The sequence below is a fragment of the Streptomyces sp. NPDC048001 genome, from assembly GCF_043203115.1.
Taxonomy (GTDB): Bacteria; Actinomycetota; Actinomycetes; order Streptomycetales; family Streptomycetaceae; genus Streptomyces; species Streptomyces sanyensis.
Genome location: NZ_JBIDBN010000015.1, coordinates 57672 through 113390, shown reverse-complemented (window position 1 = coordinate 113390; position 55719 = coordinate 57672). Strand labels below are relative to the sequence as shown.

Genomic DNA, 55719 nt, shown 5'->3' with positions numbered 1-55719 from the left:
CTTGCCGCGGTGGCTGATGGCGTTCTTCTCCTCGGGGCTCAGCTCGGCGCAGGTGCGGCTCTCGCCCTCCGGCTGGAGGACGGGGTCGTAGCCGAAGCCGTTGGTGCCGTGCGGGGAGCGGCGGAGGGTGCCGGTGAGGCGTCCCTCGGCGACGCGCTGGGTGCCGTCCGGGAGGGCGAGGGCTGCGGCGCAGGCGAAGTGGGCGCCGCGGTGGGGGGTGTCGATGTCGAGGAGCTGGGCGAGGAGCAGGTCGAGGTTGGCGCGGTCGTCGCCGTGGCGTCCGGCCCAGCGGGCGGAGAAGATGCCGGGGGCGCCGCCGAGGACGTCGACGCAGAGGCCGGAGTCGTCGGCGACCGCGGGCAGTCCGGTGGCCCGGGCGAGGGCGTGGGCCTTGAGGAGGGCGTTCTCGGCGAAGGTGACGCCGGTCTCCTTGACGTCGGGGATGTCGGGGAAGGCGTCCACGCCGACGAGGTCGTGGGTGAGGCCCGCGTCGGCGAGGATGGCCTTGAGTTCGGTGATCTTCCCGGTGTTGCGGGTGGCGAGGATCAGGCGCGTCATGCCCCCAGTATCTACGGGGTGCGGACCGTACCTACGGCGTGCAGACCTTGCCGATCTCGGTGGCGGCGTCGGTGACGGGGGTGAGGTCGGGGGTGGGGTCGCCGGCTTCGATGGAGGCGCGGACGTTGTCGACTCCGGCGGCGAGGTCGTCGACGGCCTTGCCGAGGTCGGCGTTGTCGGTGGTGTCGCCGAGGTCGGCGAGTTCGCGGTCGATCTGGTCGAGGGACTCCTTGGCCTGGGTGGGGTCGTCGGAGGCGGTGGAGACGGCTTGCTGGAGGTTGTCGACGCTGGTGGCGATGGCGTCGGCGGTGGCGACGCAGTCGAGGGCCTTGTCGATCGCGCTGCATCCGACGGCCGCGGGTATGAGCAGGGCGGCTGCGGTGATGACGGCTGCGGTGCGGCGGCGGGCGGGCATGGGTCGTCCTCCTGGTGTGCGGACGGGCGCACGGTGGTTCCGTGCGCCCGTTGGGGGTGACGCCGGCGGGGGTGCCGGCGGTTGCCCGCGGGGGGGTGGGGATGTGCGGCGCGGGTTCCCGGGGTGGGGGCGGGTCAGGTGGTGCGGGTGTCAGGTGGTGGGGGCGGTGTCGTCGAGGGCGGTGCGCTGGAGGGCGGCGAGGTCGGCGCAGCCTCCGGTGGCGAGGTCGAGGAGGGCGTTGAGTTCCTTGCGGTCGAAGGGTTCGGCCTCGGCGGTGCCCTGGACCTCGACGAAGCGTCCGTCGCCGGTGCAGACGACGTTCATGTCGGTCTCGGCGCGGACGTCCTCCTCGTAGCAGAGGTCGAGGAGGGGTGTGCCGTCGACGATGCCGACGGAGACGGCGGCGACGGTGCCGGTGAGGGGCTGCCGGCCGGTCCTGACGAGCTTCTTGCGCTGGGCCCAGGTGACGGCGTCGGCGAGGGCGACGTAGGCGCCGGTGATGGCGGCGGTGCGGGTGCCTCCGTCGGCCTGGAGGACGTCGCAGTCGAGGACGACGGTGTTCTCGCCGAGGGCCTTGTAGTCGATGACGGCGCGCAGGGACCGGCCGATGAGCCGGCTGATCTCGTGGGTGCGGCCGCCGATCCTGCCGCGGACGGATTCGCGGTCGCCGCGGGTGTTGGTGGAGCGGGGGAGCATCGAGTACTCGGCGGTGACCCAGCCTTCGCCGCTGCCCTTGCGCCAGCGGGGGACGCCTTCGGTGAAGGAGGCGGTGCAGAGGACCTTGGTGTCGCCGAAGGAGACGAGGACGGAGCCCTCGGCGTGCTTGCTCCAGCCTCGTTCGATGGTGACGGGGCGGAGTTGTTCGGGGGTGCGGCCGTCGATGCGTGACATGGGGGCGAGCCTAGCGGCAGACGGGTGAGGGGCCTGCGTCCGGTGATCGGATTCAGGCCCCTCGGGTGCGCCGGGCGCCGCTGGGGTGGGGCGTCAGTGCGCGGTGCGGTGGGTTCGGGTCACATCATGTCTTCGATGTCGGCGGCGATGGGGTCGGCGTCGGTGCCGATGACGACCTGGATGGCGGTGCCCATCTTGACGACTCCGTGCGCGCCGGCGGCCTTGAGGGCTGCTTCGTCGACCTTGGAGGGGTCTGCGACCTCGGTGCGGAGGCGGGTGATGCAGCCTTCGATCTCCTCGATGTTGTCGATCCCGCCGAGGCCGGCGACGATCTTCTCAGCCTTTGTGGCCATGTTCTCTCCCTGATGTCCTGTGCGCGGGGCGTCTGCCGACCCACCGTTGGTCGGATTTGTCACGGTAACGCACGGTTGGCCCATCTTCACGGGCGGGTGGTCGTCGTCTGCCGAAGGATGGCGACCACCGGCGTCCCGTCCGCCCCGCAGTGCGGTGCGGCCGTCCGACCGTTGGCGACTGGTCTACACCAGTCTGCAGCACCTGCCAACCAGAGTCTGCCCCGGGAGGACGCCGATGAGCGCGGAGAGCGCCGCCGCACCGCAGCACCGCTGGTGGAACGGGCTGTTCCAGGGGCTCCAGAAGGTGGGGCGGAGTCTGCAGCTGCCGGTGGCGGTGCTGCCGGCGGCGGGGCTGCTGGTGAGCCTGGGCAATCTGTTCGGCGCCTATCTGCACGGCCCGTTCTGGGACAAGACCGCGAACGTGCTGATCAAGGGCGGTACGGGGATCCTCGACGGGGCGCTGGGGCTGCCACTGCTGTTCTGCATCGGGGTGGCGATCGGGTTCGCGAGGAAGGCGGACGGCTCCACGGCGCTGGCGGCGGTGGCGGGGTTCCTCGTCTACTTCAACGTACTGAAGGCCTTCCCGATGGACGGCACGGTGACGGAGGCGGTGCCGGACGGGGTGCCGCAGAACCCCGGGGTGCTGGGCGGCATCCTGATCGGTCTGCTGACGGCGGTGATCTGGCAGCGCTACCACCGCACCAGGCTGGTGGACTGGCTGGGCTTCTTCAACGGCCGGCGGCTGGTGCCGATCATCATGGCCTTCGTCTGCTGCGTCCTGGGGGTGCTGTTCGGTCTGCTGTGGGAGCCGGTGGGTGATGCGCTGACCTCGTTCGCGAAGCAGCTGATCGACCTGGGGGCCTGGGGTGCGGCGATCTTCGGCGTGGCGAACCGCCTGCTGATCCCGATCGGCATGCACCAGTTCCTGAACACGTTCTTCTGGTTCCAGGCGGGCGAGTACACGGACGACGACGGCACGGTGGTGCAGGGCGATCTGACGCGGTTCTTCGCGGGGGACCCGGATGCGGGCCTGTTCATGTCGGGCTTCTTCCCGATCATGATGTTCGGGCTCCCGGCGGCGGCCCTGGCGATCACGCACTGTGCGCGGCCGGAGCACCGCAAGCGGGTGGCGGGGCTGATGGTGTCGGTGGCGCTGACGTCCTTCGTCACGGGGGTGACGGAGCCGATCGAGTTCTCGTTCATGTTCGCGGCGCCGCTGCTGTACGGGCTGCACGCGCTGCTGACGGGTGCGTCGATGGCGATCACCTGGGGGCTGGGGGTGCATGCGGGGTTCAGCTTCTCGGCGGGGCTGATCGACTACATCGTCAACTGGCACCTGGACACCAAACCGTGGCTGATCATCCCGATCGGGTTGTGCTTCGCGGTCGTCTACTACGTGCTGTTCCGGATTCTGATCACTGTCTTCGATATTCCGACTCCGGGGCGTGAGCCGGAGGAGCTGGAGGAGGAGATCGAGCGGGAGCAGACGAAGTAGCCCTCCCTCACCAGGCAGAACCCCGGCGGGGTGCGGCCCCCGGACCCGTGCGGGTCCGGGGGCCGCCGTGCGGGTGACCTGATTGTTATCCGGGCCGGGAAATTCGCAGGTTCCTTATCTATCGTTCACCGTGCTACAACAGGTCTACACCACTCAAAGGTGTAGACCACGCGGTCCAGACCATCGGCCGCGTTCCCCTTTTGTGAGACGCCGCCCTCCCCCGTGCTCCGTCCCGGCGACGTCTTGTTCCACTGGAGGAAGTTGATGTCCACGGCTAGCGCCGCCCCCGAGGCGGACAAGAAGAAGATGGGCGCGGGCGCGATGGCGGTCATGCAGCGCATCGGCCGCAGCCTGATGCTGCCGGTCGCCGTGCTGCCCGCCGCCGCGCTGCTGGTGCGCTTCGGTCAGCCCGACATGCTGGGCAAGGAGTCGTTCCCGGGCTTCATCACCGAGATCGCGGGCTATATGGCCGCGGGTGGCGGCGCGCTGCTGGACAACATGGCGCTGCTGTTCGCCGTGGGCATCGCGATCGGCTTCGCGAAGAAGTCCGACGGCTCCACCGCGCTCGCCGCGGTCGTCGGCTACCTGGTGTTCAAGAGCGTGCTCGGCACCTTCACCGACAGCAGCCTCCCGAAGAAGGAGGCGATCGTCGACGGCAAGATCGTCATGGTGGAGCAGGCCGTCGACGCCAAGGTGCTCGGCGGCGTGGTCATGGGCATCATCGTGGCCCTGCTGTACCAGCGCTTCTACCGCACCAAGCTGCCCGACTGGGCGGGCTTCTTCGGCGGCCGCCGCCTGGTGCCGATCCTGTCGGCCTTCGCGGGTCTGCTCACCGGCATCGTCTTCGGTCTCATCTGGCCGTGGCTCGGCGCGGGCCTGCACTGGTTCGGTGAGAGCCTGGTCGAGTCCGGCGCCGTGGGCGCGGGCATCTTCGGTGTGGCCAACCGCGCGCTGATCCCGGTCGGCATGCACCACCTGCTCAACTCCTTCCCGTGGTTCCAGGCCGGCACCTACGAGGGCAAGAGCGGCGACATCGCCCGCTTCCTGGCGGGCGACCCGTCCGCCGGGCAGTTCATGACCGGCTTCTTCCCGATCATGATGTTCGCCCTGCCGGCCGCCTGCCTGGCGATCGTGCACTGCGCCCGCCCGGAGCGCCGCAAGGTCGTCGGCGGCATGATGTTCTCCCTCGCGCTCACCTCCTTCGTCACCGGTGTGACCGAGCCGATCGAGTTCACCTTCATGTTCATCGCCCCGGTCCTGTACGCGATCCACGCGGTGCTGACCGGTGTCTCGATGGCGCTGACCTGGGCGCTCGGGATGAAGGACGGCTTCGGCTTCTCGGCCGGCGCGGTCGACTTCTTCCTGAACCTGGGGATCGCCACCAACCCGTGGGGCCTGGCCCTGGTGGGTCTGGTCTTCGCGGCGGTCTACTACGTGATCTTCCGCTTCGCGATCACCAAGTTCAACATCCCGACGCCGGGCCGCGAGTCCGACGAGGAACTCGCCGAGCTGGAGAAGGCCGAGGCCAAGTAGGCCCGCGCCGCCCCCGGCACCCGCACCCGGAGCCCCCGCCCTCGTCCTCAGGGCGGGGGCTCCGTCCGTCTCCCGGACGGGCTCCGGGCTCTTCAGGGGCGGCCGGGCGGCGGGACGGCGGCGGGCGGGTCCGCGGCGGGGACGCAGAGCACCGGCACGCTCGACAGATGGAGCAGCTTGTGGGGGGTGGAGCCGAGGAGCGCTCCGCGCATCGGGCTCTCCCCGTAGCTGCCGACGACCACGACCCGGGCCGCGTGCCGGGCGGCCGCGTCGAGCAGTGCCTGGGCCGGGTGGGCGTCGAGGATCTCGACCACGGTGCGCACGCCCGCGGCCTCGGCGGTGCTGCGCGCGTGGGCGAGGGCCTCCCGGCCCGCGGAGCGCAGGGCGTCGGAGTGGGCGCGGTACTCCTCGCCGAGCGAGCCCGGGGCTCCGGCCCCGTAGACCAGGACCAGGGGTTCGTGGAAGGCGGCGGCCGTCTGGATGGCGACGTCCAAGGCGCGCAGCGCGCCCGGGGACTCGTCGTATCCCAGCACCACGGACATCTCAGCCCTCCTCCCCGGGGCCCGGGCCCCGGTGGGCGCCGGGGACGAGCGCGGGGTCGGCCACCCCGCGCCGCTCCCGCCAGAACGGCCCCCCGGCCAGGCGCTGGGCGGCCAGCACCAGGATGCCGACGAGCACGATGAAGATCCCGATCACCAGCGGCGGTCCGAGGCCGAACCAGGAGGTGCCGCTGTAGGAGTTGGCGGGGTCGGCCATGTCCCCGACGGATTCGACCAGCAGCCAGAACAGCAGCCCCGCCCCGACGAGCGGCCCGACGCCGATCAGCAGCAGGTTGCGCAGGCTCTCGGTCAGGTGGCGGCGGTAGTAGACGGCGCAGGCGACACCGGTGAGCGCGTAGTAGAAGGCGATCAGCAGCGAGAGCGCGGTGAGCGAGTCGAAGAGGGCGTTCTCGCTGATCTGGTTGACGACCAGGTACCAGGCGATGGCGACGACGGCGACGCCCCAGGTGCTGATGTCGGGGGTGCGGAAGCGGGGGTTGATCCGCGCCAGGGGGGCGGGCAGGGCCCCGCGCCGGGCCATGGACAGCGCGGTGCGCGAGGCGGGGATGATCGTGGTCTGGGTGGAGGCGAGCGCGGAGGTGGAGACGGCGAGGAGGACGAGCCAGTCCCAGCCTCCGAGGGCCTCGGTGGCGAGCTGCGCGAAGATGAACTCCTCCTCGGCGGCGTTCTCGGCGAGGTAGGCGGGGCCGGCGTAGGCGACGACGGCGATGCCCACGGACAGGTAGGTGACGACCAGGACGACGGTGGACCAGATGCCGGCCCGTCCGGGGGCGCTGGCGCCACTGCCCTTGACCTCCTCGGTCAGGTTGACCGCCGACTCCCAGCCCCAGTACATGAACACGCCGAGCAGCAGTCCCCCGGTGAGGGCGGCGCCGCCTTCGCCGAAGGGGTTGAGCCAGGAGAAGGAGGGTTCGACGGCGTCCAGGGAGCCGGTGCCCGCGTAGACGCGGTAGAGGGCGACGCCGGCGAAGACGAGCAGGCAGGCCACCTGGGCGAGGATCAGTGCGTTCTGCACATGGGCGGAGGCCTCGGTGCCGATGACGCAGATGGCGGTCATGACGAGGATCAGCAGGACGGCGAGCGTCTGGCGGACGGCGTCGTTCTCGGCCCATCCGTCGAGGCCGACGGTCAGCAGTCCGAAGCCGACGGCGACGTCCGCGAGCGAGCCGACGACGAGGACGCCGGTCATCATGATCGCCCAGCCGCCGAACCAGCCCGCCCAGGGGCCCATGGCGCGGGTGACCCAGGAGAAGGTGGTGCCGCAGTCCTGGTCGACGCGGTCGAGGTAGTAGAACGCCGAGGCGATCAGGAGCATGGGGACGAAGGAGGCGAGGACGACGCCGGGGGCGTAGACGGCCACCAGGGCGACGATCGGCCCGATGACGGCGGCCAGCGAGTAGGCGGGCGACGTGGAGTTGATGCCGATCACGAGGGCGTCGAGGAAGCCGATCGCGTCGTGTTTCAGTTCCGCGGCGGGGGGCCCGGCGCCGCGGTCGTGCGCCGGTCGGGAGCCCGCGCTGTCGTCGGCCATGGCGCCTCACAGAAGGTGACGGGGGGCAACTCTGTGCTCACCGTAAGGCCGGGAGGCCGAGCCGGCCCGCCGGGCGTGGTCCGGCCGGGTGCCCCGCCCCGCCCGCTCCCGTCGGGGCGGGCGGGCCGCTCAGATCTCGTACACGGCTCCGGGGCGGGCGAGCTCCGCCGGGCCGTCGTACTCCTCGCGGGCGTCGGCGAGATTGCGCTCCCCGTCGGTCCACGGGGGGATGTGGGTGAGCACCAGGCGCCCGGCGCCGGCGCGCCGGGCGGAGACCCCGGCCTCGCGTCCGTTGAGGTGGAGGTCCGGGATGTCCTCCTTGCCGTCCACGAAGGAGGCCTCGCACAGGTACAGGTCACTGCCGTGGGCCAGCGCGTCGAGGGCCGTGCTGGCGCCCGTGTCGCCGGAGTAGGTCAGCGACCGGCCACCGTGCTCCAGCCGGATGGCGTAGGCCTCGACGGGGTGGGGGACCCGCTCGGTGCGGACGGCGAACGGCCCGATGCGGAAGCCGCCGGGCTCCAGCGTGCGGAAGTCGAAGACCTCGCTCATCGAGGACGGCGAGGGCGTGTCCGCGTAGGCGGTGGTCAGGCGCTGCTCGGTGCCCTCGGGGCCGTACACGGGGATGGCCGGGCAGCGGCCGCCGTCGTGGCGGTAGTAGCGGGCCACGAAGTAGCCGCACATGTCGATGCAGTGGTCGGCGTGGAGGTGGCTGAGGAAGATGGCGTCGAGGTCGTAGAGACCGCAGTGGCGCTGCAGCTCGCCGAGGGCGCCGTTGCCCATGTCGAGGAGCAGCCGGAAGCCGTCGGCCTCGACGAGGTAGCTCGAGCAGGCCGACTCCACGGACGGGAACGACCCCGAGCAACCGACGACGGTGAGCTTCATGGAGCGGGAACCTCCGTGGACGAAGGAGGGCTGGGGGGAGGTCGTGCGGTGCGTCGAGAGTAAGGCGCGAAAGGTCCGGTCGCTCCTCAGCGACGCTCTGTTGTGGGGGAACTCACCCCCGTGTTCGGCGGGTGCGCCTCGCGGCCGCCCGCAGGGGTACGGTCGTGCGCATGGACACGTCGTGGTGGCTCGCCCTGGGCGCGGTGGTGGTGCTGGCGCTGGTGGTGGCGGTCTCCGACGGGCTGGGGCGCGGTCCGCGGCCGCGTCGGCCCGAGGGCCGGCGCCGTCCGCCGGCGCGGCCGGGTGAGCGGGCCCGGCCCGGGGACCGGGCGCCGGTCGCGGGTGAGATCTGGTGGGCGCGGGTGCCCTACGAGGACGGCCCCGGGGCGAAGGACCGGCCCTGCCTGGTGCTGTCGGTGAGCGGGGGCACGGCCCGCGTCGCGAAGATCACCAGCCGGTACCGCGACGAGCGGCCGGGGGTGATCGCCCTGCCGCCGGGTTCGGTGGGCGATGTGCGGGGGCGGGCGAGCTTCCTGGAGACGGACGAGCTGCGCCGGGTGCGGCTGCGGGAGTTCCGCAGGCGGGTGGGGGCGGTGGACCCCGCGGTGTGGGACCGGGTCCGGCACCTGGCGGCCTGAGTCAGGCCGCCAGGGCGCGGGTGGCTCAGGCCCAGAGCTGGCCCTGGAGGGCCTCGACGGCCGCCTCGGTCGTCGGCGCGGTGTAGACGCCGGTGGACAGGTACTTCCATCCGCCGTCGGCGACGACGAAGACGATGTCGGCGCTCTCGCCGGCCTTGGCGGCCTTCCTTCCGACGCCGATGGCGGCGTGCAGGGCGGCACCGGTGGAGACGCCCGCGAAGATGCCCTCCTGCTGGAGCAGCTCCCGTGTGCGGGTGACGGCGTCGGCCGATCCGACGGAGAAGCGGGTGGTGAGCACGGAGGCGTCGTAGAGCTCGGGGACGAAGCCCTCGTCGAGGTTGCGCAGCCCGTAGACGAGGTCGTCGTAGCGGGGTTCGGCGGCGACGATCCTCACCTCGGGCTTGTGCTCGCGCAGGTAGCGGCCGACGCCCATGAGGGTGCCGGTGGTGCCCAGTCCGGCCACGAAGTGGGTGACGGAGGGCAGGTCGGCGAGGATCTCGGGGCCGGTGGTGGCGTAGTGGGCGCCCGCGTTGCCGGGGTTGCCGTACTGGTAGAGCATCACCCAGGAGGGGTTCTGCCCGGCGAGTTCCTTGGCGACGCGGACGGCGGTGTTGGAGCCGCCGGCGGCGGGGGACGAGATGATCTCGGCGCCCCACATCGCGAGCAGGTCGCGGCGCTCCTGCGAGGTGTTCTCCGGCATGACGCAGACGATGCGGTAGCCCTTGAGCCTGGCCGCCATGGCGAGCGAGATGCCGGTGTTGCCGCTGGTGGGTTCGAGGATGGTGCAGCCGGGGGTGAGGCGGCCGTCCTTCTCGGCCTGCTCGACCATGTGGAGCGCGGGGCGGTCCTTGATCGAGCCGGTGGGGTTGCGGTCCTCCAGTTTCGCCCAGATGCGGACGTCCTCGGAGGGCGACAGCCGCGGCAGCCGGACGAGCGGTGTGTTGCCGACCGCCGCGAGGGGGGAGTCGTACCGCATCAGCGCATTCCGCCGGCGACGGCCGGGAGGATGGTGACGCTGTCGCCGTCGGACAGCGGGGTGGCGATGCCCTCCAGGAAGCGGACGTCCTCGTCGTTGAGGTAGACGTTGACGAAGCGGCGCAGCTGGGAGCCGTTGTCCTTGTCGACGATGCGCTCCTGGATGCCCGCGTGGCGCGAGTCGAGGTCGGCGAACAGCTCGGCGAGAGTCGCTCCGCTGCCCTCGACGGCCTTGGCGCCGTCGGTGTAGCTGCGGAGGATGGTCGGGATGCGGACCTCGATGGCCATGGTGTGGGCTCCTGTAGGAAGGGTGGCGCAGGGCGCGCGGCGGGGCCCCCGCGCGAGGGGCTTTGTCTGCTGGGTGCGCTCGTACGTCAGGCGGCGCGGGCGCAGGGACCGGCGGCTGCCGGACACATCGCGCTGGCGAGGCGGCACAGGTCGACGTGCAGCCGCGCAACGAGCAGCAGGGTGCTCGGCGTCTTGTCGCTCACGTCAGGGTCAACCATGCGGTCATCGTATCGATTCCCGGTCCGGGATCCGGAGTGTGATCCCATATGGTGGACTTCCTCTGCTCACGATGCGGTCTCCGGGTGCGGGGGCGGCTCCGGGGGCCGCGGACGGGGACCGGGTCAGTAGGCGTCGACGACGCGGACGTCCTCTTCGGTGATCTCGCCGTCCACGATGCGGAAGGAGCGGAACTGGAAGGGTCCGGCGCCGTCGGTGTCGGCGGTGGAGACCAGGACGTAGTGGGCGCCGGGCTCGCCCGCGTAGGAGACGTCGGTGCGCGAGGGGTAGGCCTCGGTGGCGGTGTGGGAGTGGTAGATGACCACCGGCTCCTCGTCGTTGTCGTCCAGCTCGCGGTAGAGCTTGAGGAGGTCGCCGGAGTCGAACTCGTAGAAGGTGGGCGAGCGGGCGGCGTTCAGCATCGGGATGAAGCGCTCGGGGCGCCCGGAGCCCTCCGGGCCCGCCACGACCCCGCAGGCCTCGTCGGGGTGGTCCTCGCGGGCGTGGGCGACGATCCGGTCGTACAGGGCGCGGGTGATGGTCAGCATGGGCGACAGGATAGGCGGACGGCCGGCGGGCCCGGGACGAGGTGCCCGACGGGTGAGACGCCCGGTGGGACGGCGGGGGCGGGCCCCTTCACCGCCCCGGGGCGGACCCACCGCCGCGGGGCCCGCGGGGCCCGCGGGGCCGGGGCCGCCGGCCCGGGAGGCCGGGGGCGGCGACTCAGGGGCTCAGGGTCTCGACCAGGGTCTCCTGGAGGGCGCCGAGCCAGAGGTAGGCCATCACCATCGGCTTGCGCGGGTCCTCGTCCGGCAGGCGGTACAGCTCCTCGTTGTCGTCCTCGTCGCCGACCTCCAGCCGGGTGCCGATGGTCAGGCGGAGGTCGTTGAGCGCCCCGAGCCAGTGGCGGCAGTCCTCGGCGCGCAGCTCCAGCACCGCGCCGCCGTCCCCGGCGGGGGTGAGCGCGTCGAGGGAGCGCACCACCGCGAGGGCGTCCTCGCGCTTGCGGGTGCGCAGGTCGGCCTCGGTGAAGCGGCGGAACTCGGCGGAGCGGGCGCGCAGTTCCTCGTCGGCGCGGTCCGCGCCGGGGCCCTGGTAGGCCTCGGGGAAGAGCCGGGCCAGCGCGGGATCGGACGGGGGCTCGCTGGGCCCCTCGGCGAACAGGGCGGCCAGCGGGTCGTCGCCCTGCACCGGTTCGTCGCCGGGGCCGATGAGTTCCAGGAGCTGCACGGCGAGCGAGCGGAGGATGGAGATCTCCACCTCGTCCAGCGCCACGGCTGCGCCGCCGCCCTCCAGCGGCTCGAAGTGAGAGCTCATCAGATGCGGTCCTGGGAGAGGGTGGCCCACAACCCGTAGCCGTGCATGGCCTGCACGTCGCGCTCCATCTCCTCGCGGCTGCCGCTGGAGACGACGGCGCGCCCCTTGTGGTGGACGTCGAGCATCAGCTTGTGCGCCTTGTCCTTGGAATAGCCGAAGTACGCCTGGAACACATAGGTGACATAGCTCATCAGGTTGACGGGGTCGTTGTGCACCAGGGTCACCCAGGGCACGTCGGGCTCGGGGACGGCGGATGCCTCCTCCGCCGACTCGGTCCGCTCGATCTCCAGTGGCACGGTCACGCAACCCATGCTGCCACCTGAGCCCCCCTGCCGCACAAACGGCCTCGCGGGGGCCGGGACGGGAGGCCGGCCGGACGAGGACGGCCGCCCGCCCGCCGAGATCTCGTCAAAGTGACGAAATGGGGGTACGCTTCCTGCCATGGCCGCGCCGGACGGGGGGCGGCCCCGTACGTCCCGCCCGCCCGACGGGCGGCCCGACACGAACCACGAGGTGCACCGCTGTGGATGCTGCGGACCTTGGACTCCCGGTGGACGTCCCGTCGACCGCTCTCTTCACCGACCAGTACGAGCTGACCATGCTCCAGGCCGCACTCAGGGCCGGCACGGCCGAGCGGCGCTCCGTCTTCGAGGTCTTCACGCGGCGGCTGCCGAACGGGCGCCGCTACGGGGTGGTCGCCGGCACCGGGCGCGTCCTCGACGCCGTGGAGAACTTCCGCTTCGACCCGGCCCTGCTCGGCTTCCTGCGCGAGCGGGGGGTGGTGGACGAGGCGACGCTGCGATGGCTGGCCGAGTACCGCTTCCGCGGCGACGTGTGGGGGTACCCGGAGGGGGAGGTCTACTTCCCCGGCTCCCCGGTCATGCGGGTCGAGGGCTCGTTCGCCGAGTGCGTGCTGCTGGAGACGGTGATCCTGTCCGTCCTCAACCACGACTCCGCGATCGCGGCCGCGGCCTCCCGGATGTCGGCCGCGGCGGGCGGACGCGGGCTGATCGAGATGGGCGCCCGGCGCACCCACGAGCTGGCGGCCGTGGCGGCCGCCCGCGCGGCCTACGTCGGCGGCTTCGACTCCACCTCCGACCTGGCGGCCGGCTTCCGCTACGGCATCCCCACCGTCGGCACCAGCGCCCACGCCTTCACCCTGCTGCACGACACCGAGCGGGGGGCCTTCCGGGCGCAGGTGGACTCCCTGGGCCGGGGGACCACCCTCCTGGTGGACACCTACGACGTGGCCGAGGCGGTGCGCACGGCCGTGGACATCGCGGGGCCCGAACTCGGCGCCGTCCGGATCGACTCCGGGGACCTGCTGCTCGTCGCCCACCGGGTGCGCCGGCAGCTCGACGAGCTCGGGGCGGTGAACACCAGGATCGTCGTCACCTCCGACCTGGACGAGTACGCCATCGCCTCGCTCGCCGCCGCCCCGGTGGACGCCTACGGCGTGGGCACCCAGCTGGTCACCGGCAGCGGTCACCCCACCTGCTCGATGGTCTACAAGCTGGTCGCCCGGGCGCGCTCCACCGATCCGGGCGCGCCGCTGGAACCCGTCGCCAAGAAGTCCCGCGGGGGCAAGACCTCGATCGGCGGCCGCAAGTGGGCGGCGCGGCGGCCGGACGAGCAGGGCGTGGCCGAGGCGGAGGTGGTCGGCACCGGCGCGGTGCCGGACGGGCTGGCCGACCGGCAGCTGCTGGTGCAGCTGGTCAAGGGCGGCGAGGTGGTGGCCCGGGAGCCGCTGGACGCGGCCCGCGAGCGGCACCTCGCCGTCCGCGGCGGGCTCCCGCTGTCGGCGACCCAGCTCTCGCGCGGCGAACCGGTCCTGCCCACCGAGTACCTCTGAGCGCCGCGCTCCCGGCGGGCGGCGGCCCGGCCCCTTCCCGGGCCCCCGCCCCTCTGGCTACGCTCGGTAGTGCCGTGGGCCGACCCGACCCGTTCCCCTCCACCACCACCGAAGGACACCCGCCATGCACCGCGCGTTGATCGTCGTGGACGTCCAGAACGACTTCTGCGAGGGAGGCAGCCTCGCGGTCGCGGGCGGCGCGGACGTCGCGGCCGCGATCACCGAGCTGATCGGACACGCCCAGCCCGGCTACCGGCACGTGGTGGCCACCCGGGACCACCACGTGGACCCGGGCGCCCACTTCTCCGACCACCCCGACTACGTCGGCTCCTGGCCGCGGCACTGCGTCGCGGGCACCGAGGGGGTCGGCTTCCACCCGAACTTCGCCCCGGCCGTCGCCTCCGGCTCCATCGCCGCCGTGTTCGACAAGGGCGCCTACTCGGCGGCCTACAGCGGTTTCGAGGGGGCCGACGAGCACGGGACCTCCCTGGCCGACTGGCTGCGCGCACGGCGGGTGGCCGAGGTCGACGTCGTCGGCATCGCCACCGACCACTGCGTCCGCGCCACCGCGCTCGACGCGGCACGCGAGGGGTTCGCCACCCGGGTGCTGCTCGACCTGACGGCGGGCGTGGCCCGCGAGACCACGGACCGCGCCCTGGAGGAGCTCCGGGAGGCGGGCGTGGAGGTGAGCGGCAAGCCGGTGGTGCGCTGAGGCGCCGCGCCGGGAGGCCCCGGGGCCGCCTCGGGGGCCGTCTCGGGGCTCAGGGCCGCATCAGCGCCCGTATGGGGTGCCAGAGCTCCTGCGGGCGCTCCCGCTCGGCCCGCCACAGCAGCCCGTCCGGATGGTGCAGCACGGCGGTGATCTCGTCCGGGGTCGGGGGCTCGGCGTTCCCCCGCAGGTAGACGGCCCGCAGCCCGAGGTTGCGCAGCCGGGTCAGGGCCCGCGCCCGGTTGGCGGCGTGCACCAGGAACCTGACGTTGGTCCCGTCGCCCGCCGGGTTCGGCAGGCTGAGCGCGACGACGACGCTGCCTCCTGGCAGCTTGGCGAAACCTCCGCCGGGCATACGGAACCACTCCCCCGTGAGTTCGATGTCAATAAGGGCTCTGCCCCCGCACCTAAACACGATCGGCCGCCGCCCGCTAGAGGGCGACGGCCGATCATGGATTGACCTGCGGTTTTACCGATCAGCGACCCGAGGGGCTGATCTTGATCTTCAGCTTCTGCCCATTGCGGGACTCGCTGACGATCGCGATTCGGGTGTTGGTGTCAGTGACCTTCACACCCGCGGTCGGGTTCTCCGGGTACCAGTAGGTGCCCTTGCGGTCGTCGAAGACCGAGACACCCCGCTGGGACGGGATCCGCTGCGCCACGCCCGCCTTGTGGAGGGTGAGGCGGTCGGTCCGGTAGCGGCTGAACGTGGAGTCGAACGACTGGATCCGGTTCCGCATCAGCGTGCCGTCGGCCCACTTCATCGGGGCCGGGTGCGCGTCGATCGGCAGGACCAGGCCCTCACCGGGGTGCGCGCTGGTGTTGTTGTCGTTCTGGGAGGTGTCCCACTTCCAGATCAGCATGCCGTTCTGGTACGGGTAGTGCTCCACCCAGCCGTTCTTCGGGGCGGTGAACCCGAAGTTGTAGGGCCCGACCTCCAGGGTCCGGTCGTACGAGACGTACTGGCGGTTCTCGACGATGTAGTACTGGTCGTACTCCTGGGTGAACGACTCCCCGATGCGGGAGAAGCCGTTCGCCGTCCAGCCCGCGTCGCCGTTCTCGGCGTTGTCGCCGAAGAGCTCCTGGCCGTCCGCCGTCAGGGTGATGGCGTCGGCGGTGAAGCCCTTGCCGGCCACGCCGCCGTCGGTCTGGTAGCGGAAGCGCAGGTCGATCTTCTGGCCCGCGTAGGCGTCCAGCGGGTAGGCGAGCGCCCGGTGACCCTCGGAGGGGCCGGTCAGGGCCGGCTTGTCACCGGCGTCGCGCGGGATGGCCTGGCCGTCCGACGTACCGTCGACGGGGGTCCAGTTGGCGCCGCCGTCGGTGGAGACCTCGGTGTAGAGGTAGTCGTAGTCGGCCTCGATGTCCCACCAGCCGTCGAGCTCCAGGGAGGCGCTCGACGCGCCCGTCAGGTCGACGGAGCGGGTCAGGGTGTTCCTGAGGTCGTCGCCCATGTCGCTCCACCACTGCATGGAGCCCTCGGCGGGCTTCACGACGGTGGTGGTGACCTCGCGCTCGGGCAGCTCGACGATGACGGCCTGCGGGCGCTTGGTGTTGTACGCGGAGACGCCCAGCGTGTGGGTGGACCGCTGACCCGCCTTGGCCGTCTCGTAGTTGAGCCAGCCGAGCTGGAGCTTGTCCCAGGCGTTCATGTCGCCGGGGACGTCCCCGATGGTGTCCTTGCCGGCGCCCAGCCAGGAGCCGGAGGACATCAGGGTCCAGAAGCCGGTGGAGTTCTCGCCGCCCTGGGTGTCGTAGTGGTCCGGCAGACCGAGGTCGTGGCCGTACTCGTGGGCGAAGACGCCGAGTCCGCCGTTCTCGGGCTGCATCGTGTAGTCGCCGACCCAGATGCCGGAGTCGCCGATCTCGGTCCCGCCGGCGCGGTTGCCCGCCGGACCGGTCAGGCCCGCGTCGGTGCCGTAGGCGTACCAGCGGTGGGCCCACAGGGCGTCACCGCCCTGCGCACCGCCGCCGGCCGACTCGTCCTCGCCCGCGTGGACGATCTGGAAGTGGTCGATGTAGCCGTCCGGCTCGTTGAAGTCGCCGTCGCCGTCGAAGTCGTAGCGGTCCCACTCGTCGTAGGAGGACAGCTGCGCCTTGATCTGGGCGTCGGTGCGGCCCTGGGCCTTCTGGTCCGCGGTCCAGGCGGCCACGCCGTCGCGGACCGTGTCCCAGACGTTGGAGCAGTTGGACTGGCCGCAGTAGTTGGAGCCGTACCGCGCCTCGTTGTACTCGACCTTGACCCAGTCGGAGACCTCGCCGTCCACCGAGTAGCGCCCGGAGGACGTCCGCTCGTAGTAGGTCTTCAGCGAGTCCTTCTGGCGGCCCTTGCGGTCCTTGCCGGTGCCGAAGTACAGGTCCTGGAAGTGCTCGCGGTCGTAGTCCGCCTGCCAGGCCGTGGAGTTGTCGACCGTGCGGTCGGGCTTCGCGATCCGGTTGTGCAGCGGGCCCGGGTCGCCGCCGTACTTGACGACCGGCGGCTGGGGGCCGGAGCCGTCGGGGTCGTACATCGTGGTGTCGTCGACCTTGTCGCCGAACTCCACCAGGATGGTGAAGATCTTGTCGGTCTTCTCCCGGGCGAGCTCGACGTACTTCTTGTTGTCGAGCCGGACGACCTTGGAGCCCTTGCGGGACTGGACCGTGGCCTCTCCCGATATGACCTGCTCCAGGGCCGCCTGCCGCTGCGCCTCCTGCTTCTTGGTGAACGGCCCCTCGAGGTCGTGCTCGACATGCCCCTGATGCGGTGCCGGGTCGTGCCTCTCGATGGCCGCCGGGCCGGACGGCTTGCCGCCGTCGGCCTGGGCGAAGGTGAACGCCGAGGCCGTCGCGGTCGTCGCGGCCAGGGCCACGACCACTGCGGTCGCTCTGAACGTCCGTCGATTACTGGTCACTTGATGGTGTCCTCCCCCGCGTTCCGTCGCCGTCGCGGACCGGTTGGTGGGGTCGTCCGCGCGGGCGGTGTACGCGTCTCAAGTGACGACATTCGACCGGAGTCGGGGAAGAAAAGACAGTCCTTGACTTGAACAGGCCAACTGCACTATGCAGTAGCGCCGATCCGCTATCCGGACGATCCCCAAATCAGCCTGGACCCCGACACTTTCGGCCACACGGCCCACCGGATGAATCCGTGCGCCCCCCTGTGCACCGGCACCGTGGGTCAGGTCACGCTTACGTCGTGTTCCCTCCGGGCATCGGGAACCGTAGAGTCCTGAGCCAGTGCGACCTGGCCCGTGCCTTCCCCGCCCCTGCCCCGAGGACGGATCCCGTGATGCCGCGTCCGACTGCCGCCCAGTACGCCTCCGGTTCGGCCACCGCCGTCTCCTCGGCCGTCGCCCTGCTCCTGCTGACCGGCGCCGGGAGCGTCCTCGCCACCGCCGCGGTCGCCGCCACGGCACTCGCCCTCGGGCTCGCGGTCGCCGCGGCGCCCGCCCTGCACCGGCGCCGCGCCGCCGGGGCGCGGGCGGAGGCCCCGGCCGGGCGGACCGCACCGAGGCCCTCCGCCACCGGTCCCGCGTCCGGCCGCGTCCCCGCGCCCCGCACCGGGGCCCGGATCAGGCAGCACTCGCTACGCGGTTGACACCACCACCGTCTTGGCCGCCTTGTCGTGCAGCCCCTGCTTGTAGGGGCGGTCGGAGACCACGGTGATCAGGATGACCAGCCACCAGACGCAGTAGCAGCACACCAGCGCCGGCACCCACAGCACCACCGCCCGCAGCGCGGAGGCCCCGGTGTCCGGGGTGCGCCCGTCGTTGAGCATGGCCACCCGGAGGTTCATCAGCCGCTTGCCCACGGTGCGGCCGTCCCGCCTGATCATGAGCGTGTCGTAACCGATGTACGCGGCCAGCGAGACGAGCGTCCAGATCCACTGCCGCCCCGTGTTCACCTGGTCGGTGAACTCCTCCCCGTCGGTGGTCCACTCCCAGCCGCCGAAGAGCAGGGACAGCACCGCGAGCGGAACGGCGATGATCAGGATGTCCACCAGGCGGGCGAGGAACCGCTTGCCGAAGGGCGCGAGCGGCGGCATCCCCGCCAGCGGATCCGCCCCTCCGTACGCGCCCCCGTAGGGTCCCGCGTCGTACGGGGGCGGCTGCCCGCCGCCGTAGGGACCGCCCGGCGCGCCCGCCCCGCCGCCCGGGGTGTCGTACGGCGAGCCGCCGCCCGGCCCCGCCCCGCCACCGGAGGCCCCCGGAGGCCCGGAGGGGCCGCCGCCGGCCGGCGGGGGCTGGCCCTCGCCGCCGGAGGGGGGCGGCTCCTGGGGCCTCTTGCGGAGCGGATCCTCGTCGGGCGGCGGACCGGGGGGCGGCTGATCGTTGCTCATGGGGGCAGTGCACATCGGGGCACCCTGCCCCGCAACGCCTCACGTGCGTTCGGGGGAACACGCCGGGCGGGCCGGGTGACGGACAGTCAGCCGCTGACGAAGGTGTGCGCCGCCTTGTCGTGCCAGCACTGCCGCCAGGGCTTGTCGAACAGGCACCACAGCACGTTGAGGACCCCCAGGACCAGCAGCCCGAGCACGCTGTAGACCAGCCAGCGGCGCAGCGCTCCGCCGAAGGACGGCGGTTCGTGCGACTCGATGTCCAGGACCGTCAGCCCGCACAGCCGCTTGCCGAGGGTGCGGCCCCAGCGGGCCGTGGGCAGCGCCTCGTAGAGCACCCCCAGGACCAGCAGGGCGCCGAGGACGATGCCGAGGCAGGTGCCGGTGGTGCCGTCGAGCAGCCACACGGTGACCGTCTCGCCGGACAGGCGGGCGGCTTCGAGCTTGGCGTCGACGTGCTCCCACGCCCTCGTGCCGGCGGGCACCGCGACCGCGCCGACGAGCGCGCCGAGCAGCAGGGTGTCGACCAGCCGGGCCGCGAGCCGCCGCCCCGGCGACGCGGGGCGGGCGTTGGCCTGGGCCTGGGCGGCCCTCAGGAAGGGGTCGTCGACCGGGGGCTTGAACGGTGTGACGGGCTGCCCGCCCTCGGGGGCGGCGGACGCACCGGAACCGGCGAGCTGGTGGACCTGCTGGGCCCAGGACGCGGCACCGCCTCCCTGGCCCTCGCTCACGGGGCCGGCGGGCCGGGCCGGGGACGCGGGCTGCGCGGGAAGCGGCGAGGACGCCGGGGTGGACGGCCCGGGCCGGGCGGGGGCCGCCGCGGCGACCTGCCGCTCGGCGGGGGCCTGGGGCCACTGCGCCTGCGGGGGCGGTGCGGCGGCGGTCTGCTGCGCGGCACCGGGGCCGTCCGCCGCACCGGGCCGCGTCCGTCCGGTGACGGCGGCGGCCGGGCTCTCCGTGCGGGCCGCGGCGGGGTGTTCGGGGGCGGGGGCGCCCCCGGACCGCATGCCGGGCAGCTGCCCGCCGCTGGGGTCGGCGGCGGGCTCGGCGGGCCGGCGCGGATCGCCCGCGGCCGGGCTCCCCCACGACACCCGGTGGTCGAGGTCCCCGCCGAAACCGGCCTGGCGCGCGGTGTCCGCCTGCCAGGCGGAGGCGGGTTCGGGGCGGGCGGCCTCGGGCCCGGGGTCCTCGTCCAGGAAGACCGGGCCCGTCTCCTCGACGCGTGCCGGGGGCGGCGCGGCGGCGGTCGCGGCGGGCGGTGGCGCGGCGGCCGCCCCGGGCGGGGCGCTCAGCTCCTCCCCCTGGGCGGGAGCGGGCCGGCTCGTGCCGGGCACCCAGGCGGCACCGTTCCAGTACCGGACGTATCCGGGGATGGAGGGGTCCGGGTAGTAGCCGGGCGCGGGGCTTCCGTCACCGGTGGCCGGGGTGGGGGCGCTCATCACCGTGGTCCCGTATCTGCTCGAGGCCTCACTTCAAGGGTCCACATCTATCAGACCGTTGGGCACGCCCGGGGCCGTCCGGGGGGATGGGGCCCGATCAGGTCACCACATCGTTACGGAAAGTTACCGCGGAAACCCGCGTAAGAGCCGGGGGCCGCCGCCCTCTCGTCTCTGTGCGGGGCACCGCCGACGGCGGTGCGCGACAGGCCGCGACATGGCGAGAAGGGAACGAGGACGATGAAGGACATCGTGGTGGAACGCGAGCTGGAGCTGAACCTGGTGCTCTCCCCGGAGCGCAGCGTGCCGGTGCCGGCCCGTCTGGTGTACCGGGCCGACGACCCCTTCGCGGTGCACGTCGTCTTCCATGTCGGCTCCGACCACCCGGTGGACTGGACGTTCGCCCGGGAGCTGCTCGTGGAGGGGGTGTTCCGTCCCTGCGGCGGCGGGGACGTGCGGGTGTGGCCGACGAAGAACGAGGGGCGCAGCGTCATCCTGATGGCGCTGAGTTCACCCGAGGGGGACGCGCTGCTGGAGGCGCCGTCGGCTGCGGTGTCCGCGTGGCTGGAGCGTTCGCTGCGGGTGGTTCCCCCGGGGACGGAGGCCTCGCTGCTCGGTCTCGACGAGGAGCTGGCCGCGCTGCTGGCCCCGGCCGGGGCGGACGAGCGCCCGCGGCGGGCGGCGCCGCGGGCGGAGGAGCTGCCGGACGGTGAGGCGTGAGGGCGGCGGCCGCAGGGCCCGGGGGCGGGCGGGACGCGGCGCCGGGAGGCGGGGTGCGGGGCGGCCGGTTGCGGAGGACGGCCGCCCCGGGGCCCGGCGGGGCGGTGCCGGGCCCCGGGTGCCGGCCGGACGGGCGGCGGCTCAGAAGAGCTTGCCCGGGTTGAGGATGCCGAGCGGGTCGAAGGTCTCCCGGATGCCCCGCTGGAGCTCCAGGGCCACCGGGCCGAGCTCGGTCGCGAGCCACTCCTTCTTCAGCACCCCGACGCCGTGCTCCCCGGTGATCGTGCCGCCGAGTTCCAGGCCGAGCGCCATGATCTCGTCGAAGGAGGCCCGGGCCCGGCGGGACTCGTCGGCGTCCCGGTGGTCGAAGCAGACGACGGGGTGGGTGTTGCCGTCCCCGGCATGGGCGCACACGCCGATGGTGAGCCCGTGCCGCTCGGCGATCGCGGCCGTTCCGTCGAGCATGTCGCCGAGCCGGGAGCGGGGCACGCAGACGTCGTCGATCATGGTGGCCGGTGCGAGGGCCTCCAGGGCGGGCAGGGACATCCGGCGCGCCTGCAGCAGCAGTTCGGACTCGGCGGGCGTGTCGGCGGGCACCACCTCGGTCGCACCCGCCGCCTCGCAGAGTGCGGCGACGGCGGCGAGGTCGGCGGACGGGTCGGGGGTGTCGAAGGCGCACAGCAGCAGCGCCTGCGTGCTCTCGGGGAGTCCCATGCTGCCCAGCCGGTTGACGGCGCGGAGGGTGGTGCGGTCCATGATCTCCAGGAGGGAGGGGGTGTGCCCCTGCTCCATGACCGCGCACACCGCCGCGCAGGCGGAGGCGGCCGAGGGGAACTCGGCGGCCAGCACCAGGGGGGCGGGCGGCTTGGGCTTCAGGGCGAGGACGGCCTCGACGATGATGCCGAGGCTCCCCTCGGAGCCGACGAACAGGCGGGTGAGGTCGTAGCCGGCGACCCCCTTGGCGGTGCGGCGGCCGGTCCTCAGCAGGCGGCCGTCGGCGAGGACGACCGTCAGGCCGAGCACGTACTCGGCGGTGACGCCGTACTTCACGCAGCACAGCCCTCCCGAGGCGGTGCCGATGTTGCCTCCGATGGTGCAGGTCTCCCAACTGGAGGGGTCCGGCGGGTAGGTGAGGCCGTACTGCTGCGCCGCCCGGGAGAGGTCCGCGTTGACGACGCCCGGTTCGACGACGGCGATCCGGTCGACCGGGTCGATCTCCAGGATGCGGTTCATCGCCGTCAGGGAGAGCACGATGCAGCCGTCGCTGGCGTTGGCCGCGCCGGAGAGGCCGGTGCGGGCGCCCTGCGGCACGACGGGGACCCGCAGGGCGGTCGCGGTGCGCATGACGTGGCGGACCTGGTCCACGGTCCGTGGCAGCACCACGGCGGCCGGTGTCCCGGCCTCGCAGAAGCCCGCCATGTCCCGGTCGTAGGAGCGGGCCACGTCGGGGTCCGAGATGAGGGCCTCGTCGGGCAGGCCGCTGCGGAGGCGCTCCAGGAGTTCGTCCATGATCCCAGCCTGGCACCGGGGGCCATCGGTGTGAACCCGTCCGCGTTCGACCGGGTGGCTTCCGAGTGTGCTCGGGGCACCGGCGGGGCGCTGGCGCACAGTGAGCGCATGAAGAGCGAGACCCTCAGGAAGACCGTCGCCGGCGTACTGGGCGGGGCGGCCGCGCTCACCCTGGTGGTGCTGCTGGTCCCCGGCTGGGGGGACGGGGGCGGCGGGAGCCCGCGGGAGGCCGCCGGGCGGGCCCTGTCCGCCGCGGCGGCCGGTGCGCCGGCGGCCGCGGACGACCTGGCGGCGCTGATCGCCGAGCACGAGCGGCGGGTGCGCGAGAGCCCCGGCGACGACCGGGCGTGGGCCCGGTTGGGCGCCGCCTATGTGGAGCGCGGGGTCGGCAGCGGTGAGACGGCCCTGTTCCCGAAGGCGGAGCGGGCGCTGCGCCGTTCGCTGGCGCTGCGCGCTCCGGACCGGGGGAACACGGCGGCCCTGGTGGGCCTGGGTGCGCTCGCCAACGCGCGGAACGACTTCGGTGCGGCACGGGAGTTCGGCGAGCGGGCCCGTGCGCTGCGGCCCGGCTCGTGGGCGGTGTACCCGGTGCTGGTGGACGCCTACGGGGGCCTGGGGGATCCGGAGGCGGCGGGCCGGGCGGTGGACGCCCTGCGCGGGCTCGCCTCGGGCCCGCAGGTGGAGGGCAGGCACGCCCAGGCGTTCCGGGACCGGGGCCTGCGGGAGGACGCGGCCGTGCTGGCGCACGACGCCCGGGTGCACGCCACCACCCGGGCCGAGCGGGCGGCGGCCCGTCACCGGCAGGGTGAACTGGCCTGGGAGCACGGGGAGTACGCGGAGGCCGTCGCCCACTACGAGGCGGCGCTGGAGGCCGACCCGGGAGCCCACCGCTCGCTCGGAGGCCGGGCCCGGTCGCTGGCGGCGCTGGGCCGCACCGAGGAGGCCCGGCAGGACTACGCACGGGTGCTGGAGCGCCGGCCGCTGCCCGGGTACGCGCTGGAGTGGGGCGAGCTGGAGGAGTCCCTCGGCGAACGCGACCGGGCCCGGTCGCTGTTCGGCCGGATGCGGGAGTTGGTGGCGCGGGGCCGCCGGGACGGGGTGGACGGGGACGTGGTGCTCGCGCGCTACGAGGCCGACCACGGGGCGCCCGAGGCGGCGGTCCACCGGCTGCGGGACCAGTGGCGGCGCGGGCACCGCAGTGCGGAGGTCGCCGACGCGCTGGGCTGGGCGCTGTACCGGGCGGGCAGCCCCGAGGAGGCGGTGCCCTTCGCCTCGCGGGCGGCGGGGCAGGATGCGGGCGGGGCGCTGTTCTCGTACCACCGGGGGGTGATCGCCCTGGCACTGGGCGAGCGCGGGGAGGCCCGCCGCCATCTGGTGGAGGCGTTGCGCAGGGGCCCCGAGTTCTCCCCGCTGCGGGCGCCGAGGGCCCGGGCGGCGCTGTCGGCGGTGGCCGAGCCGGAGCCGGGCGGGCCGAAGGACCTGTACGGGGACGGGCCGGATCCGATCGACGAGCCGGAGCCCTCCGACGAGGACGGCTCCGACGAGGACGGCCGCGAGGACGGGGCCGACGAGGACGGCTCCGAGGGGGACGGCCGCGAGGACGGCTCCGGCGAGGACGGGGCCGAGGAGGACGGCCGCGAGGAAGGGGCCGACGAGGACGGCTCCGGCGAGGACGGGGCCGGGGAGCGGTAGCCGGACCCGGCCGGGCGGAGCGCGCGGTCCCGCGGACCGGTGGGGTCCGCGGGACCGCGGGAGGCGGCGGGGGGCTTCCCGGGGCCCGTCCGGCCGCGGACGACCGGTCAGAGGTTGCCGCGCTTGGCCTGCTCGCGCTCGATGGCCTCGAAGAGGGCCTTGAAGTTGCCCTTGCCGAAGCCCATGGAGCCGTGGCGCTCGATCATCTCGAAGAAGACGGTCGGGCGGTCCTGGACCGGCTTGGTGAAGATCTGCAGCAGGTAGCCGTCCTCGTCGCGGTCGACCAGGATCTTCAGCTCGCGCAGCGTCTCGACCGGCACCCGGGTCTCGCCGGCCCACTCGCCGAGGGTGTCGTAGTACGAGTCCGGGGTGTCGAGGAACTGCACGCCCGCCGCGCGCATCGAGCGGACGGTGGCGACGATGTCGTTGGTGGCGAGGGCGATGTGCTGCACACCGGCGCCGCCGTAGAACTCCAGGTACTCGTCGATCTGCGACTTCTTCTTCGCGATCGCCGGCTCGTTGATCGGGAACTTCACCTTCAGGGTGCCGTCGGCGACGACCTTGGACATGAGGGCGGAGTACTCGGTGGCGATGTCGTCACCGACGAACTCCTTCATGTTGGTGAAGCCCATGACCTTGTTGTAGAACGCCACCCACTCGTTCATCCGGCCGAGTTCGACGTTGCCCACGCAGTGGTCGATCGCCTGGAAGGTGCGCTTGGCCGGCGGCTCGACCATGGGGTCGGCGGCCACGTAGCCCGGCAGGTAGGGGCCCTGGTAGCCCTTGCGCTCGACCAGCGTGTGGCGGGTCTTGCCGTAGGTGGCGATCGCGGCGAGGACGACGACGCCGTGCTCGTCCGCGACCTCGTGCGGCTCGGTGATGCCGGTGGCGCCCTGCTCGACGGCGTAGGCGTAGGCCGCGCGGGCGTCCGGCACCTCGATCGCGAGGTCCACGACACCGTCGCCGTGGGCGGCGACGTGCTCGGCGAGGAAGCGCCCCCGGTCGGTGGACGCCTTGATCACCGAGGTGAGGACGAAGCGGGCCGCGCCGTTGGTGAGCACGTAGCTCGCGGTCTCACGGCTGCCGTTCTCCGGTCCGGAGTACGCCACGAGCTTCATGCCGAAGGCCGTCGAGTAGTAGTGCGCCGCCTGCTTGGCGTTGCCCACGGCGAAGACGACCGCGTCCATGCCCTTCACCGGGAAGGGGTCGGCCTCACGCGCGGTGTCCGGGGTGTGATGCGTGGTCTCAGTCATGGCAGCAGGCTCCCCCCGCTCCGCAAGGTGCGCAATAGTTCTCGTGGATGCTGGGCAATCTGCACAGCGATTCGCGAGTAGGACCGGTCTTTGTGTACAGGATGACCATCGAGGAGAGACCATGGCGATCGATCATCTGGACGGACGGCTCATCGTGCTGCTGGCACGCGAGCCGCGGATAGGGGTCCTGGAGGCGTCGCGGCGCCTCGGCGTGGCACGCGGCACGGTCCAGGCGCGGATGGACCGGCTCCAGTCGGGCGGGGTCATCCGCGGCTTCGGCCCGGACGTGGACCCGGCGGCGCTGGGCTACCCGGTGACCGCGTTCGCGACGCTGGAGATCAAGCAGGGCCAGGGGGCGGAGGTGCGCAACCACCTGGCCTCCGTCCCCGAGGTGCTGGAACTGCACACCACCACGGGCCACGGCGACATGCTCTGCCGCCTGGTCGCCCGCTCCAACGCCGACCTCCAGCGGGTGATCGACCGGGTCGTCGGGTACGAGGGGATCGTGCGCGCCTCGACGGCGATCGTGATGGAGAACCCGGTGCCCCTGCGGATCATCCCGCTGGTGGAGCAGGCCGCGGGGGGCTGACCGGCGGGCCCGCGGGGCGGGGACTCAGCAGGAGGGGACCTCTCCGCCGCGTTCCAGGGCGCGGAGGGAGTCGACGGCCCCGTCGAGGGTGGTGACCGGGATCAGGCGCAGCCCCGAGGGGAGCTCGGCCCGCGCCTCTCCGCACTCGGCCCGCGGCACCAGGAAGACGGTGGCCCCGTCCCGCCGGGCGGCCTGGGTCTTCAGGGAGACCCCGCCGACCGGGCCCACGGTGCCGTCCTCGGTGATGGTGCCGGTGCCGGCGACGGTCCGTCCGCCGGTCAGGTCACCGCCCTCGCCGTCCCCGTCGAGCTTGTCGACGATGCCGAGGGAGAACAGCAGGCCCGCGCTCGGTCCGCCGACGTCGGCGAGGTGCAGGGTCACCTCGATGTCCTCGGGGTCCTCGCCGAGGTAGGCCAGCGCGGCGGCGGTGGCGTCGTCCTGCGAGTCCTCCATGGCCCGTGTGTTGCGGCGCTCGACCTCCTCGACGGACTTCCCCGCCGGGTAGACGGCGTCGCGGGGCAGCACGGCCCGGTCCGTGCGGAACCAGGCGTCGACCACGTCGCCGAGCCCGACCTCGGCCGACGGGCCCGTGGCCACGATCGTGGTCATGCGCAGTTCTCCGCCGGTACGGCGGGTGGGCGCGCCGGTGATGGTGATGACCTGGCGCCCCTGGTCCTCCCCCAGCACGTTCGCGGTCATGCCCGGCTGCGCCACGACGAACGGCAGGGGTGCGAACCCGGCGACGGCGATCAGCCCGGCGACGGGCAGGGCGCAGAGGGCGGCGACGCGGGTGCGGCTGTGCGCGAGGCTGGAGAACACCCCGACAATCTATCCGGGCGCACCCGGACGTCCACCACGGCCGTCGTGCGGGCCGGGGGCCCGGGACCGGGCGGCACGGGCGGCGGCGGGCCGCCCCCGGGCGCCCGCGGTCCGGTACGCGGGCCGGGGCCTGCGCACCGCCGCGGGGCGCCCGTCAGCGCAGGGCGTCCGCGACCTCGCGTGCCGCGTCCAGTACCCGGGGCCCGACGCGCTCGGGCACGGCGTCGGCGAGCATCACGACGCCGACGCTGCCCTCGATGCCGCTCACGCCGACCAGCGCGGCCGCGGCCCCGCAGGCGCCCGCCTCCAACTCGCCCGCCGTGAGGGTGTAGCCCGGTTCGGCGTGCGCGGTCTGGCGGGCGGCGAGTATCGCCTTGCCCGCCGCACCGCGGTCCAGGGGGTGCCGGAACCCCGCACGGTAGGCGACGTGGTAGTCCGTCCAGGTGGGCTCGACGACGGCGACGGCCAGAGCCTCGGCCCCGTCGACGAGGGTCAGATGGGCCGTGGCCCCTATGTCCTCCGCGAGCGAGCGCAGGGCGGGCATCGCCGCCTCGCGCACCAGCGGGTGGACCTGCCGCCCGAGGCGCAGCACGCCGAGCCCGACACGGGCCCGGCCGCCCAGGTCCCGGCGGACCAGGGCGTGCTGCTCCAGGGTGGCGAGCAGACGGTAGACGACCGTGCGGTTGACCCCGAGCCGGTTGGACAGCTCGGTCACGGTCAGCCCGTGGTCGGTATCGGCGAGCAGCTTGAGGACACGCAGTCCCCGGTCGAGCGTCTGAGAGGTTTCCGCGGTCACGACGCCCCCTCCTTCGGAGTGAGTGACGGCGGTCCCCCCACGGGATCGGCGGCACCGGTCCCTTCGGCGACGCACCCAGAGGCCGCCGGCAGGCCATGGCACACCGACTGCGCTCCGCGGCGGCGCTGCCACGGGGCGTGTGTTTGCCGGGACAGTAGCGAGCGGCACCGCTCAGCGGAAGACCTCGTCCAGAATCCGGGCGATCTTCTTCCCGAGCTGCGGCGTTGGTCCCGCTTCGTGCGCGCGCCGAGCCCGCGCGAGAGCGCGCGCCGGGGAGCGCGGGACGGCGGCGCGCGCCCTCGCCGCCGACGGGTCCGTGGACCGGGAGCCGGGAGCGGGGAGCCGGGAGAGAGGGCGAGCGTGCCAACCGGTCCGCACCGGGCGGACGGAAGGGACGGGTGGCACCCGGCGACCGCGGTGCGCTCCCGGGGCGGCGGACCGGCCCCGGTCCGCCCCGGCTCGGGGGCGTGCGGACGGGGCCTGCGGGCGGGGGACGTGCGGGCGGGGCGGAGGCGCTTCAGCGCATCCGCGTGGCCCACTCCTGCACCTTCTTGATCCGCTCGCGGATCTGCCCCGCCGTCGCCTCCGCGCTCGGCGGGCCGCCGCACACCCGGCGCAGCTCGGTGTGGATCACCCCGTGCGGCTTCCCGCTCTGGTGGACGTACGCGCCGACCATGGTGTTGAGCTGCTTGCGCAGTTCGAGCAGCTCCTTGTGGGAGACCACCGGCCGGCGTTCGGCGGGCAGCTCCAGCAGGTCGGCCTCGTCGTCGGGCTTCCTGCGGCTGTGGGCGATCTGCCGCGCCTGCCGCTTCTGGAGGAGCAGTTGCACCTGGTCCGGCTCCAGCAGTCCGGGGATGCCGAGGTAGTCCTGCTCCTCCTCGCTGCCGGGGTGGGCCTGCATCCCGAACTCGGCACCGTCGTACAGCACCCGGTCGAAGACGGCGTCGGACTCCAGTGCCTCGAAGGGCAGCATGTCCTGCTCGCCGGTGTCCTCGTCCTGCTGCTTCTCGGCCTCGGCCATCTCCTTCTCGGACTCCGCGTACGGGTCCTCCTCGCCGTCCTTCTTCGGCTTGTCCAGCGCGTGGTCGCGCTCGACCTCCATCTCGCCTGCGAAGCCGAGCAGGTCCGGAATGGTCGGGAGGAACACCGAGGCCGTCTCGCCGCGGCGGCGGGAGCGCACGAAGCGGCCGACGGCCTGGGCGAAGAACAGCGGGGTCGAGATGGTCGTGGCGTACACGCCGACGGCGAGCCGCGGCACGTCGACGCCCTCGGACACCATGCGGACGGCGACCATCCAGCGGTCCTCGCTGCCGCTGAAGTCCTCGATCCGCTGGGAGGCCGCGGCCTCGTCCGAGAGGACGAGTGTGGCCTTGGTGCCGGTGATCTCCCGGATGAGCTTGGCGTAGGCGCGGGCCGAGTCCTGGTCGGAGGCGATGACGAGGCCGCCGGCGTCCGGGATGCCCTTGCGGACCTCGGTGAGCCGCTGGTCCGCGGCGCGCAGCACGTTCGGCATCCACTCGCCGCGCGGGTCGAGCGCCGTCCGCCACGCCTGGGAGACCGCGTCCTTGGTCATGGGCTCGCCCAGCCGGGCGGCCACCTCGTCGCCCGCCTTGGTGCGCCAGCGCATGTTGCCGCTGTAGCTGAGGAAGATCACCGGGCGGACGACGCCGTCGCCCAGGGCGTTTCCGTAGCCGTAGGTGTAGTCGGCGGAGGAGCGGCGGATCCCGTCGGTGCCCTCCTCGTAGGTGACGAAGGGGATCGGGTTGGTGTCCGAGCGGAAGGGCGTGCCCGTGAGCGCCAGGCGGCGGGTCGCCGGTTCGAAGGCCTCCAGGCACGCCTCGCCCCAGGACTTGGAGTCGCCCGCGTGGTGGATCTCGTCGAGGATCACCAGCGTCTTGCGCTGCTCGCAGCGGTTGCGGTGCAGCATCGGGCGGACGCCGACGCCCGCGTACGTCACCGCGACGCCCTGGTACTCCTTGCTCAGCGGGCCCGCGCTGTACTCCGGGTCCAGCTTGATGCCTATCCGCGCCGCGGCCGCCGCCCACTGCTTCTTCAGGTGCTCGGTGGGGGCGACGACGGTGATCTGCTGCACCACGTGGTGGTGCAGCAGCCAGGAGGCGAGGGTGAGCGCGAAGGTGGTCTTGCCGGCGCCGGGGGTGGCCACCGCGAGGAAGTCCCGCGGCTGCTCCTGGACGTACCTGTCCATGGCGCCCTGCTGCCAGGCGCGCAGCTTGCTGGCGGTGCCCCAGGGGGCCCGGCCGGGGAAGGCGGGTGAGAGGTGGTGGGAGGCGGTAGTAGTCACGGTCTCCGGTTCAGTTGCTCTCGGCGTACTGGGGCACGGCCGCCGCCCCGGCCGGCGCGGCTCGGGGCCGGGCCGCCGCGTACGGCAACCGGGCCACCCTACCGGGGGCCGCGGCGGGTGACCGGCTGACGGCGGCCCGCGTCGGCCACTGGGACGGGAGTCACATCCGGCGGGCGGGGCAGGGCCGTTCGGGGGCCTGGCGAGGCGTCCGGAGCGCGGGGCCGGGCCCCGGCGCCGCGTCACACCCGGCCGGGCTCCGCCACCCGCAGCCGGGTAGCCACCCACGCGCCCAGCAGCGCCACGCCCGCCATCGGCAGGAACACCGCGGCGAACGCGGCGGGCTGGGACCCGGCGGCACCGGACGCCACGGCACCGTGGGCGGCTGCCCCCGCGGCGCCACCGCCGAGCGCGGCGAAGGCGGCGCCTCCCGCGGCGAGCAGCAGGACGTTGGACAGGGCGTCGGATATCTGCAGGGCGGCCGAGTTCGTGCCCGCCTCCTCGGGGGCGGACAGCTTGAGCAGCAGCACACTGGTCGACCCGATGACCAGCCCCATGCCGAAGCAGCCGAACCCCCAGGCCACCGCCACGATCCACACCGGGACCGCCTGCACCAGCACCGTCGGCGCGGTGGCGATCGCCGCGGCGACCAGCAGCATGCCGAGGACGGCGAGACGCTCCCGGTGCGGCTCCGCGCGCGGCCGGGACTGCACGAAGGACCCCAGCGCCCAGGTCGCCCCGCCCACCGCGAGCGACAGGCCCGCCAGGGTCGGGGAGAGCCCCCGCTGGGTGACCAGCATCAGCGGCACGAAGGACTCCGCCGCGATGAAGGACCCCGCGGCGATCCCCCGCAGCAGCACCACGGAGGGCAGCCCCCGGACCGCCCGGTAGGTGCCTCGGGGCAGAACCCCGAGCACCGAGGGCACCAGCAGGGCCGCGCCCGCGGCGGCGGGCAGCACGGAGAGCCAGCGCAGCTCCTGACCGGCGTACTGGAGCAGCCCCGCGCCGAGGGAGATCCCGAGGGCGAGGCGGATGCGGCGCCGGTCGAAGGAGGGGACGGGCGCCCCGGGGTCGGCGGGCCCGGCGGCACGGCGGCGGATCGCGGGGAGCGCCAGGGCGAGCGGCACGGCGACGAGCGCGGGGATGCCGAGGAAGACCCACCGCCAGCCGAGCTGTTCCGCGACCGTGCCCGCCGCGAGCGGGCCGACGACGGAGGGGATCACCCAGCTCGCCGCGAAGGCCGCCATGATCGCGGGCTGGAGGTGGGAGGGGTAGGCCCGGCTGACGACCACGTACAGGGCGACGATGACGAGACCGCCGCCCAGTCCCTGCACCGCGCGCCCGATGACGAACACCCACATCGCCGACGCCGTCCCGGAGAGCGCCAGACCCGCGGCCCAGGCGGCCATACCGCAGGCGAGCGCCCCGAGCGGCCCCCGGCGGTCCGCCCACTGACCCGAGACGACCATGCCGAAGAGGCTGGTCGTGAAGTAGGCGGAGAAGGCGAAGGCGTAGAGCGGGATGCCGTGCAGCTCGCGGGCGGCGACCGGCATCGCCGTGCCGACGGCGGTCGCCTCGAAGGCGATCAGGAAGACGACGGACACGATGCCGATGCTCAGCGCCCGGTAGTCGGCGCCGAGCACCCCGGTGGCCTTCCCCGGGACCGGTTCCCCGGCAGGGCCCGGGGAGGGGGCGGGCCGGTGCGACGGCTCGGCGAGCGGCTCCGTGAGGGCGGCGGACATCTGCGGCGGGGCGTCGCGGTCGCGAGGTTCGGCGGCGGTCATGCCCATCAGAGTAAGGGGCGCATCCGGCCCCGGCCCCTGTCGCTGGTCGCGCTGCGACCGGGCCCTTGGTCGTAGGTCCGCCCCTCTGCCGGGCGGGCCCGCGGCGAAGGACGCCGAAGGCGAGCTGGCAGGGGGGCCGAACGGCGGCCGGTGGCCCGGGCGCTCCTCCGCCTCGGTCCGGTCGGGCTCGCTCCGGAAGCCTTGGACGTCGTGCCCGCACCGAGGGGGGAGCGCTTCCGGGAACGACGCTGCCCGCACCGGTCGGGTGCGGGCAGCGGTGCTCAGTGGCCGGGGTCCCGGGTCGGCGGAGCCGGCGGGGGCGGGTCCGTCGGGGGACCGAAGCGGCCGGTGGGGGGCTGCAGGTAGCCCTGGGGGGCCTGCCCGTGCGACGGGGGCGCCGGGGGCGGAGGTCCCGCCTGCGGCGGGTAGGGCGCTGCGCCCACCGGCTGGGCCTGCGGCGCAGCGCGCCGGCGACGCACCACCACCGCGGCCACCGCACCCGCCAGGATCACGGCGGCGCCGACGCCCAGGGCGATCCAGAGACCGCTCCCCCCGTCCTCGTCCTGCGGATCCGCGGCCGCCTGGTCGGGACCGCTCTCGTCTCCCCCGGCCGCCGGGTCCGGAGCAGCGGACGGTTCGGGGTCCGGCTCCGCAGACGCCTCGGCCTCCGCCAGGTCCGGAAGCGGATACACGTCCGCCGGACCCGGATCACCCGGCGTCTTCAACGCGATCCGCGGCCGCACGACCCCGTAACCGCCCCGGTCGGTCCGCTCCATGCCGTTCTTGGCCTTGCCCGCGGTATTGATCATGACGCGCAGGACCTGGTTGTTCGTCCACTCCGGGTACTTCGACCAGATCAGCGCGGCGGAGGCGGAGGCAAGGGCGGTGGCGTCACTGGTGCCGTGGCTCCGACATAGCTCCGTGCCGCCCAGACAAGCGGAGACGATGTCGTCACCGAAGGCTGCAAGATCCACCTGGTGGCCACTCTGGGACTCCGCGGTCACGCTGCCGTTCTTGTCAACGGCAGAAACACCCACGACACCCGGGGTCGCAGCAGGGTACATGACACGATTCAAACCGTCGCCGTCATTGCCCACGCCAGCGAAGATCAGCGCACCCTTGGCCAACGCGTACTCGACCGAGTCCACTACCTCGTCCGACTGATCCCAGACGGCCTGAGAGATATTGATGACCTTCGCACCGGAATCGACAGAGTGACGGATTGCCTTACTGAGGGCAGGATTCCACACTCTTGGATTCCAGTTGAGTTTCGTCCCCTCGTCCGGCTTGGGAAGTCTGACCGGAAGGACTTTCGCATCTGGCGCCAATCCGAAAGACCCCTGGCCGCCAGCCTTGGCGCCGGTTCCAGCGATCATGACAGCCATCTTCGTGCCATGACCGTCGTAGTCGTGACTCTCGTCTCCCGGCTCCTCTGTCGAAAGATCAAGTCCAGGCAGAACCTGCCCCTTGAGGTCAGGAATCGTGTCGTCAACACCCCCATCAATGACGGCGACCGTGACACCCTTACCCGTGCTGACCTTCCACATCTCTTCCGCGTGCATCGCATCGAGATGCCATTGCATCTCCCGCACCGTCTCGGCCTGCGCCGGGGTGGCGGCGATGCCCACCAGCAGCAACCCCAGCACCGCCGAGACGGCACGCCAGCGCCTGACCGATCGGTTGCTGCCGATGAGCATCGTTCATTTCCCTCTGTGGACGGTGTCTTAGTCGATGACCGGAGGCACGACGCGACGGTTGTCGCTCAGCCACGTCTCCTCGTCCTCGGTCAGGTAGTCGGGACGCTTCCGCTTGTCCCGCTCCTCGGTGTGCTCGTTCTTCCGCCCCCGAGGCGGTACCCCTCCCGCGCCGACGCTCGGGCGAGCGTTGCCGGTCGAGGAGTTGCGGGACGGACCGGCGCCCGTAGCGCCTGCGGTCCTCCCGACGGCGGCTCCCGGCTGAGACGGGCGACCGCCCATGACCCCGCCGGTCTCGCCTGCCACTCGGCGGCCACCGGTGCCTGTGGCGGCGGGCGAGGCGGCTGCGCGCCCACCCGCCCCTGCGGCACCCTGCCCGAGGGGAGCACGGCCCATCGCCTGCTGCTCGCCCCCGACGACCAGTCCGCGCGGGATGCCTCCGGCCGCCCGCCCCGGGGCGGGCGGCATGGGGCGCCCGCCCACGATGCCCGGCGTCCCACCCGTCGGCCGACCGGTGCCGCCGTAGAGCTGACCGGTGCCCGGAAGGCTTCGGCCCGAAGCCGTGGCACGTCCCTGCGTCGGCCCCCCGACAGGCCCGGCGGTCAGCGGAGGAGCCCCACCCAGCAGGGGCGGGAAGCTCTCGCTCCGGACCGGCGACGGGCTGGGGGCCGGTGCAGGACCCGGACCCGCGGTCGTCGGGGGCGGAAGCGTTCCGACGCTGTCGAGACGGGTGGAGACGGACGGCGCCTCCACCAGACGCTCGGTGGGAGAACCGGATCTCGGTGCGGACGAGGCTCCGGATGAAGAGCCGGCTGAACCCAACTCGGCCTCGCCTACCGAGGACAAGGCGGAACGGGGAACAGAGGAGCCGCTTCCGGCATACGCCCCGCCTGCATACCCCTGGCCATCAACTCGACCGACGTCGTTGGGCACGAACTCCCCCGGCGGCGGCGGGAACTCCGGCAGCGGCATCGACTGGATGCGCTCACCGGAATGGGTGTACGTCTGTCCCAGCTTGCGCAGTTGGTCCGCCGCTTCGAGGCGGCGGTGCTCCTGGGCGGTCTGCGCCCCCGTGAGCATCTTCAGCGCGTCGACCTCGGCGTTGCCCGACCCCGGGTCCTTCCTGGCGGCGTGCAGCAGCTCGCGGGCGCTCTCCTCGCGCGCCTCGGCCGCCCCGTCGCGCGGCGGCACCGCGGCCTTGGCGTGCGCGAGGGCCGTGGCGACCTCCTCGAAGACAGCGGCGGCGTTCTGCGTGTAGCCGCCGAGCTCCAGGGTGGCCATGACGGCCTTGTGGCCCCAGTCCCGGAAGGACTCGCCACCCTCGCCCTGCCACACGACGCGCGTCATGTGGGCCTTCATGCCCTCGCCCACCCTGGTGATGACGCTGGACGCCTTGGACAGCCGCTGGGCGAGCTGGGCGGCGGACTCGGAGTTCGCTCCCTTGATCATCGCCAGCAGCGCGTCGTGCGTCTGCGCCTCGAAGTCCGTGGTCCGGGGCCCGGGGATCGACCCGGGGTCCTTCACACCGTCAGTCATGGACGGTCACCATCCTGCTGTCCCCCTGTCATCACGTGTCGAACTCGCCGGTGCCCGGACCGGTCCCGCCGCCGGGCGTCTGCTGCCCGCCGTCGGCGGTCGGGCGGGCGCCGCCCTGCGAGCCCTCCGGCCTCAGTTCCTGCGCCAGCTGGAGCATCCGGTCGCGGACCCCCTGGTCGATGTTCTCGTAGCCGACCTGCGAGGCCGAGACGGCGATGCTGAGGCCGTCGACCTGGAGGGCGAGGATCTTGGAGAGCTTCTCCACCTGGTCGTGGACGCTGGCGTAGACGCTGTAGAGATAGGCGCTCTCGCCGAAGGCGGCGCTGCCGAGCTGCCCCGGCTCGATGCGGCCGGCCCCGACCTTGTCGGGTGCCGCCTCGGAGCCCTCCAGCTCGACGAGCAGCTTGTCGATCTCCCGCTTGAAGGTGGTCATCGACTCCAGCTCGGTGACCAGTTTGACCGCCGAGAGAGCGGGGCCCACGATGGGCACCATCCCCAGCCCCTCCGGTATGACCGGTCGTCCCGTCCCGTCGTCCAGAGCCATCCATGCCTCCCCGTTCACAGCGCTCTACGCCGCCACTCTACCGAGTGGCCATGACAGCAGGCACCCCCGAATTGCAGGTGCAACGCGCGTCACACCCATCGGAGTTGGGCCCTGCAGCCGCTCTTGGCCCGCGTTTCCCGCACCGTCGCGCGGCGCGGTGCGCGGTGGGCGCCGCCCTCGGTGCGGGCGGCGGGGACGCGGTGGCACCGCGTCGGGGGTGCCGTCGTCCGGCCGCCCGCGCGGACGGGCCTCAGGGCAGGCTACGCCTCCGGCCCGTCCAACCGGGAGTCGGGGGCGGGGAAGTGGGCACACGGGCGCCTCAAGAGCGGCCCGGGGGGCGGCCCTTGGGCGGGCCCGGGCCGTACCGGAGCCGTACCCGCACCGCCCGGCGGCGTTGCGCTCAGGAACGGCAATCCGCCCGGGCGCCCGGGAGTGCCGGACGGCCGTCCGCACGGGGCGCCCGGCGGGCGCGGCGTGCCGCCGCCGCGGGTCAGCCCCGGGCGGTGGCCGCGGCCACCGCCGCCTGCGGGCGGATCGGGAGGCGGTTGACCGGGCGGCCGGTCGCCGCGCGGACGGCCGCCGCGACGGCCGCCGGGGAGGTCACCACGGGCACGGCGCTGGCGGGCTTGGCGCCGAACGGCGCGACCACGTCGCGTTCCTCGACCAGCTTCACGATGCGGATGTCCGGTGCGTCGAGGCAGGTGGGGAGGGCGTAGCCGGTGAGGTCGGGGTGGCGGACCAGTCCGCGGGAGGTGCGGAGGTTCTCCGTGAGGGCCGCGCCGATGCCCTGGGTGACGCCCGCCTCGATGCGGGTGGCCAGCTGGGCGGGGTTGAGCACCCGGCCGACGTCCTGGGCCACGGCCATCTCCACGACCCGCACGGAGCCCAGTTCGATGTCGACGTCCACGACGGCGCGGATCGCGCAGAACGCCAGCCCCACGAAGGCGTCCCCCTGTCCGGAGGCGTCGAGGGGCTCGGTGGGGTGGGGGCGGCACTGGGCCGTCGCCCACAGCTCCTTTCCGGCCATGGCCTCCATGACCGTCGTGGAGAGCACCCCGTCGTAGGAGGTGATCCTTCCGTCGGCGATCTGGAGGAGTTCCGTGGACATGCCGAACTGGTGGGCCAGCGGCTGGAGGAGCTGCGTGCGCACCATCTTGGCCGCGCGCTCGACCGCGCCGCCGGAGACCCAGGTGTGGCGGCCGTGCGCGGCCGGACCGGCCGGGGGCTGGTCGGTGTCGACGGCGGCGACCCGTACGTCCTCGACGCCGAGGACGTCCTGGACGATCTGGCGGGCGAGGGTGGCGAAGCCGGAGCCGGTGTCGACCGCGGCGCAGATGACCGTGGCGACGCCGTTCTGCACGCGGACGGTGGCGGTGGAGACCTCGTCGGCGCCTTCGGCCCCGAGCATGTGGACCATGCCGAGGGCGTAGCCGACGCCCCGTCGCACGGCCCCCGGTTCTCCCGCCCCCTCGGGGCCGCCGGGGAGGAGCCAGTCCTCCTCGGGGGTGTCCTTGGGCAGCGAGGGCAGCGGGAAGTCGCGTACGGCCTCCAGCAGTTCGGCGACCGGGGCCGGACAGGTGACGGTCTGCCCGGTGGGCAGGAGGTCCCCGGTGGCGAGGACGTTGCGCAGGCGCAGTTCGGCGGGGTCGACGCCGAGCTTGGCGGCGAGCTTGTCCATCTGCGCCTCGTAGGCGGCGCAGACCTGCATGGCCCCCTCGCCGCGCATGTGCCCGGAGGGCGGGTTGTTGGTGCGCACCGCCCAGCCCTCGATGAAGGCGTGCGGCACGACGTAGGGGCCGCAGGCGAAGGCGACGGCGGCGGCGAGCGACTCGGCGGAGGAGTCGGCGTAGGCCCCGGCGTCGAGGAGGAGTTGGGCCTCGACCTTCACCAGGTGGCCCTCCGCGTCGGCGTGGTGCCGGTAGCGCAGCAGGGTCGGGTGGCGGTGGGCGTGGCCGAGGAAGGACTCCTCGCGGGTCGCGGCGAGCTTGACCGGGCAGCCGGTGCGCAGCGCGAGCAGCCCGAGGGGCAGCTGGAAGCCGGGGTCCTCGCGGTCGCCGGTGGCGCCGGGGACTCCGGTGACCACCACCTTCACGCGGTCCTGCTCCAGGCCGAAGCAGGCGGCGGCGAGGGCGCGGTCGGCGTGGGGGTCGGTGGAGGCCAGGTACAGCTCCACACCGCCGTCGGGGCGGGGCACGGCGAGCCCGGCCTCGGCGCCGACGGGTGCGGGGTCCTGGCGGCCGATGCGGTACAGGCCCTCGACGACGACCTCGCCGACGGCGTCCGGGTCGCCGTAGCGCAGCGGGATGTGGCGCACGAGGTTGCCGTCGGGGTGGAGGGGCTCCGCCTCGAAGGCGCGCTCCGGGTCGGTGACGGGTTCGAGGAGCTCGTACTCGACGGTGATGGCCGCGGCGGCGAGCCGGGCGGTGTCCGGGTGGTCGGCGGCCACGGCGGCGATGGCCTCGCCGTGGTGGCGGACGGTGTCGGCGGCGAAGACCGGGCGGTCGGCGATCCGGCGACCGTAGGCGGTGTCCCCGGGGACGTCCTCGTGGGTGATCACGGCCCGGACGCCGGGCATCTCCCGGGCGGCGGAGGTGTCGACGGAGAGGATGCGCGCATGGGCGTGGGGGGAGCGGAGCAGGGCCGCCCAGAGCAGGCCCTCGGCCCACAGGTCGGAGGCGTAGGGGAAGGTGCCCTCCGTCTTGGCGCGGGTGTCGGCGGCCGGGAGGGAGACCCCCAGGCCGCGGGTGGGTGCCTCGTCGGCCGCGGGGGCGCCCTCGGGCCGGAGCGGCGAGGTGGTGGCCGCGTCGTTGCTCACGCCATGCCTCCGTCGTGCGGGTGCGGCTGGGCACTCCCCTCGCCGGGGGGCGCCTGGTGCGGAACGCGGGCCTCGTCCGGTGCGGAGTCGGCCAGCTGGTCGGCGGTGCCGCCGTCGGGGGCCTCGGCCGCGGCCGCCCGGTCGGCGACGACCTCGCGGACGGCGGAGAGCACACCCTGGTAGCCGGTGCAGCGGCAGAGGTTGCCGCTGAGGGCCCGTCGGGTCTCCAGCTCGCTGGGGGCGTGGTTGCCCTCCAGGAGGTCGTGGACGGTCATCGCCATTCCGGGGATGCAGAAGCCGCACTGGACGGCGCCGCACCGGGCGAGGGCCCGCTGGACGTCCGAGGGCTCGCCGTGGGTGGCCAGGCCCTCGACCGTGCGGATCTCGGATCCGGCCGTGGTGGCGGCGGGGACCAGGCAGGAGGCGACCAGGCGGCCGTCCACCTGCACGTTGCAGGCGCCGCACTCCCCCTGGGAGCAGCCGTCCTTCGCCCCGGCGAGGCCGAGGCGCTCGCGCAGCACGTAGAGCAGGGACTCGCCGATCCAGGCGTCGGTGACGGGGCGGTCGGCGCCGTTGACGGTGAGGACGTACGAGGCGGCCGGGTGCTCGTCTCCCGCGCCGGGCAGCGGCGGGGCGTCCGCCGGGTCGAGGACGGGCAGCGGCTCGGGCGCGGCTGCCGTGTGCGGGGCCTGCCCCGGGGCGTCCTGCGGCGCGGGGTCGGCCTCGGTACGCGGCGGCGGCACGGGGGCGCCGGGCGTGTCCTCCTCGGCGGGCGGGGCGTCCGCCGGGGTCCCGGTCGGGGCCTGTGCGCCGGGCTCCGGGGCGGTGGGCTCCGCGGGGAGGGTCGGGGAGTCGGCGGGCGGGGTGGCGGGGCCCTCGTCCGGGAGGCGGTCCGCCGGGAGGGACTCCGGTTCCGGCGGTCCGCTCTCCGGGGCGGCGGAGAGGTCGTCCGGTGCCTCCGGGGCGGGGTGCGCCTCCCCGGAGGGGGCCCCGGACCGGTCGGCACCGGTGGGCGCGGAGGCGTCCCCGGGCGCGGCGGTGCCCTCGGCCGCGGGGTGTTCGGGGCCGGGCTCGGGGACCGGCGCGGGTCCGGGCTCGGGCGCGGCCTCGGGCGCGGCCGCTCCGTCCGGGAAGGGCTGCGCGGGGTCCCCGGGTGCCGCTTCGGGGGCCTCCGGGAGCGGATCGGGGTCGGGCCCGGGCTGCTGCGCCCAGGGCGCGGGGGCGCCTCCGGGGAGCGTGGTCCAGGCCGGGGCGGCGGCGGGCGCGGTGCCGGGGACCGCGTTGCGCGGGTACTCGCCGGACTCCTCGGGCAGGTCGCCGTCCGCGATGGGGACGGACCACTGCCCGGTCATCTCGTGGGCGGCGGCCGGGTCCCGCGGCGCGGACTCCTCGGGGAAGCTCCACTGGCCGGTCGCGTGCGGATCGTCCGGGTCCCGCGGCGCGGACTCCTCGGGGACGGACCACTGCCCGGTCATCTCGTGGACGGCGGCCGGGTCCCGCGGCGCGGACTCCTCGGGGAAGGCCCACTGGCCGGTCGCCTGCGGATCCTCCGGGTCCCGCGGCGCGGGCGGGCCCTGTGACGCGTGCGGGTCGGGTCCGGCGTGCAGCGGGCCCTGCCCCCGGGCTGCGTCCCGCGCGGCGGCGGGCTCCTCCGGCGGGCCCTGGCGGCCGGGCGCGCCGGAGTGCCCCTGCTGCCAGTCGACGGGCGCCGCGTCCTCGTCGGCCCGGGGCGCGAGGGGCTTCAGGGGCGTGATCATCGGCGGGGTGTAGCCGTGCCCGGGCGCCTCCAGCGGAGCCGCGTCCTGGGGCCCCTCGGGCGGGAGTTGGAGGAAGGTGGTCGACTCGCCGTCGTAGTCGGGTCCGGTGGTCGGCTGCCAGCTGCCGTACTCGTGGACGAAGCTCTGCCCGTGGCCCTGGGTGGCGTACGGGTCGGCCGCCTGCGGCCGGTACGGGTCGGCCGCCTGGGCGCCGTAGGGGTCGGGTTCCCTCGTGCCGTGGGCGCCGTGCTCCTGGGCGTACGGGTCGCGGCCCTCGGCGCCCTGCGGGTAGCCCTGCTCGCGGCCGTACTCCCGCGGGTAGTCCCGGCCGTACCCGCCCGGGTACGCGCGGCCGTAGTCCTGCCCCCGGGCGGTGCCGTAGCCGCCGTAGGCGTGCCCCTCGGAGGCGTCGCGGAGGTAGCCGTCGTCCTCCCGGGTGCGCTCGCGGGTGCCGGGGCGGCCGTCCTGGTCGCCGGGGCCCGGGTGGTGCCGCTCCGCGGCCTCCGGCCGGTCGCCGGGCTCCGGGTGCCCTGTGTGCCGGTGGTCCTCGTCGCTCATGACAGCGCCCTCCCCAGTGCCCGTCGGGCCAGTGCGGCGACGGTGCGCCGCAGGTGCAGTACGGCCGGCGGCAGGGCCTCCGGCTCCTCGCCCGGTGCGGCGGGCACCGGGTCGGGGATGCAGGCGGCGGCGACGTACTCGCCGAAGGCCGCGAGTGCCTCGTCGGCGAGGCCGCGCTCGCCGTCCCAGTCGATCAGCGAGGCGATCCAGCGCTCGGCCTCCAGCGGCCGCAGCGGCATGGGGGCGATCGCCCCGACCGCGCAGCGCACGCCGCGCCGCGCGGGGTCGAGCACGACGGCCACGGAGGCGGTGGCGCGACCGGGCCCGGTGCGCCCGGTGGCCTTGAGGAAGACCTGCGGGGCGTGCAGCAGCGGGACCCGGACGAAGCCGATCAACTCGGCCGGGCCCAGCAGCTCGCGGCCGGCGAGCAGATGGGAGACGGGGATCTCGCGGCGGGCGCCGCCGGGTCCCGCGATCACCAGATCCGCCTCCAGCGCGGCGAGGACGGGCAGGCAGTCCCCGGTGGGCGCGGCGGAGGCGATGTTGCCGCCGAGGGTGCCGGCGTTGCGGATCTGGGGTGGTCCGGCCGCCCGGGCGGAGGCCGCGAGGGCGGGGATCAGCGCGGCGAAGTCGGGGCGGCCCATCCGCGCGTGGGTGAGTCCGGCGCCGAGGAGCGCGTGGCCGTCCTGGTAGCGCCACCCGCGGATCTCGCTGATGCGGCCGAGGCCGACGAGGCCGGCGGGGCGCAGACGGCCCCGGTTGACCGACGTCATCAGGTCGGTCCCGCCGGCGACGGGCACGGCGGCGGGCATGGCGGTGAGAGCCGCCACGGCCTCGTCGAGCGAGTCCGGCAGCGTCACCGACTGTGCGGTCCGCGGTGCGTGCGTGGTCACCCAGCTGCCCCTTCCCGGTGTCCAGGCCATCCCGCCTGTGTGGCCGTACCGTACGTGCTCACAGGCCGGACGTGGCAACTCTGGCACATGTTCCGGGCCGTGCGTCGAGAGGGTCCGCGAAGGGTGCAAACACACCATAAGTCCGATGAGCATGCTTCGGTCCGGTCAGCAGGCCGGAACGGGGCGGTGACCGGGCCCCGGCGAAGGGCCGCGACGGCCGCCGCCCGGGCGGTGCGCGCCCCCTCCCGGGCGCGCACCGCCCGCGGCGGCCGGGCGCGGTCAGATCTCGGGCGGTGCGCCCTCCACGGGGCGTCCCAGGATCCCCGGGCGGCGCTGCCAGGGGCGGGGCCCGCCGGGCGGGCGGTAGTCGACGCCCAGGGCGTCCAAGCGGGCGTAGTGGTCGGCCATGCGCCGCTCGAAGGCGGCGAAGTCCCGCTCGTGCGGGGCCGGGAGCGCCGACCAGGCCACCTCGGCGAAGGCGGCGAGCCGGGGGAAGACCTGGTAGTCCACCCGGGCCCGGTTCTGCATGACCTCGGTCCAGACGTTGGCCTGGGTGCCGATCACATGGGCGGCGGCCTCGGGGGACAGGCTCGGCGGCACCGGCTCGAAACGGTAGACGTCCTCCAGGGTGCGCACATAGCCGATGGGCATGGGCTCCTCCCCCGCGGCCTGGCGGTGGTCCAGGTAGACGTGCTGCTCGGGGCACATCACCACGTCGTGTCCCGCCTCGGCGGCCGCGATGCCTCCCCCCGTGCCGCGCCAGGAGGAGACGGCCGCGCCCTCGGCGAGGCCGCCTTCGAGGATCTCGTCCCAGCCGATCAGCCGGCGCCCGCGCGCCGTCAGCCAGCGGTCGAAGTGGCGGATGAACCAGGACTGCAGGCCGTCCTCGTCGCCGAGTCCCAGCTCCTTGATGCGGGCCTGGGCCGCGGGTGAGGCCCGCCACTGGTCCTTGGGGCACTCGTCGCCGCCGATGTGCACGAACTCGGAGGGGAACAGCGCGAGGACCTCCTCCAGCACCTCCTCGTAGAAGCCGAGCACGGCCTCGGAGGGGGCGAGCACGTTCGGGGTGACGCCCCAGGTGTCCCAGACCTCCACGGAGGCGGTGTCGACGACGTCGGAGTTGCCCAGTCCGGGGTAGGCCGCGATGGCGGCCTGGGAGTGGCCGGGCAGGTCGATCTCGGGCACGACGGTGATGTACCGGTCGGCGGCGTAGGCGACGATCTCGCGGATGTCGTCCTGGGTGTAGTAGCCGCCGTGCGGGGTCTCGTCCCACAGGGGCGAGGCGCGGTGCCCGTACTTGGTGCGGGCGCGCCAGGATCCGACCTCGGTGAGCCGGGGGTGGCGCCGGATCTCGATCCGCCAGCCCTGGTCGTCGGTGAGGTGGAGGTGGAGGACGTTGAGCTTGTGGGCGGCCATCAGGTCGAGGTAGCGCAGGACGTCGTCCTTGGGCATGAAGTGGCGGCACACGTCGAGCAGCAGGCCCCGCCAGCCGAAGCGCGGGGCGTCCCGGACGGTCCCGCGGGCGATGCCCGGCACCGTGCCGGGGCGGATCCGGGAGCGGCGGAAGGCGTCGGGGCCGAGGAGCTGGCGCAGCGTCTGCGCGCCCCAGAACACCCCGGCGCCGCTGCCGCCGCGGATCTCGGCCCGCTGACCGGCCAGGACCGACAGCCGGTAGGCCTCCGGGGCGAGTGCGGGGTCGACGCGCAGGACGACGGTGTCGGGGGCGGCGGCGTCGGTGGACGGCGGCAGGGGCAGCCCCAGTGCGGGTCCCAGCACGGTGCGCAGCCACTGCGCGGTGGGGTCGGTGCCGGGACCGGCGTACAGGGCCGTCTGCCGGTCGGGGGTGAAGGCCGGCCCCTCGCCCGTCTCGGCGTGGGCGGGGGCGGGCACGAGGCCGGGCGGGTGCGGTGGGTTCGCGGTCAAGGAGACTCCTTCGTGGATGTCCCGGCCTGCGGGCCGGGGTGGTGCGGTCTCCCGCTCGCGGGGCGGCGGGGCTTCTGCGGCGGAGGGCGGGGGAGGCGGTTCGCGGCCGGGGCGGTCCGGCGTCCGCGGCCACCGGTCGGCGCCCGTTCCCGTCCTGTTCAGTCCTTCACCGCGCCTCCGAGGCCGGAGACCAGGCGGCGCTGTACGAGGACGAAGAAGACGAGGACGGGGACGGTCATGACGGTGGAGCCCGCCATGATCCCGCCCCAGTCGTTCTCCTCGGGCTTGAAGAAGACGAGCAGGGCCATCGGGAGCGTGGACTGCGAGGTGTCGCTGATGATGAAGGACTTCGCGAAGAGGAAGTCGTTCCAGGTGGAGATGAAGGAGAAGACGCTCGTGGCGACGAGCCCCGGGAACACCAGGGGGAAGAGGATCTGCCAGAGGAAGCGGGTGCGGCCCGCCCCGTCGAGGTGGGCCGCCTCCTCCAGTGCCTCGGGCACGGCTTTGACGAACCCCCTCAGCATCCAGATCGCGAAGGGCAGCGAGAAGGCGAGGTGCGGGAGGACGAGTGCGCCCAGGGTGTTGAGTTGGCCCAGGTCGCGCATCAGGAAGAACAGCGGAATGGTCAGGGCCTCGATCGGCACCGTCTGGGCGATCAGGAACATGATGAGCACGGTGGTGCGGAACCGGAAGCGGAACCGGGTGACGGCAGTGGCCGCGAGAAAGGCGATCACCGCGGAGGCGAGGACCACCGTCCCGGCGACCAGCAGGCTGTTGAGGAAATAGCGGCCGAAGTCCTCCTGCCGGAAGACGCGGTGGAAGGAGTCGAGGGACGGCGCGAGAGTCCAGGGACGCGGTTCGGCCGACTGGATCTCGCCTTCCGGTTTGACGGCGGAAAGGACCATCCAGTAAAGGGGAAAGGCGACTGCCAGTGCCGTGACCAGTGCTGTCGCCTCGGCGGCGAGCCGGCCCGGGCGGCCGGGCCGTGCCCGGCGGAATCCCCGCCCGGAGGGTCGGGAGGCAGGGGTCATATCCCTTCTCCCCGGCGCCGCAGGAGCCGCAGGTACAGGAGGGTGACGGCGAGCAGGATCAGCAGCATCACCACGCCGATCGCCGATCCGAGGCCGTACTGCGAGGAGGCGAACGCCTTCTGGTAGGCGTAGACGTTGAGCACCAGATTCTGTCCGGCGATTCCGCCGCCGCCGGTCATCACGTAGATCTGGGTGAAGACCTTGAAGTCCCAGATGACCGACTGGACGGTGACCACGGCGAGGACGGGGCGGAGCATCGGCGCCATGACGGAGCGCCATGTCCGCCATGACGAGGCGCCGTCGAGTGCGGCGGCTTCCAGGACCTCCTCGGGAATGGCCCGGATTCCCGCGTACACGGTGACCATCACGAACGGATAGGAGCACCAGACCACTTCGAGCAGGACCAGCAGGAAGGCGCTGTAGCGCCCGTAGGTCCAGGAGAAGCCGTCCAGGGAGAGGACCCGGTTGACGGGTCCGAGGTCCGGGTCGAAGAGGAACAGCCAGACGGTGGAGCCGGTGACCGCCGGGGTGGCCCAGGCGCCGAGCGAGGCCAGCATCAGGGCCGTCCTGGGCAGGGCGCGGACGCGGGTGAGCAGCACGGCGAGGGTGCAGCCGACCGCGAGGGTGGCGAGGACGCAGGCGGCGGCGAACAGCACGGTCGTGAGCAGCACCTCGCGGAACCGGGGGTCGCCGAAGAGGGTGCGGTAGTTGCCGAGCCCCTGGAAGGTGGTCGGCTGCCCTCCGCTGACCTGTGCCTGGGTGTATTCGAGGAGCGAGATCAGGCCGAGTTGGTAGACGGGGTAGACCAGCAGGGCGGCGAGCACGGCGAGGGCGGGGGCGAGGTACAGCCACGGGGTCGCGCCGCCGCGGCGTCCCGTGCGCGCGGGGGCGGCCGGGCGGCCCGGGCGCGGCCGCCCCCGTGCGGGGCCCGGGGGCCGTGCGGCGGTGCCGGCGGTGCGGGCCTCCGGGGGTGCGGTGGCGGCGGGGTCGGAGGGCACCGGGTCAGCCCGCGTCGGCGAAGGCGGCGTCCATGGCGCGGGCGGCGTCGGAGGCGGCCGTCCGGACGTCCTTGCGGCCGCTGACGACCTCCTGGAACATCGTCGGCAGCACGAGCGAGGCGTCGATCCGCCCCCAGGCGGGCGTGGCGGGCACGAAGCGGGAGCCGGAGCCGAGGGTCTCGATGAAGGGGGCCACGAACGGTTCCTTTCCGACGGCCGCCGCGCGGACGTCGGTGAAGGTGGGCAGGAAGCCCATGGCCTCGAAGAGGGCCGCCTGCGCCTCCTTGCCGGCCAGCCGCTTCATCAGGTCCACGGCGAGGGTGCGGTGGCCGGTGCTGCGCAGGACGCCGAGGTTGTTGCCTCCGGCGAAGGCGGGGGCGATCTCCCCCTCGCGGACCCCGGGCAGCGGGACGACGGCGTACCGTCCCCCGGCCGCTCCGGCCTCGACGGCACGACGGCTGAAGTCCCCGCCGATGACCATGGCGGCCTTTCCGGCGGCGAAGGCGGTGATGGTGGCGTTGCCGCCCATCGCGGCGCAGGTGGCGGCGGGGCAGTTGTCCTCGCCGAAGAGCGCGGTGTAGGCGGCGATCCCCCTGCGGGACGCGGGGCTGTCGATGACGGAGGTCCAGGCACCGTCCCGGAGTTCGGCGATGCCGCCGCCGTGGGCCCAGATGAACGGCAGGGCGCCGTAGGTGTTGGCGCCGCCCACGGCGATGCCGTACAGCTCCGGACGGGCGGCGCGGATCCGCTTCGCCGCGGACAGGAGCTCGTCCTGGGTCCCGGGGGGCTCGATGCCGAGGTCGGCGAAGACGTCGGTGCGGTAGTAGAGGGCGCGGGCGCCGACGAAGAGGGGGACGCCGTGGACCCTGCCGCCCACGGTGACGGACTGCCGGGCGGTGGGGTCGGTGTCCGCGGCCTCGTCCCAGGCCCCGAACTCGGCGGTGACATCGGCCAGTCCGCCGTCCTCGACGTATCCGGCGGTGTCGGTGTTGCCGTACTCGATCACGTCCGGGGCGCTCTCCGGGTCGTTGAAGGCCGCCTTGATCCGCTCGGCGCGGGTCTCGACGGGGATGTACTCGACCCGGACGTCGACGCCCTCGTGGGCCTTGACGAAGCCGGCCACGGCGGCGTCGACGACCTTCTCCTTGGGCGCGTTGCCGACCTCCCGGAAGAGCCACACGCGCAGGGTGCCGGTCCTGCCGTCCTCCTGGGAGGCGCCGGAGGAGGTGGCCGGGGCGCAGGCGGTCGCCGCGAGGCCGGCGAGGGCGAGTGCCGCGGCGGGGGCGGCGAATCGGGCGATCAGGTTCATGCAGGGACTCCCACGACATGGCGTTGCAGCATGTGCAACATGCGTTTCGTACTGCACAACACGCAGGAGGCTAGGGGGGTGCGGCGCGACGCCACAAGAGGTCGCCGCCGGCCGGGTCGTGTCCGGCACACGGCGCTGTCCGCCCGTGGGGCGCCGAGCGGGAGGTGCCGGACCCGGCCTCCCGGGACGGAACACCTCGTGGCCGACCGGTGCGCCCCCGGCAACGCCCGCGCCCCGCACGCCCTTTCGCCCCGGCCGCCCGCCGGGCGCGGCTCCCGCCGCCCCGCCCGCCCCGGCCGCCCGCCCGGCATGCGAACGGCCCCCCGGTGCGCCTGGAGCGCGCCGGGGGGCCGTCGGAGCCGTGGGTCGCGGGGAGGTGGCGGTGGGGCCGCCGCGGGGGCTACTTCTTGCCGCCGTCCTTGCCCTTGTCGCCGCCGGATCCCATCGAGTCGTAGATCTCCTTGCACATGGGGCAGACCGGGTACTTCTTGGGGTCGCGCCCCGGCACCCAGACCTTGCCGCACAGGGCCACGACGGGAGTGCCGTCGAGGGCACTCGCCATGATCTTGTCCTTCTGGACGTAGTGGGCGAAGCGCTCGTGGTCGCCGTCGCCGTGCGACACCTGCGGCGTCGGTTCTACGAGGGTCCCGGTGCCTGTCCCGCGCTCGGGCTCAAGAGTGCTCATAGGCTCCAAGGGTACCCACGCACCGGCCGGTGCGGGAGCACGGCCCGCGCGGGGCCCGGGCGGGCGCGCCGCAACCCGCCCGCGTCAGTTCAGGCTCGGGTCGTCCGGGTAGGTCGCGAACATGGCGAGCTCGCTGCGCTGCCTGCGCAGGACCGCGCGCCACAGCCCCTCCGGGTGCGGTGAGGAGACGTCGCCCGGCTCGGACTCGACCACGTACCAGGCGCCCTCCTCCAGCTCCGACTCCAGCTGGCCGGGCCCCCAGCCCGCGTACCCGGCGAAGATCCGCAGCGAGCCCAGGGCGGCGCCCAGCAGTTCAGGGGGCGCCTCCAGGTCGACCAGCCCGATGGCGCCGTGCACCCGCCGCCAGCCGAGCGGCCCCTCGTCGCCGGGGATCACCGCGACGCCGAGGGCGGAGTCCAGCGAGACGGGTCCCCCCTGGAAGACCACGCCCGGTTCCCCGGTGTGCGCGGCCCATGCCTGGAGGATGTCCGCGACGCCGACGGGCGTCGGCCGGTTGAGGACCACGCCGAGCGAGCCCTCGTCGTCGTGGTCGAGCAGCAGCACGACCGCGCGGTCGAAGTTCGGGTCCGCGAGGGCCGGTGTGGCGACGAGCAGCCGCCCTGTGAGCGAGGACACCTCGGTCATGCGACACATGATCCCGCATCTCGGGCCGCCGCGGGGGCCGAGCGCCGCAGTGCGCCGAGCCCGCAGGTCGCGGTGGTGCGGGCCGAGCGCCCCCGGCCGCTGCGCGGTGACCGTCCGCGAGAGGGTGCGGACGGAGCGTGTTGTGCCGAAACCATGACGTTCCTGCCACCCCCTCGCCCATACTGCCCGGGCCCTTCCGCCCCTTACCCTTTTCTCTGGCCCCCCGTCCGACCTCCGCCCGGCCCCGCCGGGAGGACCCCTCCGGAACGCGAGATTCATGACCGGCACAGACGATGTACTGCTTGTCCACGGCGGCACCCCGCTGGAGGGCGAGATCCGTGTCCGCGGCGCGAAGAACCTCGTGCCCAAGGCGATGGTCGCCGCACTGCTCGGCAGCGGTCCGAGCCGGCTGCGGAATGTGCCCGACATCCGTGACGTGCGCGTCGTCCGGGGCCTGCTCCAGCTGCACGGTGTGACCGTCCGCCCGGGCGAGGAGCCGGGCGAGCTGGTGCTCGACCCGACGCACGTCGAGAGCGCCAACGTCGCCGACATCGACGCCCACGCCGGGTCCTCGCGCATCCCGATCCTGTTCTGCGGGCCGCTGCTGCACCGCCTGGGCCACGCCTTCATCCCCGGTCTCGGCGGCTGCGACATCGGCGGCCGGCCGATCGACTTCCACTTCGACGTGCTGCGCCAGTTCGGCGCGACGATCGAGAAGCGCGCGGACGGCCAGTACCTGGAGGCCCCGCAGCGCCTGCGCGGCACCAAGATCCGCCTGCCGTACCCCTCGGTGGGCTCCACCGAGCAGGTGCTGCTGACGGCCGTGCTGGCGGAGGGCGTCACCGAGCTGACCAACGCGGCGGTGGAGCCGGAGATCGAGGACCTGATCTGCGTCCTGCAGAAGATGGGCGCGATCATCTCCGTGGACACCGACCGGACGATCCGGATCACCGGCGTCGAGAAGCTCGGCGGCTACACCCACCGGGCGCTGCCCGACCGTCTGGAGGCGGCCTCCTGGGCCTCGGCCGCGCTCGCCACCGAGGGCGACATCTATGTCCGCGGGGCCCAGCAGCGCTCGATGATGACCTTCCTGAACACCTACCGGAAGGTCGGCGGCGCGTTCGAGATCGACGACGAGGGCATCCGCTTCTGGCACCCCGGCGGGCGGCTGGCCTCCATCGCGCTGGAGACGGACGTCCACCCCGGTTTCCAGACCGACTGGCAGCAGCCGCTGGTCGTCGCCCTGACGCAGGCCACCGGTCTGTCGATCGTGCACGAGACGGTGTACGAGTCGCGTCTCGGCTTCACCTCGGCGCTCAACCAGATGGGCGCCCACATCCAGCTGTACCGGGAGTGCCTCGGCGGCTCCGACTGCCGCTTCGGCCAGCGCAACTTCCTCCATTCGGCGGTCGTGTCCGGTCCCACCAGGCTCCAGGGCGCGGATCTGGTGATCCCCGACCTCCGCGGCGGGTTCTCCTACCTGATCGCCGCACTGGCCGCGCAGGGGACCTCGCGGGTCCACGGCATCGGGCTGATCAACCGCGGCTACGAGAACTTCATGGAGAAGCTGGAGAAGCTCGGCGCGAAGGTCGAGCTGCCCGGCGGCCCGGTGGTCTGAGCCCCTCCGCCTCCCCTGCGGCCCCCGCGGACCTGGTCCGCGGGGGCCGCGGCGCGTCCGGGGCGAAGGGCGCGGGCCCCGGCGCCGGGGCCGCACGGCACGGCGCAGGAGGGCCTCGGCCACGGCGCCGGGGCCGCACAGGCCGGTCCCGGGCGGCGCGGGCGGGCACGGCGAAGGGCGGGCACCGGGAAACCGGTACCCGCCCTTCGGGGCTTCGGGCCGCCTTACTTGCCCTTGGCGGCTTCCTTGAGCTTGGAGCCCGCGGAGACCTTCACGCTGTAGCCGGCGGGGATCTGGATCGGGTCGCCGGTCTGCGGGTTGCGGGCGGTGCGAGCGGCACGGTGGGTGCGCTCGAAGGTCAGGAAGCCGGGGATGGTGACCTTCTCGTCGCCCTTGGCGACGACCTCGCCGACGGTCTCGGCGAGAGCCGCCAGGACGGCGTCGGCGTCCTTGCGGGTCACCTCGGCGCGGTCGGCCAGCGCGGCCACCAGCTCACTGCGGTTCATGTTCTTACTCCCGTGTTCTTCTTGCTGTTGAGGCGTGCCACGCGGCAGGGCCGCGCAGTGGGCACACCGAAGCCGATGCTGCCAGGGCCCTCGGACAGTCCCCTGACCCGGGTCTGCGGTCAGACCCTCGCGCCCGAATACGCATCCTGCCCCCACGACCGGCGGGAACGCCAATCCGGCACTCTCGCGGGTCACACGAAAAGCGCCACCTCCCTGCCGTGGTGACGTTGCGTCGACTGTGCCGGAACACCCCGGAGCGGCCATGGGCCCGCGCAGCGCCACCCTACGGGCTGCCCCGTGCTCCCCGGTGGACCGGCACGCGGCGCCGGACGCGTGCGCCGCACGGCGGAGGGCCGCCCGGGTGCCGGGGGGATCCGGGCGTTCCGGCGACGCGGCGGGGTGCCGCGGCCGCCGCGTGCGCCCGCCGGGGCCCGCGGCGGCGCGGCGGGATCAGGCCGGAGTGGGGGTCGTCACAGAGGCGCCCGCGGCCTTGGCGGCCTCCCGCACGGCGCCCGCGACGGCTCCCGCGACCTTGTCGTTGAACACCGAGGGGATGATGTAGTTCGGGTTCAGCTCGTCGTCGGTGACGACGTTCGCCAGGGCCGAGGCGGCGGCGAGCATCATCTCGGTGCTGACCGTGCGCGAGGTGGCGTCGAGCAGGCCGCGGAAGACGCCCGGGAACACCAGCACGTTGTTGATCTGGTTGGGGAAGTCGGAACGCCCGGTGGCCACAACGGCCGCCGTCCGGCGGGCGATTGCGGGGTCGACCTCCGGATCCGGGTTCGCGAGCGCGAACACGACGGCGTCCTCGGCCATGGCGGCGACGTCGTCGGCGCCGAGCAGGTTGGGGGCCGAGACGCCGATGAACACGTCGGCGCCCACGACGGCCTCCCTGAGCGTGCCGGTGACACCCTCGGGGTTGGTGTTGTCGGCGATCCAGCGCAGCGGGGAGTCGGGCGTGGCGTGGACGAGGTCCTCGCGGCCCGCGTGCACCACCCCGTGGATGTCGGCGACGACGGCGTGCTTGACCCCGGCGGCGATCAGCAGTTTGAGGATGGCGGTGCCGGCCGCGCCCGCGCCGGACATGACGACGCGTACGTCCGAGACGGACTTGCCCACCACGCGCAGGGCGTTGGTGAGGGCGGCGAGCACGACGATCGCCGTGCCGTGCTGGTCGTCGTGGAAGACGGGGATGTCCAGGGCCTCGCGCAGCCGGGCCTCGATCTCGAAGCAGCGCGGCGCGGAGATGTCCTCCAGGTTGATCCCGGCGAAGCCGGGGGCGATCGCCTTGACGATCTCGACGATGGCGTCGGTGTCCTGGGTGTCGAGGCAGATGGGCCAGGCGTCGATGCCGGCGAAGCGCTTGAAGAGGGCGGCCTTGCCCTCCATCACCGGCAGGGCCGCCTTGGGGCCGATGTTGCCGAGGCCGAGCACGGCGGAGCCGTCCGTCACCACTGCAACGGAGTTGCGCTTGATGGTGAGGCGGCGGGCGTCCTCGGGGTTCTCGGCGATGGCCATGCAGACCCGGGCCACGCCGGGGGTGTAGACCATGGAGAGGTCGTCGCGGTTGCGGATGGGGTGCTTGGACGCCATCTCGATCTTGCCGCCGAGGTGCATCAGGAACGTACGGTCGGAGACCTTGCCGAGGACGACGCCCTCGATACCGCTCAGCCCCTCGACGATCTCGTCGGCGTGGGCGGTGGAGCTGGCCGCGATGGTGACGTCGATGCGCAGCTTCTCGTGGCCGGAGGCGGTCACGTCGAGACCGGTCACCGATCCGCCGGACGATTCCACGGCGGTGGTGAGCTGGGAGACCGCGGTTCCGCTCGCGGGCACCTCCAACCGGACCGTCATCGAGTACGAGACGCTTGGCGCCGTTGCCATGACCGGGTTCCTCTGCTTTCCCTAGCTTCGTTGCTACGCGGTGCCCGGGCCCGGGGCCCGGCAGCGCCCCTTGATGGTGACACCTACCTGCGGGTAGCAGGTAATGCGGTCATTTAGTTTTCGGAAACTGTTTTCCACCATACGAGAAGTGGTGGGGAAAACAGAAGAGGTCCGGACCACCGAGGGGTGGTCCGGACCTCGTCAGGCTGGGTGAAGCGGCACCGACCCGCCATGCTCGCCTCGCGGCAAGTGGTCGCTCGAAGCGACGAAGGTTGGGCCCGGGGGCTTGGATCGGGCCGGTGCCACCCCCAGGCTAACGCACCTTCCCCACGGCTGATTCCGTTCCGGCGGACCGTTTTCCGCCACCCCGTCCGCGGCACGGACCGATGCACGGAGACCGCCGAGGGAGCCGGCGGCAGGACGCGGCCGGGGCCGTGGTGGTCGACGGGCCGGGCCCGCGGCCCGCACCCGCCCCGGGCGGGAGGCCGTGCCCGCCGCGCGCCGCCGGAGTGCGCTGCCGGTCAGTCCCGCAGCAGGGCGGGGACCCCGTCCGCGTCCGGCTCGTCCACCGTGCCGGAGACCAGGGTGAGCTGCTGGGTCGCCCGGGTGAGTGCGACATACAGCACACGCAGCCCGGCCGGGGACTCGTCGGCCACCTCCGCGGGGGAGACCACCACCGTCGCGTCGTACTCCAGCCCCTTGGCCTCCAGGGAGCCGAGGGCCACGGCCCGGTCCCCCAGCCCGGACAGCCAGCGGGCGGCCTCCTCGCGGCGGCGCATGGCGACGACCACGCCCACCGTGCCCTCCACCTCGGCCAGCAGGCGCTCCGCCTCGGCCCGCACCGTGGCGGCGAGGCCGCCCCGCGCCCCGACGACCGCGAACCGCGGCCGGACGCCGGTGGAGCGGACCGCCCGGGGGGCCGCCATCCCGGGCATCGCCACGGCCAGCACCCGGGCCGCCAGCTCGGCGATCTCCGCGGGGTTGCGGTAGTTCACGGTCAGCTCGAACCGGCGGCGGGGCCGGGTGCCGAGCGCCTCGTCGCGGGCCTCGGCCGCCTCCTCCGGCGAGGACCAGGAGGACTGGGCGGGGTCCCCCACCACCGTCCAGGTGGCGTGGCGGCCCCGGCGGCCGATCATGCGCCACTGCATGGGCGTGAGGTCCTGGGCCTCGTCGACGATCACATGGGCGTACTCGGTGCGCTCGGCGGCCAGCCGCTCGGCCCGCTCCCGCTGGGACTCCTCGCGCTGCGGCATCAGCTCCTGGAGGCCGGTGAGCTGGTCCAGCGGGTCGAGTTCCCGCTTGCGGCGCGGACGGGCCGGGGTGCCCAGCAGCGTGTCCAGCTCGTCCAGCAGGGCCACGTCGTGCACCGACAGCGCGTCCCGGCGCAGCGAGCGCGCGAGCCGCCGCACCTCACCGGGGTCGAGGACGCGGCGGGCCCAGCGCCCGAGGCGCCGCTCGTCCGCCATGGCGGCCAGCACCCCGCGGGGCGTCAGCTCCGGCCACCAGGCGTCGAGGAACTCCAGGAAGGCGTCCTCGGTGGAGACGTCCTCGTCGAAGGAGGCACGCAGCTCGGCGGCCAGCTCCGGGTCGGAGTGGCGCCCGGCGGCGCCGGACTTCGCGTACAGCGCGTCCAGCAGCAGCCGCCGGGCGCGGGGGCGCAGCAGGTTGACCGGGGTGGTGCCGCCGAGCGCGATGGCGCGGACGCGGCGGAGGTCCCCGGCCTCCAGCTCCAGGCGGCGGCCGAAGGCCACGACCCGCAGCCGGTCCGCGGTGGGGGCGGCGGGCTCCTCGCCGAGGGCGAGCTGCCCGGACGGGGCGGCGGCGCCCGGCTGCTCCAGGGCGCCCCGCGCGGCCTTGCGCAGCACCTTCAGCATCCGCGACGAGCCCTTGATCCGGGCCACCGCCGGCTCGTCGTAGGCCGTCGCCTCGGCGCCGTCGACCAGGGAGCCGACGGCCCGGATCGCGACCTGGCCCTCCTCGCCGAGCGACGGCAGCACGCCCTCGGTGTACGCGACCAGCAGCGGGGTCGGGGAGACCACGAGGATGCCGCCCGCGTAGCGGCGGCGGTCCTTGTAGAGGAGGTAGGCGGCCCGGTGCAGGGCCACCGCGGTCTTGCCCGTGCCGGGGCCGCCCTCCACATAGGTGACGGACGCGGCGGGGGCGCGGATGACCAGGTCCTGCTCGGCCTGGATGGAGGCGACGATGTCGCGCATGGTGTGGCCCCGGGCCTGCCCGAGGGCGGCCATGAGGGCCCCGTCCCCGACCGCGGGGAGCGGTGCGCCGTCGAGGAGGGCGGTCAGCTCGGGGCGCATCAGGTCGTCCTCGACGCCGAGCACCCTGCGGCCCCGGGAGCGGATGACGCGCCGGCGTACGACACGGCCGGGCTCGACCGGGGTCGAGCGGTAGAAGGGCGCGGCGGCGGGCGCCCGCCAGTCGATGACCAGCGGCGCGTAGTCGGCGTCGAGCACGCCGATCCGGCCGATGTGCAGGGTCTCCCCGATGTCGGCGGTCCCGTCGGGCCGCACGGCGTCGTCGGCGGGCTCGACCGAGGTGTGGGCGCCGTCCGGTCCGCGTTCGCCGTCCTTGCCGTGGAGGAGGTCGATGCGGCCGAAGAGGAAGTCCTCGAACTCGTTGTTGAGCCGGTTGAGGTGGATCCCGGCGCGGAAGACCTGGGCGTCCCGCTCGGCGAGTGCGCCCGGTGTGCCGACCTGCCCGCGCCGGGCGGCGTCCTGCATGAGGAACTCCGCCTCGTGGATCTTCTCCTCCAGACGGCGGTAGACCCGGTCCAGGTGGACCTGCTCGACGGCCGTCTCGCGGTCGCGCACCGAGTCGGCGGCCGGGTCGGCCGCGGGCGCGACGGGTGAATCAACGGAATCAGCGGCATCCTGCGCGGCCACCGGGCCCCCTTCTGACGTGCACTGGGCAGCCGTCAACCGTACGCCACGGCGGGTGGGTCGTGCACCCGGGCGCCCGGTGGCGGGTCGCCGGGCGGGTCGCAGGGGGTGACGCGGGGCGGGTCGCAGGGGGTGACGCGGGGGCCGGGCGGCGCGCGGCTGCCCGGGGGAAGGGGCCCCGGGGAAGGGGGCGGGCCGGGACAGCAGTGTGTCCCGGCCCGCGGGGAAGGCCGGACGTGGATCGCGGGGACCGCTGCGCTACACGTCGACCTCCACGAGGCGTTTGCCGTCGAAGGTGCGGACCTCGAAGTGGTCGATGTCGTTCCGCTCCATCGCGGCGCCGCCGTGGACGTAGAGCGGGGCCTTCGCCGACTTCTCGGGGCTGTCGGGGATCCCGTACCCCCACTTCGGGACGGACCAGGAGGTGACGACCTCCTCCTCGCCGGTCTTGGACACGGCGATCAGGCTGCACTTCAGGGGGCCCCGGACGTTCTTGAGCTCCAGGACCGCATGGGTGCCCCAGCCCTTGCTCTCCATGCCGATCACCGCGCTGACCTTCGTGGTCGCGTCGGTGGCCTGCGCCTTCGCCTCCATGTGGTGGAAGAAGGCGTCCTCGGCGGGGCTGGTGGGGTGGGGGTCCGCGGCCAGGGTGCTGCCGGAGGGGCTGCCCGAGGTGGCCTGGACGGCGACGGCGGGGGCCCCGATGATCAGGGCTGCTGCGGCGGCGACCAGGTACATCCCCCGGCGCCGCTTGGCGGCCCGCCGGGCCGCGACCTCGTCGAGGAGGCCTTCGAGCACACGGGGGCCCGGCGCGGCGGGCACCACGGCGGGCGCGGGCCGGGGCTGCGGGAAGTCCTCGAAGCCGGGCAGGCCGTAGACGTTGCCGGGCGGAGCGGCCGGCGCCGGGGCCGGGGCGTCGGCCAGCATCGCCAGCATCGGTTCGATGCCCGAGAACTCGTCGAGGCGGGCGGCGCAGATGTCGCAGCCGGCCAGATGGGCCTCGAAGG

The 55719-nt window shown here is 73.8% G+C and carries 49 protein-coding genes (2 of these 49 running past the window's edge); 10 read left to right on the top strand and 39 right to left on the bottom strand.

Annotated elements, in window-relative coordinates; all coding sequences use genetic code 11:
- From rdgB to ACGF15_RS25860, 4 genes are all read right to left on the bottom strand, one after another.
- On the bottom strand, window positions 1–558 hold the 5' portion of the coding sequence (gene rdgB / locus ACGF15_RS25875) for an RdgB/HAM1 family non-canonical purine NTP pyrophosphatase (protein ID WP_392802317.1). The gene continues 45 nt to the left of window position 1, outside the view; the window shows 558 of its 603 coding nt (coding positions 1–558); it begins with the start codon at window positions 556–558; its stop codon lies beyond the left edge, outside the window.
- Window positions 559–589: 31 nt separating this feature from the next.
- A complete protein-coding gene (locus ACGF15_RS25870) occupies window positions 590–973 on the bottom strand; it encodes a hypothetical protein (protein ID WP_345611139.1) in 384 nt (127 codons plus the stop codon).
- A gap of 150 nt (window positions 974–1123) precedes the next feature.
- Window positions 1124–1864 (bottom strand): ribonuclease PH, encoded by a 741-nt coding sequence (rph, locus tag ACGF15_RS25865; RefSeq protein ID WP_345611141.1) that lies wholly within the window; start codon window positions 1862–1864, stop codon window positions 1124–1126.
- A gap of 119 nt (window positions 1865–1983) precedes the next feature.
- Window positions 1984–2301, bottom strand: a complete 318-nt coding sequence (locus ACGF15_RS25860) for a PTS glucose/sucrose transporter subunit IIB (protein WP_345611475.1) — start codon at window positions 2299–2301, stop codon at window positions 1984–1986.
- A gap of 151 nt (window positions 2302–2452) precedes the next feature.
- On the opposite strand from ACGF15_RS25860, the gene ACGF15_RS25855 reads away from it, so the two are divergent.
- Entirely contained in the window at window positions 2453–3712 is a 1260-nt protein-coding gene (locus tag ACGF15_RS25855; RefSeq protein WP_345611143.1) for a PTS transporter subunit EIIC, read from the top strand.
- A gap of 264 nt (window positions 3713–3976) precedes the next feature.
- Window positions 3977–5245, top strand: coding sequence for a PTS transporter subunit EIIC (locus ACGF15_RS25850; protein WP_392802312.1), 1269 nt, complete (start codon window positions 3977–3979; stop codon window positions 5243–5245).
- Window positions 5246–5337: 92 nt separating this feature from the next.
- Here ACGF15_RS25850 and ACGF15_RS25845 read toward each other — a convergent pair whose 3' ends face one another.
- From ACGF15_RS25845 to ACGF15_RS25835, 3 genes are all read right to left on the bottom strand, one after another.
- On the bottom strand, window positions 5338–5787 hold the full coding sequence (locus ACGF15_RS25845) for a universal stress protein (protein ID WP_345611148.1): 450 nt from the start codon (window positions 5785–5787) through the stop codon (window positions 5338–5340).
- A gap of 1 nt (window position 5788) precedes the next feature.
- Window positions 5789–7336 (bottom strand): APC family permease, encoded by a 1548-nt coding sequence (locus ACGF15_RS25840; protein WP_362614369.1) that lies wholly within the window; start codon window positions 7334–7336, stop codon window positions 5789–5791.
- Between the two features lie 129 nt (window positions 7337–7465).
- A complete protein-coding gene (locus ACGF15_RS25835) occupies window positions 7466–8218 on the bottom strand; it encodes an MBL fold metallo-hydrolase (protein WP_345611157.1) in 753 nt (250 codons plus the stop codon).
- Window positions 8219–8388: 170 nt separating this feature from the next.
- Here ACGF15_RS25835 and ACGF15_RS25830 point away from each other — a divergent pair, with 170 nt between their 5' ends.
- Window positions 8389–8856 carry a type II toxin-antitoxin system PemK/MazF family toxin gene (locus tag ACGF15_RS25830; RefSeq protein WP_345611161.1) on the top strand — a complete coding sequence of 156 codons (468 nt, stop codon included), beginning with the start codon at window positions 8389–8391 and terminating at the stop codon, window positions 8854–8856.
- A gap of 25 nt (window positions 8857–8881) precedes the next feature.
- Here the strand turns inward: ACGF15_RS25830 and ACGF15_RS25825 are convergent, their stop codons facing one another.
- The 6 genes from ACGF15_RS25825 to clpS form a co-directional block, all read right to left on the bottom strand.
- Window positions 8882–9832: a cysteine synthase gene (locus ACGF15_RS25825; RefSeq protein WP_345611165.1), complete on the bottom strand. Its 951-nt coding sequence runs from the start codon at window positions 9830–9832 to the stop codon at window positions 8882–8884.
- Entirely contained in the window at window positions 9832–10119 is a 288-nt protein-coding gene (locus tag ACGF15_RS25820; RefSeq protein WP_345611170.1) for a MoaD/ThiS family protein, read from the bottom strand. Before ACGF15_RS25820 ends, ACGF15_RS25825 begins: the two co-directional genes overlap by 1 nt.
- A gap of 86 nt (window positions 10120–10205) precedes the next feature.
- Entirely contained in the window at window positions 10206–10337 is a 132-nt protein-coding gene (locus ACGF15_RS25815; RefSeq protein WP_345611174.1) for a putative leader peptide, read from the bottom strand.
- A 123-nt stretch (window positions 10338–10460) separates the two neighbouring features.
- Window positions 10461–10883, bottom strand: coding sequence for a M67 family metallopeptidase (locus ACGF15_RS25810; protein ID WP_345611179.1), 423 nt, complete (start codon window positions 10881–10883; stop codon window positions 10461–10463).
- 175 nt (window positions 10884–11058) lie between these two features.
- Window positions 11059–11652, bottom strand: coding sequence for a DUF2017 domain-containing protein (locus ACGF15_RS25805; protein WP_345611184.1), 594 nt, complete (start codon window positions 11650–11652; stop codon window positions 11059–11061).
- Window positions 11652–11963 carry an ATP-dependent Clp protease adapter ClpS gene (gene clpS / locus ACGF15_RS25800; protein ID WP_256523313.1) on the bottom strand — a complete coding sequence of 104 codons (312 nt, stop codon included), beginning with the start codon at window positions 11961–11963 and terminating at the stop codon, window positions 11652–11654. The genes ACGF15_RS25805 and clpS overlap by 1 nt, the downstream gene beginning before the upstream one ends.
- Window positions 11964–12175: 212 nt before the next feature.
- Between clpS and ACGF15_RS25795 the strand changes: the two genes are divergently transcribed.
- Together ACGF15_RS25795 and ACGF15_RS25790 are read left to right on the top strand one after the other, a co-directional pair.
- Window positions 12176–13504: a nicotinate phosphoribosyltransferase gene (locus tag ACGF15_RS25795; protein ID WP_392802303.1), complete on the top strand. Its 1329-nt coding sequence runs from the start codon at window positions 12176–12178 to the stop codon at window positions 13502–13504.
- A 124-nt stretch (window positions 13505–13628) separates the two neighbouring features.
- A complete protein-coding gene (locus ACGF15_RS25790) occupies window positions 13629–14216 on the top strand; it encodes an isochorismatase family protein (RefSeq protein ID WP_345611194.1) in 588 nt (195 codons plus the stop codon).
- A gap of 49 nt (window positions 14217–14265) precedes the next feature.
- On the opposite strand, the gene ACGF15_RS25785 is transcribed toward ACGF15_RS25790, so the two are convergent.
- Window positions 14266–14568, bottom strand: coding sequence for a hypothetical protein (locus ACGF15_RS25785; RefSeq protein ID WP_256523316.1), 303 nt, complete (start codon window positions 14566–14568; stop codon window positions 14266–14268).
- A 121-nt stretch (window positions 14569–14689) separates the two neighbouring features.
- On the bottom strand, window positions 14690–17101 hold the full coding sequence (locus tag ACGF15_RS25780; RefSeq protein WP_392802298.1) for an immune inhibitor A domain-containing protein: 2412 nt from the start codon (window positions 17099–17101) through the stop codon (window positions 14690–14692).
- 377 nt (window positions 17102–17478) lie between these two features.
- Between ACGF15_RS25780 and ACGF15_RS25775 the strand changes: the two genes are divergently transcribed.
- The gene (locus ACGF15_RS25775) at window positions 17479–17787 is read left to right on the top strand and encodes a hypothetical protein (RefSeq protein WP_362607351.1); all 309 of its coding nucleotides are present in this window, start codon (window positions 17479–17481) and stop codon (window positions 17785–17787) included.
- Here ACGF15_RS25775 and ACGF15_RS25770 read toward each other — a convergent pair.
- Entirely contained in the window at window positions 17776–18528 is a 753-nt protein-coding gene (locus ACGF15_RS25770) for an RDD family protein (RefSeq protein WP_345611218.1), read from the bottom strand. The two genes, ACGF15_RS25775 and ACGF15_RS25770, sit on opposite strands and share 12 nt — an antisense overlap.
- Window positions 18529–18614: 86 nt before the next feature.
- Complete coding sequence (locus ACGF15_RS25765; RefSeq protein WP_392802294.1) at window positions 18615–19964, bottom strand: RDD family protein; 1350 nt, start codon at window positions 19962–19964, stop codon at window positions 18615–18617.
- A 237-nt stretch (window positions 19965–20201) separates the two neighbouring features.
- Between ACGF15_RS25765 and ACGF15_RS25760 the strand changes: the two genes are divergently transcribed.
- Entirely contained in the window at window positions 20202–20681 is a 480-nt protein-coding gene (locus tag ACGF15_RS25760; protein ID WP_345611227.1) for an SsgA family sporulation/cell division regulator, read from the top strand.
- Window positions 20682–20822: 141 nt separating this feature from the next.
- On the opposite strand, the gene ACGF15_RS25755 is transcribed toward ACGF15_RS25760, so the two are convergent.
- Entirely contained in the window at window positions 20823–22190 is a 1368-nt protein-coding gene (locus tag ACGF15_RS25755; protein ID WP_362607345.1) for an FAD-linked oxidase C-terminal domain-containing protein, read from the bottom strand.
- Window positions 22191–22298: 108 nt separating this feature from the next.
- Between ACGF15_RS25755 and ACGF15_RS25750 the strand changes: the two genes are divergently transcribed.
- Window positions 22299–23882: a tetratricopeptide repeat protein gene (locus tag ACGF15_RS25750; RefSeq protein ID WP_392802290.1), complete on the top strand. Its 1584-nt coding sequence runs from the start codon at window positions 22299–22301 to the stop codon at window positions 23880–23882.
- Window positions 23883–23989: 107 nt separating this feature from the next.
- On the opposite strand, the gene hppD is transcribed toward ACGF15_RS25750, so the two are convergent.
- Window positions 23990–25135, bottom strand: coding sequence for a 4-hydroxyphenylpyruvate dioxygenase (gene hppD, locus ACGF15_RS25745; RefSeq protein ID WP_345611239.1), 1146 nt, complete (start codon window positions 25133–25135; stop codon window positions 23990–23992).
- A 121-nt stretch (window positions 25136–25256) separates the two neighbouring features.
- Between hppD and ACGF15_RS25740 the strand changes: the two genes are divergently transcribed.
- The gene (locus tag ACGF15_RS25740; RefSeq protein WP_345611243.1) at window positions 25257–25724 is read left to right on the top strand and encodes an Lrp/AsnC family transcriptional regulator; all 468 of its coding nucleotides are present in this window, start codon (window positions 25257–25259) and stop codon (window positions 25722–25724) included.
- 24 nt (window positions 25725–25748) lie between these two features.
- On the opposite strand, the gene ACGF15_RS25735 is transcribed toward ACGF15_RS25740, so the two are convergent.
- From ACGF15_RS25735 to ACGF15_RS25660, 16 genes are all read right to left on the bottom strand, one after another.
- Complete coding sequence (locus ACGF15_RS25735; protein WP_345611247.1) at window positions 25749–26543, bottom strand: S16 family serine protease; 795 nt, start codon at window positions 26541–26543, stop codon at window positions 25749–25751.
- A 154-nt stretch (window positions 26544–26697) separates the two neighbouring features.
- Window positions 26698–27339 carry an IclR family transcriptional regulator gene (locus ACGF15_RS25730; protein ID WP_256523327.1) on the bottom strand — a complete coding sequence of 214 codons (642 nt, stop codon included), beginning with the start codon at window positions 27337–27339 and terminating at the stop codon, window positions 26698–26700.
- Window positions 27340–27856: 517 nt separating this feature from the next.
- A complete protein-coding gene (locus ACGF15_RS25725) occupies window positions 27857–29641 on the bottom strand; it encodes a DEAD/DEAH box helicase (protein WP_345611254.1) in 1785 nt (594 codons plus the stop codon).
- 239 nt (window positions 29642–29880) lie between these two features.
- The gene (locus tag ACGF15_RS25720) at window positions 29881–31422 is read right to left on the bottom strand and encodes an MFS transporter (protein WP_392802284.1); all 1542 of its coding nucleotides are present in this window, start codon (window positions 31420–31422) and stop codon (window positions 29881–29883) included.
- A 281-nt stretch (window positions 31423–31703) separates the two neighbouring features.
- On the bottom strand, window positions 31704–33119 hold the full coding sequence (gene mycP / locus ACGF15_RS25715) for a type VII secretion-associated serine protease mycosin (protein WP_392802282.1): 1416 nt from the start codon (window positions 33117–33119) through the stop codon (window positions 31704–31706).
- Window positions 33120–33146: 27 nt separating this feature from the next.
- Window positions 33147–34652, bottom strand: coding sequence for a hypothetical protein (locus ACGF15_RS25710; RefSeq protein ID WP_392802280.1), 1506 nt, complete (start codon window positions 34650–34652; stop codon window positions 33147–33149).
- Between the two features lie 31 nt (window positions 34653–34683).
- Window positions 34684–35196: a hypothetical protein gene (locus ACGF15_RS25705; RefSeq protein ID WP_392802278.1), complete on the bottom strand. Its 513-nt coding sequence runs from the start codon at window positions 35194–35196 to the stop codon at window positions 34684–34686.
- 490 nt (window positions 35197–35686) lie between these two features.
- Window positions 35687–38011, bottom strand: coding sequence for a xanthine dehydrogenase family protein molybdopterin-binding subunit (locus tag ACGF15_RS25700; RefSeq protein ID WP_345611270.1), 2325 nt, complete (start codon window positions 38009–38011; stop codon window positions 35687–35689).
- Entirely contained in the window at window positions 38008–40326 is a 2319-nt protein-coding gene (locus tag ACGF15_RS25695; protein ID WP_392802276.1) for a 2Fe-2S iron-sulfur cluster-binding protein, read from the bottom strand. Before ACGF15_RS25695 ends, ACGF15_RS25700 begins: the two co-directional genes overlap by 4 nt.
- Window positions 40323–41219 (bottom strand): FAD binding domain-containing protein, encoded by an 897-nt coding sequence (locus tag ACGF15_RS25690; protein WP_345611274.1) that lies wholly within the window; start codon window positions 41217–41219, stop codon window positions 40323–40325. Before ACGF15_RS25690 ends, ACGF15_RS25695 begins: the two co-directional genes overlap by 4 nt.
- 279 nt (window positions 41220–41498) lie before the next feature.
- Window positions 41499–43142 (bottom strand): beta-N-acetylhexosaminidase, encoded by a 1644-nt coding sequence (locus ACGF15_RS25685; RefSeq protein ID WP_392802273.1) that lies wholly within the window; start codon window positions 43140–43142, stop codon window positions 41499–41501.
- A 158-nt stretch (window positions 43143–43300) separates the two neighbouring features.
- A complete protein-coding gene (locus ACGF15_RS25680) occupies window positions 43301–44173 on the bottom strand; it encodes a carbohydrate ABC transporter permease (protein WP_345611276.1) in 873 nt (290 codons plus the stop codon).
- On the bottom strand, window positions 44170–45171 hold the full coding sequence (locus ACGF15_RS25675) for a sugar ABC transporter permease (protein WP_345611278.1): 1002 nt from the start codon (window positions 45169–45171) through the stop codon (window positions 44170–44172). The genes ACGF15_RS25680 and ACGF15_RS25675 overlap by 4 nt, the downstream gene beginning before the upstream one ends.
- 4 nt (window positions 45172–45175) lie before the next feature.
- Entirely contained in the window at window positions 45176–46480 is a 1305-nt protein-coding gene (locus ACGF15_RS25670) for an extracellular solute-binding protein (protein ID WP_392802268.1), read from the bottom strand.
- Window positions 46481–46880: 400 nt separating this feature from the next.
- Window positions 46881–47165, bottom strand: a complete 285-nt coding sequence (locus tag ACGF15_RS25665; RefSeq protein ID WP_256523340.1) for a DUF3039 domain-containing protein — start codon at window positions 47163–47165, stop codon at window positions 46881–46883.
- An 84-nt stretch (window positions 47166–47249) separates the two neighbouring features.
- On the bottom strand, window positions 47250–47810 hold the full coding sequence (locus ACGF15_RS25660) for a YqgE/AlgH family protein (protein WP_345611282.1): 561 nt from the start codon (window positions 47808–47810) through the stop codon (window positions 47250–47252).
- A 277-nt stretch (window positions 47811–48087) separates the two neighbouring features.
- On the opposite strand from ACGF15_RS25660, the gene murA reads away from it, so the two are divergent.
- A complete protein-coding gene (gene murA / locus ACGF15_RS25655; protein WP_345611284.1) occupies window positions 48088–49428 on the top strand; it encodes a UDP-N-acetylglucosamine 1-carboxyvinyltransferase in 1341 nt (446 codons plus the stop codon).
- Window positions 49429–49652: 224 nt separating this feature from the next.
- Here the strand turns inward: murA and ACGF15_RS25650 are convergent, their stop codons facing one another.
- The 4 genes from ACGF15_RS25650 to ACGF15_RS25635 form a co-directional block, all read right to left on the bottom strand.
- Entirely contained in the window at window positions 49653–49934 is a 282-nt protein-coding gene (locus ACGF15_RS25650) for an HU family DNA-binding protein (protein WP_004571953.1), read from the bottom strand.
- 450 nt (window positions 49935–50384) lie between these two features.
- Window positions 50385–51818, bottom strand: coding sequence for an NAD-dependent malic enzyme (locus ACGF15_RS25645; RefSeq protein ID WP_256523343.1), 1434 nt, complete (start codon window positions 51816–51818; stop codon window positions 50385–50387).
- Window positions 51819–52339: 521 nt separating this feature from the next.
- Window positions 52340–54715: a HelD family protein gene (locus ACGF15_RS25640; RefSeq protein ID WP_376426939.1), complete on the bottom strand. Its 2376-nt coding sequence runs from the start codon at window positions 54713–54715 to the stop codon at window positions 52340–52342.
- 255 nt (window positions 54716–54970) lie between these two features.
- Window positions 54971–55719 carry the 3' portion of a zf-HC2 domain-containing protein gene (locus ACGF15_RS25635; protein WP_345611288.1) on the bottom strand. 91 nt of this gene lie beyond the right edge of the window, so the window shows 749 of its 840 coding nt (coding positions 92–840); its start codon lies beyond the right edge, outside the window; it ends in the stop codon at window positions 54971–54973.

Bases quoted from the DNA above. Each gene is read 5' to 3' on its own strand.
- ACGF15_RS25870 (WP_345611139.1), bottom strand. From the start codon at position 973: ATGCCCGCCCGCCGCCGCACCGCAGCCGTCATCACCGCAGCCGCCCTG.
- rph (WP_345611141.1), bottom strand. From the start codon at position 1,864: ATGTCACGCATCGACGGCCGCACCCCCGAACAACTCCGCCCCGTCACC.
- ACGF15_RS25860 (WP_345611475.1), bottom strand. From the start codon at position 2,301: ATGGGCCAACCGTGCGTTACCGTGACAAATCCGACCAACGGTGGGTCG.
- ACGF15_RS25855 (WP_345611143.1), top strand. From the start codon at position 2,453: ATGAGCGCGGAGAGCGCCGCCGCACCGCAGCACCGCTGGTGGAACGGG.
- ACGF15_RS25850 (WP_392802312.1), top strand. From the start codon at position 3,977: ATGTCCACGGCTAGCGCCGCCCCCGAGGCGGACAAGAAGAAGATGGGC.
- ACGF15_RS25845 (WP_345611148.1), bottom strand. From the start codon at position 5,787: ATGTCCGTGGTGCTGGGATACGACGAGTCCCCGGGCGCGCTGCGCGCC.
- ACGF15_RS25840 (WP_362614369.1), bottom strand. From the start codon at position 7,336: ATGGCCGACGACAGCGCGGGCTCCCGACCGGCGCACGACCGCGGCGCC.
- ACGF15_RS25835 (WP_345611157.1), bottom strand. From the start codon at position 8,218: ATGAAGCTCACCGTCGTCGGTTGCTCGGGGTCGTTCCCGTCCGTGGAG.
- ACGF15_RS25830 (WP_345611161.1), top strand. From the start codon at position 8,389: ATGGACACGTCGTGGTGGCTCGCCCTGGGCGCGGTGGTGGTGCTGGCG.
- ACGF15_RS25825 (WP_345611165.1), bottom strand. From the start codon at position 9,832: ATGCGGTACGACTCCCCCCTCGCGGCGGTCGGCAACACACCGCTCGTC.
- ACGF15_RS25820 (WP_345611170.1), bottom strand. From the start codon at position 10,119: ATGGCCATCGAGGTCCGCATCCCGACCATCCTCCGCAGCTACACCGAC.
- ACGF15_RS25815 (WP_345611174.1), bottom strand. From the start codon at position 10,337: ATGGTTGACCCTGACGTGAGCGACAAGACGCCGAGCACCCTGCTGCTC.
- ACGF15_RS25810 (WP_345611179.1), bottom strand. From the start codon at position 10,883: ATGCTGACCATCACCCGCGCCCTGTACGACCGGATCGTCGCCCACGCC.
- ACGF15_RS25805 (WP_345611184.1), bottom strand. From the start codon at position 11,652: ATGAGCTCTCACTTCGAGCCGCTGGAGGGCGGCGGCGCAGCCGTGGCG.
- clpS (WP_256523313.1), bottom strand. From the start codon at position 11,963: ATGGGTTGCGTGACCGTGCCACTGGAGATCGAGCGGACCGAGTCGGCG.
- ACGF15_RS25790 (WP_345611194.1), top strand. From the start codon at position 13,629: ATGCACCGCGCGTTGATCGTCGTGGACGTCCAGAACGACTTCTGCGAG.
- ACGF15_RS25785 (WP_256523316.1), bottom strand. From the start codon at position 14,568: ATGCCCGGCGGAGGTTTCGCCAAGCTGCCAGGAGGCAGCGTCGTCGTC.
- ACGF15_RS25775 (WP_362607351.1), top strand. From the start codon at position 17,479: ATGCCGCGTCCGACTGCCGCCCAGTACGCCTCCGGTTCGGCCACCGCC.
- ACGF15_RS25770 (WP_345611218.1), bottom strand. From the start codon at position 18,528: ATGAGCAACGATCAGCCGCCCCCCGGTCCGCCGCCCGACGAGGATCCG.
- ACGF15_RS25765 (WP_392802294.1), bottom strand. From the start codon at position 19,964: ATGAGCGCCCCCACCCCGGCCACCGGTGACGGAAGCCCCGCGCCCGGC.
- ACGF15_RS25760 (WP_345611227.1), top strand. From the start codon at position 20,202: ATGAAGGACATCGTGGTGGAACGCGAGCTGGAGCTGAACCTGGTGCTC.
- ACGF15_RS25755 (WP_362607345.1), bottom strand. From the start codon at position 22,190: ATGGACGAACTCCTGGAGCGCCTCCGCAGCGGCCTGCCCGACGAGGCC.
- ACGF15_RS25750 (WP_392802290.1), top strand. From the start codon at position 22,299: ATGAAGAGCGAGACCCTCAGGAAGACCGTCGCCGGCGTACTGGGCGGG.
- hppD (WP_345611239.1), bottom strand. From the start codon at position 25,135: ATGACTGAGACCACGCATCACACCCCGGACACCGCGCGTGAGGCCGAC.
- ACGF15_RS25740 (WP_345611243.1), top strand. From the start codon at position 25,257: ATGGCGATCGATCATCTGGACGGACGGCTCATCGTGCTGCTGGCACGC.
- ACGF15_RS25720 (WP_392802284.1), bottom strand. From the start codon at position 31,422: ATGACCGCCGCCGAACCTCGCGACCGCGACGCCCCGCCGCAGATGTCC.
- mycP (WP_392802282.1), bottom strand. From the start codon at position 33,119: ATGCTCATCGGCAGCAACCGATCGGTCAGGCGCTGGCGTGCCGTCTCG.
- ACGF15_RS25710 (WP_392802280.1), bottom strand. From the start codon at position 34,652: ATGACTGACGGTGTGAAGGACCCCGGGTCGATCCCCGGGCCCCGGACC.
- ACGF15_RS25705 (WP_392802278.1), bottom strand. From the start codon at position 35,196: ATGGCTCTGGACGACGGGACGGGACGACCGGTCATACCGGAGGGGCTG.
- ACGF15_RS25695 (WP_392802276.1), bottom strand. From the start codon at position 40,326: ATGAGCGACGAGGACCACCGGCACACAGGGCACCCGGAGCCCGGCGAC.
- ACGF15_RS25680 (WP_345611276.1), bottom strand. From the start codon at position 44,173: ATGACCCCTGCCTCCCGACCCTCCGGGCGGGGATTCCGCCGGGCACGG.
- ACGF15_RS25670 (WP_392802268.1), bottom strand. From the start codon at position 46,480: ATGAACCTGATCGCCCGATTCGCCGCCCCCGCCGCGGCACTCGCCCTC.
- ACGF15_RS25665 (WP_256523340.1), bottom strand. From the start codon at position 47,165: ATGAGCACTCTTGAGCCCGAGCGCGGGACAGGCACCGGGACCCTCGTA.
- ACGF15_RS25660 (WP_345611282.1), bottom strand. From the start codon at position 47,810: ATGACCGAGGTGTCCTCGCTCACAGGGCGGCTGCTCGTCGCCACACCG.
- murA (WP_345611284.1), top strand. From the start codon at position 48,088: ATGACCGGCACAGACGATGTACTGCTTGTCCACGGCGGCACCCCGCTG.
- ACGF15_RS25650 (WP_004571953.1), bottom strand. From the start codon at position 49,934: ATGAACCGCAGTGAGCTGGTGGCCGCGCTGGCCGACCGCGCCGAGGTG.
- ACGF15_RS25645 (WP_256523343.1), bottom strand. From the start codon at position 51,818: ATGGCAACGGCGCCAAGCGTCTCGTACTCGATGACGGTCCGGTTGGAG.